This is a genomic window from Streptomyces spororaveus (assembly GCF_016755875.1).
Lineage (GTDB): Bacteria > Actinomycetota > Actinomycetes > Streptomycetales > Streptomycetaceae > Streptomyces > Streptomyces spororaveus.
Map to the genome: position 1 here is coordinate 843,839 of NZ_BNED01000005.1, position 56,243 is coordinate 900,081.

Genomic DNA, 56,243 nt, shown 5'->3' on the forward strand with positions numbered 1-56,243 from the left:
GCCGCAGCCCCGTGGACGCGCTTCGCCGCCCTGCACCACGGCCTGTGCGCGGTGACCCGATGACCGCCCAACTCGCCGAGCCCGCTACCCGTGCCTGGCAGGCGGATCCGTACGCGGCCGCCCTCCGCACCGGGCAGGGGCCGCTGTTCCTCCGTCGGCGCGACGGGTGGCTGCTGCCGCTCGAAGTCGAGCGGTGGTGCGCCGAGCCCGACTCGGCCGACGACACCGTCCTGGCACGGTGTACCGGGCCCGTCCTCGACATCGGCTGCGGACCGGGCCGGCTGGTCACCGCCCTCGCCCGGCTCGGACACACCGCACTCGGCGTGGACGTCACCCCCGAGGCGGTGGCCCGCACCGTGCGGGCGGGCGGCAGCGCCCTCTGCCGGTCGGTGTTCGACCCGCTTCCCCGCGAAGGCCGCTGGGGCACGGTCCTCCTCATAGACGGCAACATCGGAATCGGCGGAGACCCCGCAGCCCTGCTGCTCCGCGCAGTCGAACTGACCGCACCCGGCGGCTCCCTGCTGGTCGAGGTCGCCACAACCGACGTCGACGAACGCGTTGAGGTCCACGTCGAGGACGGCGATGGCGGCCGCGGAGCCTCATTCTGGTGGGCCCGGCTCGGCGCCCGCGCCCTGTGCGCCGAGGCGCGGGCCGCGGACTGGACCCCGTACGAAACCTGGCAGACGGCGGGCCGGCACTTCGTACACCTCACGCGCTGACGGTTGCCGAGCGGCGAACCACCAGGTGGGATCCGCGGCAGTGCGGATCCCACCCGGAGTCGCTGCCCGCGCCGGTGGGCTGGCGAAAGGTCTGGCGTCTCAGCCGACGGTGACGACCATCTTCCCGAGGGCTTCTCCGGACTCCATGGCCCGATGGGCCTCCACGATCTCGTCGAACCGGAAGACCCGGGCGGGACGGGCCCGCAGGACACCGGCCTCGACCTTGGCGTAGATCTCGTCCAGCGGTATGCCGGTGAGCGGGAATGCGGGGGTGCCCAGGACGAAGGCGCTGCCGAAGAAGCTGAGCCGGACTCCGCTGGGGAGGTCGGCGATCGGGTCGAAGTCGCGTACGGGCTCGAATCCGCCCAGGAAGCCGAGCTGGCAGACCCGCCCGCGCGGCCGGACCAGGGCCAGCGAGTCACGCAGGACGCTGTTGCCGACGACGTCGAACACCACGTCGACGCCGAGCTCCCGCTCCGCGACCTGGGCGGCGAGCGCGCCGTCGTCGATGAGGACGTCGGCGGCCCCGAGCTCCTTCAGCAGGGGTGCCCGCAGCGGGTCGCGGGTCGTGGCGAGGACGGTGGCGCCGTGGTCGACCGCCAGGTTGACGGCGGCCTGGCCGAGCGAGGAGGTCGCTCCGCGCACCAGGACGGTCTCGTCAGGCTGCAGGTCCAGATTGCCGAACAGGCCGCTCCACGCCGTCGCGTACACCTCGGGGACCGCCGCGAGATCGGCCCAGTCCAGCGGCGAGCGGACGGCCACCACGTTGGTCGCCGGTACGGTCACCAACTCCGCGTAGCTTCCGTTGCGGGTCCGCCCCATGCCGCCGAGTATCGCCACGACCCGGGTTCCGAGGGCGAGTTCGCCGGACGGGTCGGCCTCGACCACCCCGGCGCACTCGATGCCGGGGACGGCTGCGACCTTCCCCCAGGCGCCGCTGCGCATGTAGGCCTCGGCGTGGTTGAGGCCGAACGCCTTGACCCGGATGAGCACTTCGCCGTCGGCGGGCACGGGGTCCGGCAGTTCGGTGAGGGTGAGCACCTCGGGTCCGCCGTGGGCGGAGATGACGATGGCCTTCATGTACCGACTCCATTCTTGAGCAGTCATTCAACTATCGGTGCGGAGAAAAGGGCCACCGCGTACGGTGGCCCGTGCGCCTCGCCGTCAGGCGAGAGCGGCGAAAGCGTTGTCGACGATCGCGCGCAGGAGCGTCTCGTCCGGGTTGGCCTTGCCGACGACCATGAGCCCCTGGCAGGTGGCGACCAGGAGCTTGGCGCTCCCGGAACAGTCCAGTGAGGCGCGCACCTGCCCCCTGCGGAGCGCGTTCTCCAGTGCGTGGGTCATGCACCGCTCCAGCCGGGCCAGGTGTCCGCGGACGGCGGCCGCCGCCTCGTCGTCCTCGGCGGCGTTCTCGATCGCCGTATTGACGAGCAGGCAGCCCTGCCGGCCTTCAGGACTGAGCAGATCGCACACCAGCCCGTCGAAGTATCCGCGGACCTCACCCAACGAGGCTCCAGGAGCCTCCAGCTCGCCCAGCTTCTGGGGGACGATCAGCTTCGCGTACCGCTCCAGCGACTTCAGGAACAGCGCGCGCTTGCCGCCGGGGAAGGCGCTGTAGAGACTGCCGGGCTTGACCCCGGTCGCCTTGACCAGGTCCTCGACGGAGACGGCCCGGTATCCGCGCTCCCAGAACCGGAGCATGGCCACGTTCAGGACGGCATCGGGCTCGAACTCTCGCGGTCTGGGCATGAGAAGAAAATACATGAACGACCATTCAAGAACAATGCGCTTACCCGGCGGCTTCTCTGCGGCACCGCTTCGATCAGGCCCGACGGCTCTCCCGGCCCATCCGGCGCGCCCGGCGCGCCACGGCAGGCACACCAACGTACGCGAGGGTGAACAGCGCGATGGCGGCCATGGCGAGCAGCCAGTTGCGCAGGTAGTCGAGCGGCAGGACGGTGGGGTCGGCCACGCCCTCCGGGCGCAGGAGTGGGGGAAGCGCAATCGCCGTGAGGGAGCCCGCGACGATCAGGGCCGCACGCGGAACCCCGTGCAGGCGCAGGCCGGCCACCGCAACGACGGCGGCGATCGCCATCACGGCGGGCGCGACGAACCCGTCGTGCACAACGACCGCTCCCCCGAGCCAGACGGCGATCCGCCAGGGCTCGGGCTGCTGGAGGAGCAGCCACCCGCCCCAGGCCGTGCACACCAGCCCGGATCCGCCCATCACGTATCGGAAGTTCATCACGCCACCTCCAGTCGGCCGACCCACTTGGTCTGCAGGACACCGGGCCGGTTCGGAGCGATGATCCGCGCCGGGTAGCCGTGGTCCAGGGACAGCACTTCGCCGTTCAGCCGGAGCGCGAGCAGCGTGAGCGGGTCCTGCGCGTACAGGCGTCCCATCTCCATCACGCGGTAGGCGCCCGCCGCTTCCAGGGAGACCACCCGAGCCCGCGCACCCGGGCCGCCTCCCGCACGCTCCAGGAGGTCCCGTACCCGGACCCCGGTCCAGTGGGCGGACTTGCTCCAGCCCTCGACGCAGGCGATGGGCAGGGTGACGTCATGCTGTGGCATGGCGCGCAGCTCCTCCAACGTGAGGCTGTAGGGACGCGGCCCGTCCACGGTCAGTTGCCAGTCGGCCAAGGAGGCCTCGGAGACGCGCGCGGCGGCGGCCGTCCGGTTCACGGGGAGTCCTTGGGGCCCGTGGGCGGGGCTGCGCGGGCCGAACAGTTCCAGCGGGCCGAGTGCGGTGACGGACTGCCCGACCGTGGCGAGCGTGACCGCTCCGACCGCGGCCGTGACGCCGAGGAGGAGCTGCCGGCGGTCGGGCCCGTCGGCCTCGGGCAGGGCCAGGGTTCCGGGGGAACGGAGCGTGAAGTGGTCGCGGATCTTCGGCCATTGCACGGCGACGTGCAGCAGGAGCGATCCCAGCAGGAGCCAGGCCACCGCGTAGTGCACGGGAACGAAGTTGAAGGGCCAGGGGTACCACTGGAAGGTGTTCAGCAGCCCGGTGAACAGCTCGAACAGTCCGGCCGCGACCAGGACCGCCACCGAGATCCGCTCCAGCGCATGGAGGACCGATCGCACCGGAGGCCAGGCGAACAGGCGCGGATAGACCGCCCACAGCTTCGCCAGCAGGAGCGGGATCGCGGCGATCCCGGACGCCACGTGCAGCCCCTGGGTGAACCGGTATCCCCAGTACGGGCGGCTCGGCAGCGAGTCGGCCAGCCATCCGGGCGGGTGCTGGAGGTAGTGGCTCAGGACACCGGTCGCGAAGCAGACGGCCATGGCCAGGCCGAGCCAGCGGCCGATGGCGGTCGCGGTGCGGGCGTCGTGCAGGCGCGCCTTGAAGGTGACGGGCGGCCCCGAGGGCAGGGTGAAACGCATGCCCCCATCACACCCCCGGCAAGGCCCGCGCAGGCTGCCGGAACATCTTACGAATCACGGACATCCGCGACGGCGCGGCCCACGGGAGAGTCGATCCCTGGAACGATTCCGCAGGTGAAAGCCCTTACCGCCCTCACTCCTCGCACCGCGCTGGTGACCACCGCCCTCGCCCTTGCGGCACTCACGGCGCTCCTCGCCCGCACCATCATGTACGGGGACTACTTCAGCGACCCGGTCGGCCTGTTCTGCTGGTACGCGGCCTGCTGGGCGCTGTTCACCGTCGCGCTGCTGGCTCTGCGCCGCGTCCCCTCTCGTAGCGTCGCGTGGCTGATCGCCGCAGGGGCCGTCGTCGTCACGCTGACCGGGCTGACGGGGCCGCCGCGGACCAGCACCGACTCCTACCGCTACGCCTGGGACGGCCGAGTCCAGTCCGCCGGCATCTCCCCGTACGACCACACCCCCCAGGACCCGGCGCTCGCCCGGCTGCGCGACCCCTGGCTGTTCCCCACCGGCGCCGCCTGCACGGGCCCCGGCCTCGCCCCGATCCCCCACACCGACGGCACGCGTCACTGCACCCGTATCAACAGGCCCGCCGTCCACACCATCTATCCGCCCGTCGCCGAGGCGTACTTCCTGGCCGTGGACCGGCTCTCCCCTGCAGACTCCCGCCACAAGCCGTTCCAGATCGGGGCCGCCCTGCTGTCCCTCGGAGTCACGGGCACGCTCCTCCTGATCCTGCGACGGCGCGGCACCGACCTGCGCAAGGCCGCGTACTGGGCCTGGTGCCCGGCCGTCCCTCTGGATGCGGTCAACAACGCGCACGTCGACGTCCTGGGCGTGCTCCTCGCGATCGCCGGACTCGGCCTCGTCGCCTCCCGGGCACTGACCCGGCGGGCAGCGGGCGGAGTACTGATCGGCGCCGCCATCGCCACGAAGCTGATGCCGGCCGTCGTCCTGCCCGGAGCCCTGTCCGGGGTCCGGCGCTTCCGCGACGCGGCCGCCGTGCTCCTGCCCGCCGCTGCCTTCGCCGTACTCTCCTACCTCCCGTACGTCCTCCTCTCGCACGGCTCGGTCTTCGGCTACCTCGGCGGCTACGTCGAGGAGGAGGGCTACGACGACGCCTCGGCCGGGTCCCGCTATTCGCTCCTACGCCTGGTCCTGCCCGACACCTGGGCCTTCCCCGTACTGCTCGTCATCGTCGCGGCGGTGTCGGTGTACGTGATGTGGCGCGGGGACCCGCGGCGCCCCTGGAGCGGCGCCCTCCTGGTCACCGGCTGGTCCTTCGTCCTCCTCACGCCCGGCTACTCCTGGTACGCGCTCCTCCTGATCGCCCTCGTCGCCCTGGACGGACGCTGGGAATGGCTCGGCATCCCGCTCGCGGGCGCCGCTGTCTACATCCTCGCCCCGACGCTCCACTTCCATCCGTCGCTGAGCAACATCGCGTACGGCGCCGCGGCTTCCCTCGTCCTCGTGATGACCTGGGTCCGACGGCGAGCCAAGGTGAGGGGGGCCGAGGCCGCAGCCACAGCGTCAGGACATCCGCACCCGGCTTGAACCCCCGCCCGTCACCACTCGGTGATGAGCGGCGCGTCCGGTTCGTGTTGCCGCCAGGCCCCGGCGAGGCGGACGAGGCGGGCAGGGGCGGCGATGCCGCGCACGGTTGCGATCTTGCCGTCCTCGATGTCGAACGTCACTGCGCCGACGACCTTGCCGCCGGGCACGAAGAGGAGGGCGGGGGCGCCGTTGACGAGCGCGAAGTGGACCTCGGAGACCCCTCCGGCGAGTCGCTGCTTCGCGGGCGTGGACGTGAAGCCGGCCCGTGCGATGGCGGCGATGCGCCCCGGAGTGTCGTACCGCAGCAGCCTCTTGGTGAGGCCCGCGCCGTCGGAGATCGCGGTGGCGTCGTCGGTGAGCAGCGCCACCAGCCGTTCGGTGCGGCCCGAGGAGGCGGCGGCGAGGAAAAGGCCGAGGTGATCAGTCCCCGCCGCCAGCCCCGGGGCCGCCCCGCCCCAACGACAAGGAGCACCATGGTCACCCGCACTTTCGGCCTCACCACCATCACCCTGCCGGAGCTGGACGAGCCCGGCCTCTACCTGAGCAACGTCGACAGCCTCGACAGCTCCCGCGGCACCGTCCAGGACTTCGCGTACGGGGACGCCGATCTCCGATCGCTCGGGCTCGCGGAAACCCAGCTGGTCACCGGCTGCATCGCGTGCGTCCGCGCGAAGCGGGTCGAGTTCGAGGGGGTCAATCTCCACGGTGTGGAGATCGGCGACAGCGAGCTCGGTTCGGCACACTGGACCGGCAGCAAGCTGACCCGCGTCCGCTTCCGGGACTGCAAGCTGATGGGCATCTCCCTGGACGGTTTGGTCCTCGACGACGTGCTGTTCGAAGGTTGCAAGCTCGACTTCGCCACCTTCGAGAAGGTCCGCGTCACCGGCCCCGTGGCCTTCGTCGGCTGCGTCCTCACAGAGGCCACGTTCACCGACTGTGACCTGTCCGACGTCGTGTTCACCGATTGCACGCTCCGGCTCACCGAATTCGGCACGGGGCGCTACCGCAACACCGACCTTCGGGAGAACGACCTGTCGGCCATCCGCGGTGTCGCGAACCTCGCCAAGGTCCGCATCGACCCCGGGCAGCAGTCCGACCTTGCCGAGGCCTTGGTGCACGAACTCGACATCATCATCGGGGACGACTGACCGGGAGGACCTCGTGCCCCTGCACATCGCCTACGGCGCCCCGTCCGCCCTCCGCGCCCGCTGCGAGGTCGCCACCGTCCGGACCACCCGCCCCGACGAGGCCGCATACGAGCCCGGCGCGATCATCCCCGCCGGGCAGTGGCGCCCCATGAGGGAAGCGGACGTCAAGGCGGTCACGGCCCCTCGTCGCCCCCTGGACAGCGCCCTCGTGGAGATCGTCCGGCCCACGTTTCGGGAAGGACTCCCGCTCGAAGACCTCACCGGCCCACTGGGCGACCCGGACGCGGTGTACCTCGGTCAAGCCCTCGCCAAGCCCGACATGACCACAACCACCGACAACTACGAGGACGGCCGACTGATCGGGCTGCACCTCGACAACTGGGACAAGCTCGCGTACGCCGACAGGCACACCGGACGCCGCAGGCTCTGCCTCAACCTCGGCCCCGGAGTGCGATACATCATTCTCGGTGCCATCGACGCCCAAGCGGTCTGCCGAGCCGTCCACCCCGACTACCACGCCGACCGCTACCCGCACACCCAGGACTACCGCGACTACGTCGCCAGCGGCCGCCCCATCCGCATCATCCGAATACGCCTCGCCCCGGGCGAAGGCTATGTGGCTCCCACCGAGTACCTGCTGCACGACGGCTCCACCGAGGCCCAGGACCGGCCCTCAGCCGCCGCATTCTGGCTCGGACACTGGCCCCGCGGCATCCTGCCCTCCCTCATCTGACCTCTCGCGCCGATGCCTTCCGTGAGACTCAGACTGATAGCAAGGCCACCCGGTAGGCCCGCGGCACCACGCGAACCGCATAGCTTCGCAGTCGTCAGGACATCCTCGGAAACAGCAGTGCGGGCCGCCGCTCCCCGGCAGCTGCGGCCCGCACTCCCCCATCGCCGGAGGCGGCAGAGAACGAATGCCCCTGCAAGCTGCGAGCGCTTGCGACAGCAGGTCGGCCAGGAAATCCGGAGAAGCCCAGGCCAAAGGTGCCGTATGGTGGAGGCATCGACGCGGGGTGGAGCAGCTCGGTAGCTCGCTGGGCTCATAACCCAGAGGTCGCAGGTTCAAATCCTGTCCCCGCTACTGCTCAGAAGGGCCCAGATCTCCAATAGAGATCTGGGCCCTTCTGCTGTAGTGACGTGCTGGCGTGGAACCGCCTGGGTCACACGCTGTTCGCCGGGCACCTGGGCCGTGGCGCCCCGGACCTGCCGGCGCAGCGCCCCAACATGGCCAGACTGGTGTTCCTCGACAATCACACCCGCGGGACGACGTCTGCGGCCGGCAGGGCCGCCGCGAGGAACGAGGCTGACCCCGGCCCTGCCTTCTCCGGCCGCGGGGTAGAACTCGGTCGCTGATGTCGCGCCTCGTCCCACCCCCGCAGGCTGCCACCAGGGAGGAATCCCTCGTCCACCCGTTTGGCAGCACAGCGAGCCGCGCCCGCTGGCCTGGGGCGCCCCCCAGGATGCCGACCGTGAGACCCAAGCTCCCGGACCGAGGGCGGCGGCCGGGTACAGGGCCTCCTGCAGCTCCTCGAGGACGGCATCCACCTCATTGTCGCGGCGCTCCTCGTACTGCTCGCGGGAATCCTGACCGTCGGGGTCGTCCACGACGTCATCAGGTCGATCCAGGGGCCGTACGAGGAGGAGGCGGTCGTTCTGTCCGCCCTGGACAACAGCCTTATGCTGTTCATCGTGGCCGAGCTGCTCCACACCGTCCGCCTGACCATCAGGAACCAGACCCTCGACGCGGAGCCGTTCCTCGTCGTCGGCCTGGTTGCCGGCATCCGCAAGGTGCTCATCGTGACGGCCGAGGCGGAGAAGTCCTTCCGGTGGAACGTCGAGGGGGTCGAACTGCTCGACCTGGCAGGTCTGATCCTCGTGATGGCGACAGCGGGGTACGTGTGGCGTCGCTCGACGCGGCCGGGAGACTACTTCCCGCTCCAGGAGGCGCGGCGCGCTCCTCCGTCGCCGGAGCCGTCACCCACCCCGGTGGGCGGATCCTGATCCGTCACCTTCCGTCGCTGCGGCCGCCCGCACCCGTTGCTCTTCGAGAGCGGAGCCGACGTCCCGTTCCAGGGGTGTACGGCTCACGGCCGTCGCGAGGGCCTCCAAGGCCCGCTTCTGCATTTCCGCCCCGCGCCGCACCACCGGGCTCCCGCCCCCGGCGGCGCCCTCCCACGCGTGGAGCGCCTCCTCCACGCGCGCCCAGTCCGGATTCCTGTGCTCGCGCACATCGACCGCCGCCTGCGCAGTGTCCGCCTCCAGAGCCTCGGCGAGCCGCTCCGCCTCGGGGACGGGACGGCTGTCGGCCCGCGGGAGGTGGCTCTCCATGAGCATCGCCGCCCGGTCGAAGCCCTTGATCGCCTCCTGCGCCTCCTCCGCCTCGCGTGACGTCAGGCCCCTGGGGCGGACCGGTTCCTGCCTTGCCCGGTCGTACGCCTCCTGCCAGGCGGCGCGTGCCTCCCTGTTCGCCAGCAGTGCCCTGCGCAGGTCGGCGTGATGTTCCCGGGTCGGTTCGGCGTAGCTGCGGAGCACCGCGGCCGCGTAGCGGCCCTCGGCGGCGAGCCAGTCCGCAAGCCGGCCCGGCAGTCGGGGTGTCTCCCATGCGGGGAACACCACGTACGCCAGCATCGCGAGGGCCCCGCCGAGCAGGGTGAGCACCACCCGCTCCGGGACCGTCTGCTCCCACGCCTGGCCGCCCATGCCGAGCAGGAAGACGACGTATGCGGCAGTGAAGCACTGGGAGTAGGCGTAGCCGGTACGGTTCAGCATGAACGACAGGCCCGCCGAGACCACCGCCAGCAGGCCGAACACCTGGGCGTCCGGGCCCAGGGCCCGCCCCATCCCGGTGGCGAGGGCGACCCCCGCCAGGGTCCCGGCGAGACGGGCCACCGCCCGCGCGTACGTCTGGTGGAAGTCCGGCCGCATCACCATCACCGAAGTGATGGGCACCCAATAGCCGTGGCCCACCGGAAGCCGGGCGGCGATCAGGTAGCCGAGCGTGGCCACCGCCGCCAGGCGGACGGCGTGCCGGAACACGGGCGAGTCCCGGCGGAGCTCACGTCGGACCGCCCGGACCACGACCGGGACCAGCCGGAACATGGTCGGGCGCACCAGGACCTGGGCGTCCTCGGGGACGGGCGGCGCGGGCGTCCTCCCGGGCGTGCCGCACCGGGCGATCTCCAAGGCCTCGCCGAGCAGTTCCACGAGCCGCTCGGCGGCCTGCCGCGCGGGGCCCTCCAGCACCTCGTGCTCCTCGTCGACGCACAGGGCGTCCGTGCTTCCGGGCGACACCTCGGTGGGAGTGCCGCGGCGGATCGAACGGGCGGCCGCATCCAGGACCTCGGCGGCGGCGTCGAGCAACTCCCTTGCCCGGTCCCGCCCGGGCCCCTCCGGCGGGGCGCCGACGCCCGGGTCGGCGAGTGCGGCGACGACGGGCCGAATGCGCTCGGCGAGTCCCCTGGGGCCGTGCAGGACGGAGGGACGGGTGCGGGCCTGCGACGGCGTCACGGCGGCCGCGTCCCGGGCCGTCATCAACGGTTCCGGGTCGAACGGGGCGGTCGGGTCGTGCCGCAGCCGGCGGGCGTAGTCCGCCACGGCGGCCAGGGCGTCGGCGAGCGCGTCACGATGCGCCCCCCAACGGCGGATCGGGAACAGCAGGATCAGCAGGGCCTGCGCCACGCCCCCGAGCGCGATGATCCCGGCGTGCTCCAGGGCCCGCCCGATGCTCGTGGGCAGGGTGACGGTCACCAGCATGCTGCCGACCGTCGTCGCCGCGACGATCCCGGCGGTCGATCCGACGGCCTACGCCATCCCTGCGGCAAAGGCCCATACGGCCAGCAGTGGGAGGAACGTCGCGAGTCGCCCCGCGGCCAGATACCCGAGGAAGGTGCCGAGTGCCAGACCTACGCCCGCGCCGAGCGCGATGACTTTGCGGGGACGCCAGGTGCGCTGGAACGTGGCTGCGCCCGCGGAGTAGGCGCCGAGGGCGGCGGACGCGGCTTACGCCGGGGAGGCCAGCCACAGCGCCGGCCCGATGACGAGCGCCACCCCCACAGCTGTGCGCAGCGCGAGCAGGGGCTCAAGTCGCGCCTCCTCGATCGTGAGCCCGGATCGCACGACTTCCCGGAGGGCCCGCAGCCACGTCACGGGCAGGAGCCTAGCCCGGCCCCGCTACCGGGTCGTGCCGGCCACGCCGCCGAGAACGTTGAGCATGAGGCGGGGGTCCTCGTGGCCCTCGGGGGCCGCCGATCGACCGGCGATGTCGTCGGGCCCTGACGATCACCAACCAGCGACGCATCTCCGACTCAGGTCATCAGCTGGTCACCGTGGGCGCCTTGGAGCATGTGGCGACGTTGCTCTTCGCGCGTGGAGTAGGTGGCTGCGCGGATCGCCTCGTCGCTCTCCAAGCCCGATCCCAGCGCGCCGGCCACCGTGGCGACCGAAGCGACGAACCAGGACAACGTCAAGTACTCCGTGGCGTGCAGCGGGGTTCCTGTCGTGGAAGCGAACACCCGGTCGTTGAGGATGAACAGCGCCCACACCAAGTTGATGACCATCAATCCCACGTAGCAGACGAGCGCCCCGATACCGACGGTGAGGACCGTCGAGGTGTTGTAGAGCCGAGCCCTCTGCCTCGCCTCCGGCGATCCCTCCGTCGATCGGTGCCACAGCTCCCCGTCCACGATCAGCCAGCCGATCATGAGCCCGACGGACCCGACCATGGCGATCACGAGGCGTGGCGCGCTCAGGGCACCGGAGAGGCTCCAGGTGGTGGAGTCCAGGGTGGCGATGGCTCCCGTGGCGAGTGCGGCCGCCAGGGCTTTCGACAGGCCCGACACCAAGCGCCAAGGCCGGTTCGCGCGGACCATACCGACGAGCACCCGCAGGTAGCCGCGCGGCCCGCTGACGATGTACCGGAGATCGGCAGCCTCCTCGTCACCGACCTGGCCCCGGTGGACAGGCGTGAGACGACCGGCGAAAGGGCCCGAAAGCGGCTGACTCCGCGGAAGCCCCTCCGCCCCAGTGGCCTGCGGACCGGCCAAGCCGAGCACGGCTTCTTCCACTGCCCGCCGGGCTCTCGTCTGCAGCCGCAAGCCCCCCAGGGAAGGAAGGGACAGCAGCGCCAAGCCGTGTTCGTGACTCAGATCCACAAGAATCTTGCGCCCGTGTGAGTGCAGCGGAAGGTCGGTGAGGGCCACCACGATGTCCCAGTTCTCCGCACTTGCGCGCTCCATGATCCGGCGCATCAAGGTGTGCGGGTCCTCGGTCCCCGAGGTGAAGGGCTCACTGACCACCTTGACGTCGAACCGACGTCCCTGGCCCGCCTTTTCAGCGAGCCGGTCAGGAAGCATCCGGGCGATGCGCCGCGCAACGTCCGTGGGCGCGTCCGGATCGGCCAGGAGAGCTACGACCGTGACGCCCTGCGACGACTCCCGCACGACCGGACCATCCTCCTCGGCTGCCCTCCGCGATTGCAAGGGTTCACAGGATGCCCCGGGGTGGAGGCGAAGCCGTGGTGACACGCTGTCCTTACGGGTGGGGCCATGTGTCGGGTCCGTCAGGGGCCGGGTCAGCGCGAGGACACGGGCCCGCCCGCTTCCGGCCGGCGTCCCTCGGGGCCGACGGTGACCAGGTTTCCCTTCCGTTCCCGGTGCTCGTGCACGAGGCGGATCGCCATGGCGCCTTCACCGGTCGCCGAGGCCACCCGTTTCACCGATCCGCTCCTGACGTCGCCGGCGGCGAAGACCCCGGGCAGGGTGGTCTCCAGCAGCATCGGATCGCGGCCCAGCGAGGCCCACCGGTTCGTATCGGCCACCGCCCCGGCGTCGGCGCCGGTGAGGACGAAGCCCCTCTCGTCCAGAGCCAGCACGCCCTTGAGCCATTCCGTGCGGGGCCGGGCGCCGATGAACACGAACAGCGCCGCGGCCTGCAGCTCACGGCGCTCATGGCTTGCGTTGTCCTCCACCGTCAGCGACTCCAGCTTCTCCTTGCCGGCGACGCCCCGTACTTCGGTGTGGAGCAGCACCTCGATCTTGGGGTGCTGCTCCACCTGGTCCACCAGGTAGCGCGACATGTCCGCGTTGAGGTCGCTGCCCCGGACGAGGAGGTGGACCTCGGACGCGTGCTGGGCGAGGAACAGCGCCGCTTGTCCGGCGGAGTTCCCGCCGCCGACCACGGCGACCGGGTCGGCGCGGCAGAGGCCGGCCTCGTGGACCGTCGCCGCGTAGTAGACGCTGATGCCTTCCAGGCGGTCGATGCCGGGCACTTCGAGCCTGCGGTACCGCACGCCCGAGGCGAGCACCACGGCGCCGGCCCGGGCCCGGGAGCCGTCTGTGAACGTGACGATGTACTCATCGTCCTGCGGGGCGAGCGCGCTGACCTCCGCCGGCACCATCAGGCGGGCGCCGAACTTGTGCGCCTGGAGCACCGCACGCTCGATGAGTTCGCCCCCGGAGATGCCGGACGGGAAGCCGAGGTAGTTCTCGATGCGGGACGAGGTCGCGGCCTGGCCTCCCGTGGCCACGGCGTCGACGGTGACCGTGGTGAGGCCGTCGGAGGCGCCGTACACGGCGGCGGCGAGTCCTGCGGGGCCCGCACCGACCACCATGACCTCGCACCGTTCGTTCTCGGCCGAGGGGGCGGGGGCGGGGGCGGGCAGCCCGATGAGCCGGGCGAGTTCGGCGTTGCTCGGATTGCGCAGGAGCCGCTCGCCCTGCCAGAGGACCACCGGTGTCTCGTCGGGACGGATGGCGAACCGGCGCAGCAGTGCCTCGGCCTCCTTGTCCCTCTCCAGATCCACCCAGCGGTGGGGCAGCCGGTTGCGGGCGGCGAACTCGCGCAGCCGCAGCGTGTCCCGTGAGTAGCACGACCCCAGGATCCGGAAGCCGGCGCCGAGGCCGATGAGCAGGTACCTGCGGCCCAGGTAGGCGCGGAGGATCAGGTCGCCGAGGACGGGGTCGCTGCCGACCAGGGCGCGTTGCCGCTCCACCGGTACGGCAAGGATCTCGCCGGCCTCGCGCACCACGGCGGTGTTGAACGCCGCCTGGCCCTCCAGCAGTCCGAGTTCGCCCAGGAACCTGCCGGGTCCGTGGACCGCGACCGTGCGCTCGTCGGGGCCGCCCTGGTCGCTGAGGATTTCGACGGTCCCGCAGAGGATCACGAGGAACTCCCGGAACGGCTCGCCCTCGCGGTACAGCACCTCGCCCTCGGCCGTCCTGCGGCGCTCACCGTGCGCGCTCAGGTCCTCGAGCTGCTCCGGGGTGAGGCGCGGGAACGCCCCGTACCGGTCCGGTGTCTCGCTGACCGCACCCTTCTCGTGCTCGGCCGTGCTCATCAGACCAGGGCCTCGTGAACGAAACACCAGCGCCAGTCCTCTCCCGGCTCGAAGGACTGCACGACGGGGTGACCGACGCTCCCTGCATGCCGTCTGGCGTGCTTGAGGGGGGAGGAGTCGCAGCAGCCGACGTGCCCACAGGTGAGACAGAGGCGCAGGTGCAGCCACGGGGAATGCTCCTTGAGGCACTCCTCGCAGCCCTCCGGGGTACGCGGCGTCACTGGGCGCACCATCGCCAGGTGCGGGTCGACAATCGTGGCCATGAGAGTTTTCCTTCCGTGAATGGGCCTGATCGGCCGCGGCCGGCGATGGGCTTCCTCACTCACCGTCGTGTTCACCCTCCAGCAGACGTCTGCCGGCCCGCCATCGCCTGCTGGACCCACGAGCGCAGGACGTGCGCGGGTGCCGCGCCGGCCTGCCGGGCGACCGTCTCGCCCTGGTCCATGACGAGCAGGGTCGGCACCGCCTGCACCTCGAACCGCCGACCGAGCCGTGGGTTCTGGTCGATGTCGACCTTGACGAGCTTGATCTGTCCGGCGAGGTCCCGGGCGACCTGTTCGAGGGCTGGGCTGACCATGCGGCAGGGGCCGCACCAGGTGGCCCAGAGGTCGACGACGACGGGCACCGTGGCGTTGTCGGCGACCTCGGCGAAGTCGCCGTCGCTCGCGTCGACGACCCAGGGCAGGGGCTGCTTGCAGTGGCCGCATCGGGGCCGTCCCTCGGCGGCCACGGGAATCCGGTTGCCGCGCCCGCAGTTCGGGCAGGTCACCGTCGTCGTCCGGGTGGCGTTCACGCTGCCCTCGCTTCCCTGTCGCCCTCCTGCTGGTCGTAGGTGACCACCAGCTCTGCGTGCTCGGCGTCGACGCGCACCGACGCGCCGTCCTGGACGTCGCCGCGCAGCAGGGCACGCCCGACCAGCGTCTCGACCTCGTGGGAGATGTAACGCCGCAGCGGCCGGGCCCCGTACACCGGGTCGTAGCCCTGGTGGGCAATCAACTCCCTTGCAGTGTCGGTGAGTTCGACCGTGATACGGCGCTCGGCGAGGCGCCGCCGCAGCTCGTCGAACTGCAGCTCCACGATCCGCTCGATCTGTCGCTCACCGAGCGGCTTGAACAGCACGATGTCGTCGACGCGGTTGAGGAACTCCGGGCGGAAGTGCCCGCGCAGCTCGCCCATCACCAGGGCGCGGGCGTCGGGCTTGATCTCACCCTCGGCGGTGGCGCCGTCGAGGAGGTGCTCGGAGCCGATGTTCGACGTCATGATGATCACGGTGTTGCGGAAGTCGACGGTGCGGCCCTGGGCGTCGGTGATGCGACCGTCATCGAGGATCTGCAACAGCGTGTTGAAGACATCGGTGTGCGCCTTCTCGACCTCGTCGAACAGGACGACCGAGTACGGCTTGCGGCGCACGGCCTCGGTGAGCTGGCCGCCCTCCTCGTAGCCGACGTATCCGGGCGGTGCGCCCATGAGCCGGCTGACGGTGTGCCGCTCCTGGTACTCGCTCATGTCGAGGCGGACCATGTTCTCCTCGGAGTCGAACAGGGTGCGGGCGAGGGTCTTGGCCAGCTCGGTCTTCCCGACGCCGGTGGGGCCGAGGAAGATGAACGAGCCGATGGGACGGCGAGGGTCGCGGATGCCGGAGCGGGCACGGATGATGGCGTCGGTGACGAGCTTGACCGCCTCGTCCTGGCCGATGACGCGCTCGCGCAGGATCTCGTCGAGGCGCAGCAGCTTCTCGCGTTCGCCCTCCTGGAGACGGGCAACGGGGACGCCGGTCCAGGCGGCAACGATCTCGGCGATCTCCTCCTCGGTGACGACCTCGCGCAGCAGCCGGTTCTGACCTTGTTTGGAGGCGAGTTGCTCCTCCTCCGCGGCGAGTCGGCGCTCCAGGTCCTGGAGGCGGCCGTAGCGCAGTTCGGCGGCGCGGTTGAGGTCGTAGGCGCGTTCGGCCTCCTCGGCATCGTGGCGGACCTGTTCCAGTTCCTGGCGCAGTTCCTGCACGCGGCGGATCGCCTGCCGTTCAGCCTCCCACTGGGCGCGTTTGGCGTCGGCCTCGCCGCGCAGGTCGGCCAGTTCCCTGCGCAGCTCCTCCAGGCGTGTCTTGCTGGCGGGGTCGGTCTCCTTGGACAGAGCGGCATCCTCGATCTCCAGCCGCGTGACGCGGCGGGTGATCTCGTCGAGTTCGGCGGGCATCGAGTCGATCTCGGTACGCAGTCTGGCGCACGCCTCGTCGACGAGGTCGATGGCCTTGTCGGGCAGGAACCGATCGGTGATGTAACGGTGGCTGAGGGTGGCTGCGGAGACCATCGCGGTGTCCTGGATCTTCACGCCGTGGAAGACCTCGAGGCGTTCGCGCAGTCCGCGCAGGATGGAGATGGTGTCCTCCACGCTGGGCTCCTCGACCAGGACCTGCTGGAAGCGGCGTTCGAGGGCGGCGTCCTTCTCGATGTGCTTGCGGTACTCGTCGAGGGTGGTGGCGCCGATCATGTGGAGTTCGCCGCGGGCCAGCATCGGCTTGAGCATGTTGCCCGCGTCCATGGCTCCTTCGGCGGCGCCTGCGCCGACGACGGTGTGGAGTTCGTCGACGAAGAGCAGGATGCGCCCCTCGGCGGCCTTCACCTCGGACAGTACGGCCTTCAGGCGTTCCTCGAACTCGCCGCGGTACTTGGCGCCGGCGACCAGGGAGCCCATGTCCAGGGCGAACACCGTCCTGTCGCGCAGGCCCTCGGGGACATCGCCGCGAACGATGCGCTGGGCCAGGCCCTCGACGATGGCGGTCTTGCCGACGCCGGGGTCGCCGATGAGGACGGGGTTGTTCTTGGTCTTGCGGCTGAGGATCTGGGTGACGCGGCGGATCTCCGCGTCACGGCCGATGACCGGGTCCAGCCGCCCGGACCGGGCCTCGAGGACGAGGTCGCGTCCGTACTTCTCCAGGGCCTCGTAGGCCACTTCGGGGTTGGCGGAGGTGACGCGCTGGTTGCCGCGGACCTGGGTGAGCGCGCTCAGGAACGAGTCTCTGGTGATGCCGGCCTGTTTGAGCAGTCGCCCGGCGGCAGTTGACGAGCTCTCCTCGGCCAGGGCGAGCAGGAGGTGTTCCACGGACACGTACTCGTCCTTGAGGCGTTTGGCCTCCCGTTCGGCGGTGTCGAACAGGTGGGCGAGGCGCTGGGTGACGAAGACCTGGCCGGGCGCCGCGCCGGGGCCGGTGACCTTCGGGCGACGGGAGAGTTCCTCGCGCACGGCCTCGCGCAGTCCCTTCGGCTCCTTGCCGGCCTGCTCAAGCAACCGCGGGATCAGGCCGTCCTCCTGATCGAGGAGTGCGAGCAGCAGGTGTTCCCCGTCGACCTCGGTGTGCCCCATGCGACCGGCCGCGGTCTGGGCCTCCTGGAGGGCTTCCTGGGACTTCTGGGTGAGACGGTTCATGTCCATGGGGGTGTTTCACTCCTCGTGCCGCGGCCGCGCAGGGCGGCTTCGAGCAGGCTGATGCGGTCGAGCAGATCGAGCACCAGGCCGATGGATGCGTAGTTGAGGCAGAGTCCGGTGCGCAGCCGCTGGATGCGGGCGAGGACCGCCGGGGCCGTGGGGTCGAACACCAGGTGTCCCGCGGCGTCGCGTCCGGCGTCGATCAGGCCGAGGGCGACGAACCGCCGGATCAGATCGGGGTGGAGGCCCGAGCGACGGGACACGGCGTCGAGGGAGAGCCTGGGGGCGGGCACGAGCGCGTACCGGACGGCCGTCGAGGCGGTGAGGTCGGCGCCCGTTCGTACCGGACGGTTGCCCGCGCCGGCCCGGCCGGGGCCTGACGCTCCCGCGGGTGGTTCGTTCATCACGTCCTCCTGGGGTCGTACGAGGAGGCGGCGGCGAGCTCCGCGAACAGTTCGCGCTCCCGGTCGCCGAGGGTGGGTGGCACCACGATGCGGAGTTCGGCGTACAGGTCGCCGTTCGCGCCGCGCGGGTTCGGCATGCCCTCGCCGCGCAGCCGCAGCCGCCGGCCGCTGGACGAGCCCGCGGGCACCGTGACCTTGGCCGTGCCGCCGCCGGGGGTGGGCACCGGCACGGTCGCACCCAGGGCCGCCTCCCAGGGGGTCACCGGGACCTGGACGTGCACGTCGCGGCCGTCCAGCCGGAATCGGGGGTGGGGCTGGATGCGCACGCGCAGGTACAGGTCGCCCGCGGCGGCGTCACCACTGCCCCGGCCGCCCTCGCCCGCCAGCCGGATGCGCTGCCCGTCGGTGACGCCCGGCGGCACGTCGACCTCGTACCGCCGCGGCTGCCCGGTGGGACCGGCGAGCGTGACGGTGCGGCGGCCACCCCGGTACGCCTCCTCGACGGTGAGCGCCAGTTCGGCCTCCTGGTCCGCGCCGGGTACGCCCCCTCGGGCGGCGCCGGCTCCGAACATGGAGCCGAACAGGTCCTCGATGTCGATGCCCTCCGCTGCGAAGTCGTCTCCGAAGCCGGTGTACCGGACCCGAGGACCGCCGCCGCCTGCGGTCGTGCGACCGCGGAAGCCGCCGCCCGCTCCGGCCGCGACCCGCTCGTCGAAGTCCTCCGGGATCTTGCGGAAGTCCTCGCCGAAGCGGTCGTAGCGGGCCCGGGTCTTGGGATCGGACAGGACGCTGTATGCCTCGTTGAGGTCCTTGAAACGCTCTTCCGCCCCAGGGTCCTTGTTCACGTCGGGGTGGTGCCTGCGGGCGAGTTTGCGATATGCCTGCTGGATCTCGTCCTGACTCGCGGACCGCGACACCCCGAGCACCTCGTAGTAGTCCCGCGCCATGACCGGTCACTCCCGCTTCGCGACGGTCACGGCGGCGGGCCTGAGCTGCCGCTCGCCGTCCCCGTAGCCGGGGCGCAGTACCTCGACGACCGTGCCCGGTGCGGCGTCCGGGTCCTGGACGATGCCGACCACCTCGTGCCGGGCCGGGTCGAAGGCGACGCCGGTCTCCGCGTGCCGCGGGTAGCCGAGCAGTTCGAGGACGTTCACCGCTTGGTCGCGTACGGCCCGGATGCCCTCCACGATCGCGCCCGGATCGGCGCCCGCGTGGGTCAGGGCGAGTTCGAGGTTGTCGAGGACGGGCAGGAAGGCGGCCGCCGTGCGGGCCCGCTCCACCGCCCGTTCGCGCTCAAGTTCCCTGGCGTGACGCTTGCGAAGGTTGTCGAGGTCGGCGAGTGCGCGCCGCCAACGGTCCTCCAGTTCCAGGATCGCGGTCGTGTACTCGTCCTCGGCAGGCGCGGAGCCGGCGGCATCGGGTCCCGGCTCGCCGTTCGCCGCTTCGGGCCGGGGCGGGCCCGGTTGGGGCAGATCCCCGCGAGGCGGGGGTCCGGCGCCTTCCGGGACCGGTTCGACCGGATCCGGCGCGGCCCGGTCGGGTTCCTGGGGGTAGGTGGGCATGGCGCGCCTCAGCCCTTGTCGAACTCGGCGTCGATGACATCATCGTCACCGCCACCGCCACTCGTGGGTCCGCCGGTGGCGGCGTCCTGACCGGGACCTCCGCCCGTGGCGGCGGCGCCCTGATGGGCCGCCAGCCCGGCGAGCACCTGCTGGAGTTCGGAGGTCAGGGGCCGCACGCGCTCGACGCCCGCCTCTTCCTTGACCGCCGTGCGGGCGTCCGACACGAGCATCTCGCCGCGTGCCTTCTCGTGCGCGGGCGCCGCGTCGCCCAGTTCGGCGAGAAGCTTCTCGACCTGGTACGCGACGGCGTCGAGTTCGTTGCGGGCGTCGACGGCCTCGCGGAGTGCCTTGTCCTGGCCCTGGTTGCTTTCGGCCTCCTGGACCATGCGTTCGACCTCACTGCGGTCCAGGTTGGAGCTCTCGCTGATCGTGATGCCCTGTTCCTTGCCGGTGTCCCGGTCGCGGGCCTTGACCTCGAGGATGCCGTTGGCGTCGATGTCGAAGGTGACCTCGATCTGGGCTTCGCCCCGCGGCGCCGGCCGGATGTCGGTGAGCTGGAACCGGCCCAGCACCCGGTTGTCGGCGGCCAGCTCGCGCTCGCCCTGGAGGACCACCACGTCGACGGCCGGCTGGTTGTCCTCGGCGGTGGAGAAGGTCTCGCTGCGGCGCACCGGGATGGTGGTGTTCCGCTCGATGATCTTCGTCATCACTCCGCCGCGTGTCTCCACGCCCAGCGACAAGGGGGTCACGTCGAGCAGCAGTACGTCCTTGACCTCACCCTTGAGCACCCCTGCCTGGATCGCGGCGCCGAGGGCCACGACCTCATCGGGGTTGACGCTCATGTTGGGTTCCTTGCCGCCGGTCAGTCGGCGGACCAGGGTCTGGACAGCGGGGATGCGGGTGGATCCGCCGACGAGGATGACCTCGTCGATGTCGCTCTCGCCGACCTTGGCGTCGGCGATGGCCTGCTGGACCGGTCCCAGACAGCGCTCCACCAGGTCGCCGGTGATCTGCTCGAACGTGGACCGCATGATCGAGTCGGTGAGGTGCTTGGGCCCGGCGGCGTCGGCGGTGATGAACGGCAGGCTGACCTGCGTCTGCGTCACCGAACTCAGCTCGGTCTTGGCCTTCTCCGCCGCCTCGAACAAGCGTTGCAGCGCCTGCGCGTCCTGGCGCAGGTCGATGCCGTTCTCCTTCTGGAAGTCGTCCGCGAGGTGATCGACCAGACGCCGGTCGAAGTCGTCGCCGCCCAGGTGGCTGTCGCCGGCGGTGGAGCGCACCTCCACCACCCCGTCTCCGACGTCGAGGATGCTCACGTCGAAGGTGCCGCCGCCCAGGTCGAAGACGAGGACGGTCTCGTGCTCCTTCTTGTCCACGCCGTACGCGAGGGCGGCCGCCGTCGGCTCGTTGATGATCCGCAGCACTTCCAGTCCCGCGATCCGGCCTGCGTCCTTGGTGGCGGTGCGCTGGGCGTCGTTGAAGTAGGCGGGCACCGTGATGACCGCCTCCGTGACCCGCTCCCCGAGCTGCTTGGAGGCGTCGTCGGTGAGTTTGCGCAGCACCTGTGCGCTGATCTCCTCGGGCGCGTACAGCTTGTCGCGCACCTTGAAGCGGGCCGCCCCGCCGTCGCCCTCGACGACGTCGTACGCCACCGCCCTGGCCTCGTCGGAGATCTCGTCGAAATGCCGGCCGATGAACCGCTTGGCCGAGTAGATGGTGCCCTTGGGATTGAGGATCGCCTGGCGCCGGGCCAGCTGGCCCACCAGACGTTCCCCGGTGTCGGTGAAGCCCACCACGGACGGTGTCGTGCGGTTGCCCTCGCTGTTGGGCACGACGGATGGCTCTCCGCCCTCCCACACGGCGATCACCGAGTTGGTGGTGCCCAGGTCGATGCCCACTGCCTTGGCCATGAGGAACTCCTCCCGGTACGGCGCCTGCGCCGACTGTCCGGATCACGTTCGTTCGGGTACGGGCGGGGACCTCTGCCAGTGGTCTGCAGCCCGCCGATCAGCCCTGCGGCCTCGTCGGAGACCTCCTCGTCCACGACGACCTCGTACCGGCTCGACCGCATCGAGCAGCGCGAGGCAAAATCGCGGCTCGCCACGGGAAAACCCGTGGCCCAAGAGGTGGTCAACGGCGTGGGCGGCTTCCCGGTAGGTCTCTTGTACGAGGCAACCGGCCTGCGGACCTACTCGGTCACCGCCCGGCCCTTGCTGCCGGTGCGCACGGACGGTTTCGAGCCCTTCCCAGCGTGGCGGGGCCAGTGGCTCCGCGCCTGCGCCTGGCGAGTCAGAAAGGCACGGGTCCGGTCGCTCCACGAGTACGAGAGGAAGAATCCGGACATCTCACATGAGCCGGTCCGATCAAGCACCACCGCTCGGCCGTAGGCTTGAAGAGAACGGAGTGATCCCATGGCCAGCAGCCGGCCGCACAACCTGTACCGCCGCCGCTGCGACTGGGAGAGCAGCCTTCCGCGGGGCAGCGGCAGGCGGATCCCCGTGGTCGCGCGGCGTGGGCCCCGCCTACCCGCTCCAACCCCGGCCGACCGTGTCCCCCATGCGCTGATGGCGCTCTCCAGCGCCCTGTTCGACACCCTGGACGAAGGCAAGATCCTGCGCCTGGCCATGGACCACATAGCCGCCGCAGGGCCGTACAGCGCCGAGGCCGGATACCTCAAGGTGGACGGCGACCTGGTCCCCAGCCCACGGAACGGGCAGGTCCATGCCATGGCCGTAGACCGGAGGGTACGGGAGCTGGCCGGGGAGGACGGCCCCGTGACCGTGCCCGGATGGCCCTGGGGCCGGGCCCTGGGGCTACGCGGGATTGAAACACTCCACGGCTACCTCGTGGTGACCTCCTCCTCCCGGCCCACCGAGGCCGAGCGCCTCCTGCTCGCCACGCTCGTCCGGCACACCGCCGCTGCACTGTCTGTCGCCTTCGCACACCGACTCCGACGCAAGGACGCGCTGGAACTGCACCGGCTCAGGGAGGAGCGGACAGCCCTCCAGGGGCGGCTGATCTCCGTCGTGGCCGAGCTGGGGTACCAGCAGGCTGTTCACGCGCTCATGGCCGACGTCGCCGTCTCGGGCGGCGGCGAGGAAGCCCTCACCCGCGCACTGCACGGGCTCACCGGACTCCCCGCGCTGGTCGAGGACCGCTTCGGTCGGCTGAGGTCCTGGACCGGTCCCGATCGCCCCGACCCCTATCCCGAACCTGACCCCGTGCGCCAGAACGAAATGCTGCACGCCGTCGCCAGTCGGGCCGGGCCGGTGCGGATGAAGGACCGGCTGGTCACTCTGATCCGCCCGCAGGGCGAGATCCTGGGCGTGCTGGCCCTGGTCGACGTCCGGGGCGAGGCCGACGAGCACACCCTGCGCGCACTGCAGGACGGCGCCGCGTGGCTCGCCCCGGAGCTGGCGCACCTGCGCAATCTGGCCGAAGTGGAGTCGAGGCTGCACCGTGAGCTGGCCGACGACCTCCTGGCAGGGACGGACGAGGCGAGCGCCTACGCCCGGTCCGAGGCCGTCGGACACGACCTGCACCGCCGCCACTACCTCGTCGTGGTGCAGTGGTCGAACCGGACCGTGGACGAGCCCTTCGCGCAGACCGTGGGCCGGGCGGCCTCTGCCGTGGGCATGCACTCGCTGCTGACCCGGCGTTCCGACCACGTGGTCCTGGTCGCCGACGACAGACCGCACGCCTGCGCACTGTACGAGGCGCTCGTCCGGGAGACCGGGACACGGTCCGGGACCATCGGGGTGAGCGCCCCTTGCGACTCCCTGGACGCCATCCCCCACCACTACCAGGAGGCGCAGCGCGCCCTGGAAGTGCGCCGCCACTCCCGCGAGCACTACGGCACGACGTTCTTCGACGAGCTGGGCCTCTACCGCATCCTGGGACCCGGCAACGATTACCGGGAACTGGAGACGTTCGTCCACGAGTGGCTCGGGCAGCTGATCGACTACGACTCCCTGCACCACACGGCCATGGTGGAGACGCTGTCTCAGTACTTCGACTGCGGCGGCAACTACGACGAGACCGCCGAATCCCTCGCGATCCACCGCAGCACGCTGCGCTATCGGCTCCAGCGCATCCGCAACATCAGCGGCAACGACCTCGCGAACGTCGAGGACCGGCTCAACCTCCAGGTGGCGACCCGAGTGTGGAAGATCGTGCTGGGCGGATCCGACTGAAGCGCACTGGAACTGTCGTGCGCGAATGTCCACGCGCCACAGTTGCGCGTACGCCGCTGCACAGCCCGGCAGTGCTGGTCCTCAACCGGTCGGACACGACGGCGCGTCCGGTGCGGCCCCGAGGCGTTCGTAGTCGTGCGGGGACGATCCAAGCCGTGCCGTAACGGATGTCACGGGAGTCAGCTTCGCTTAATTGCCATCAGGCCAAGGAGAGCCTCTGGTTCGCGGCCATGGAGCACACCCTGGCCGACCTGGTGGAGGCCGCCCTTCTCAGGGCTCGGCCCCTGAGCGACGGCACCGCCCTCAGCACGCACGCGGAGACGGTGGCCGACCAGAGGTGCGTCCCCGCCTTCGCCAGGGCGTGCCGCAAGTGGCCACCTGAGCCGAAGGTGAAGTGCCGGGTCTCCCTGGGGTCGTAGGCGACCTCGTAGGTCGCGGCGTCGTCGGTGTGCGGGCGACTGGTCCCAGGGCCCTGGACCCCGTAGAACGCCCCGATCAAGTGCCCCCGCGCGACGATCCACCTGCGCAGCCTTCCTGACCCACGCGGCCGCGTTCTTCCACAGCCGGGCATCACCCACCCGCATCGAGCAAGGTCCTCACCGACATCGCTTGAGCCTAACGCCGCCGGCAGCATTCAGTACGGAGCGCTGCCGGCGCAGCAACGTGCGGGGTTTTCCGTCGGCAGCCTACCGATCCCGGCTGCGTCGCCCGCCCCGGCCCGACAGGCCGGGTCAGCCTCGTGAGCGTCCATCGCCCAGACGGGTGTTCTGCGTCGTGGTGGGTGCGTACACGGCTAAAGTAGTTCGCTGGTAGGCGCTCGAACCAGTCGGGGGAGCACTGCCGTTGTTGTGGCGACGGCCCCGAACCGTCCCGCCGCCCGCGTGGTCCCGGTGATGAGCCGGGGCTCCTCGGCGCTGCGCCTGAGGGCCGCCATCCGTTCCTGACCGTAGGCCCTGCTTCGGCAGACCGAAATCGGGGTGGGCACGGCTACAGCTTGAGGTTCCACACCCATTGCTGGTTTGCGGCGCCGTGGCAGGACCAGACCTGGACCGGCGCTCCGTCATCGGTCCGCCGGTACCGGCGTGCGACGGCCAGGCCCAGGCGGGCGTGGCGCTCGACGGCCTCCGCATCGTTGCCGATGGCGGAGATCATCGCGTCCACCTGCTCGCACACCCACCGGTAGGCGGGCAGGTCGCGCCTCTTGGTCACTGCCCGCAACTCGGCTACCACGGGGATGCACCGAGCGGCTTCATAATCGGCCAAATGTACCAACGGCCGCGCCTCGGATCGCGTCTGCACCCAACACGCCGACGTATGCCAGGAAGGGAACAGCCGGACGCAATCAGTGGCAGGGCCGTACGGTCCGGGTGGTGGCTCCATGACAGGTCACGAGGGCGGCTGCGGAAGCCGTCGTACGGTGCTCGCGAATGAGGACGTGGTGGGAGGCGGGCGGGCTGATGAAGGCCCGGACCCGTCTCACGCTCGCCCGGCCTGAACCCGAGCCGGGCGCCGCACCGCAACGCCGGAGTTCACCTTGCGGCACCTGCGGCCTTGAGAGCCGGCCCGGGGTGCCGGTCTGGGCTTTCCTGCAACCACCGCATCACACTGCGGGCTGTGGCTGGCGAAGTTCGGCCTGGCCGAAGAGGAGTGCGTAGCCGGTGGGGAGTTGGTGGAGGACGCGGGTGAGGAGGTCGGGGCCGGTGAGGCGGGTGACGACGGCGAGTACGGCGCCGGTGTCCCAGCGGGCAACGGCCGGGCTGGTGCCGGCGCGGGCGGCCATGTCCTTGATGAAGCTCCAGCCGGTGAGCCGTTCGGTGGCGGGGATCTGGGCGGTCAGGGCCAGGGCGGCTTCGACGGGCAGGGCCTGGGCGAGGTCGAGGCGTTCGTCTCCGACGAGCTGGCGGCCGAGGGCGGCCAGGACGGTGCGGACGGCTTCTTCTGCGCGTTCGCGGGTGGGGTAGGCGCCTTCGTGGCGCACGCGTTCCAGCATCTGGTCGAACGTCATGGCGGGGTGGGCCTGGTGCGGTCGAGGCTGGTCGTACATGGTGCTGCGGTTGCCTTTCTCGTCGCTGGTTCGGTGTCCGGCCGGTGGTGTCGGCCGGTCAGGTGGGCTGGGGGTGACCGAAGAGGAGGTCGTAGCCGGGCGGGAGCTGGAGCAGGACGTCCCGGATGAGGATGTCTCCGGCTGCGGCGGCCACGGTGGAGAGGACCGCGCCGATGTCCCACAGGGCCGTCGTCTCGGTGGCGCCTTCGATCCAGGCTGCGGTCGCGCGGACGAAGCGTTCGGGGGAGAGCGGCTCCGCGGCCTGCAGGGGGTTGAGGAGGATCAGGGCGTAGGTCTCGGGGAGCCGGGCGGCGAGCTCGGCCCGCACGGTGCCGACGAGGTGGGCGCCCAGCAGGGCGAGGACGACGCGGGCCGCGCGTTCGGCTTCTTCCCGGGTCCGGTACTCGCCGCGTTCCTGGACATGGTCCAGGAACGCTTCCCGGCGCATCGACATCTCACGTCACCTCCGTGGGAGGGGTGGAAGGGCCAGGGGGTGCGGAGGACGGGGTGCCGGAGGGGGATCGGGTTCCCCGTCCTCCGTCGCCGGTGCCGGCCTGGTCAGCCGGAGATCTGCTTGCGGCCGGACTCGCCGCCGATGGCGATCTTCCGAGGCTTGGCACGCTCGGCGATCGGGATCCGCAGGGTCAGGACACCCGCGTCGTAGTCCGCCTCGATGTGCTCGGTGTCGAGGGTGTCGGCCAGCATGACCTGGCGGGAGAAGACACCGAGAGGGCGCTCGGAGAGCTCCATCTGCACGCCGTCGGACTTCTCCACGGGCCGGCGCTCGGCCTTCACCGTGAGCATGTTCCGCTCGACGTCGATGTCGATCGCCTCGGTGCTGACTCCGGGGAGGTCGAAGGCGATGACGTACGCGTCGCCGTCGCGGTAGGCGTCCATGGGCATGACGGACGGCTTCGACCACGTGCCCGACGTACCCGAAAGCTGCTGGACGATCCGGTCCATCTCGCGGAACGGGTCGGTGCGCATCAACATCGCGAAACACCTCCAGTTGGTTCAGGCAGGAACTGCCAATGCGCTTCAACGTGCTTCCGTTGTAACATGTCATCGAAAAGATGACAAGCAAGCAGTCATCTGGAGGATGACAGACCACGGAGACCGCCATGACCGAGGCCGCAGAGCCGACTGCACCCGTCACCTTCCTGGCCGCCGCCGCGGCACTGGAGACCATCAACCAGGCCGTCAAGGACGCGCAGCAAGCTTCCACAAGCACGTCGGCAGCGGCACCAGCCGCGGGCCCGCACCCGGCCCTGGCCGCGCTGCTGATGCTCCGCGAGGTCCGCGAGCAGCTCGTCGGCTGGGAAACCGGCCTGATCGAGAACGCCCGCGGCCAGGGCGCCAGCTGGGCCGACCTCGCCGGCCCCCTCGGAGTCGCCAGCCGCCAGGCCGCAGAACGCCGCTACCTCCGAAGGCGCCCCGGCAAAGCCGGAAGCACCAGCGAGGAACGCGTCCAGGCCACCCGCGACACCCGGGCCGCCGACCGCAGCGTGGACACCTGGGCCCGCGACAACGCCGCCGACCTGCGCCGCCTCGCCGGCCAGATCACCGCCCTGGCCGGCCTGCCCGCCGACGCCGAAGGCGCCATAGACGACCTGAACCAGGCCCTCGCCCACAACGACACCGCCCGCCTCGTGCGCCCCCTGGCCGACACCCGGCCCCACCTGCGGCCCGAGGACGCCGAGCTCGCCGAGCGCATCGACGCCCTCACCCGCCACACCGACCAGCTTCGCCGGCACACCCACGACCAGCGCAGCACGTGATCCGCAATCGATACGGCACGGCCCCGGCCCGGACGTGAGTCACCGCCCGCTCTCCGGGCGCCTGCTCTGCCCTTGCGCGGCGGTCGCGACGGCCACGGGCTCCTGGTGGCCGCCCTGGCCGAGTGGACCCGCTGTCGGATCGGGGAGGTGGACGGGCATGCGGCACCCGCGGAGGCCCGAGCCGCGCGACGGGGGCAAGGAGCGCAGCACGGTGGTCTTGGACGTGCGGGGCATGGTCCGGGCCACTCAGCAGAACACCGTCGCTGCCGTGCCGGGCCGCCGGCCGAGGGTGCTGGACGTCGAGGTGAACTCGGTCGCGCAGTCGGCCACGGTCGTCTTCGACCCCCGCCGGACAGCGGCAGGGCGGCGACGTCGCCACCCTGCCCCAACAAGGGTCCCGGCATGGTCACGCCCCGGGCAGCCACAGCAGCCTCAGGCGGCACGGGCCCGGGAGGCAGCTGCCCGCAGGCCTCGGCCGTCGGGGCCCTGGCGGGCGTGGGACGAGCTGGGGGCGGGAAGCCGGCGCTGGCGGACGTTCCACGAGGCCATCCGGACCGCGCCGGGCATGTGCGCCAGGCCCTGAGGGGCGGGCAGCATCCGTTCGCCGTCGCACTCGGGTGCGTGGCCTACGGTGTGCTGGAACTCGGCGTCCCCTCCCCGCCCGACGACCGCTTGGACCAAAATCCGGACCAGCTCACACCCAAGAGCCTTGCGCAGCGCCGTTTTCCCAGGTCAGCGTGAGTGCGACTGCTGTACCACCAGGAGCCCAAAAGGGACTGGTCCTGCTGGCGGCCGTCGGCTTCGACCTCTACAACAAGCGCAAGGCCGGAGCCTGACGCTCTGGCAGTGGCCGCGCGTGCTTCACGGTCCGGGGGTCATGGTGGTCTGTTCGTCGGTGAGGCGGGCCCTCCAGTCACTGACGTATGCATCGGGCATGGAGGCCAGGCGGGCGATCTCCGCGTCCCCGCGTCCGTCGGACCAGGCCAGGATCCGCGTCACGGTGCGGTTACGTGCGGCTCGAAAGTCCTTGAGCATGATTTCGAGGCGTTCGACTTCCTCGCCCTCGTGGACAAGTTGCCGGTCAACGGCGGAGCGTTCCGCGCCGCGCAGCCGCCGGAGATGGGCGGTCAGGCCCGTCAGGGCCAGCCCGTGTTCGTGCGCGGCGTTCTGAAACGTTTCGGCCAGGGACACCAGCACGCAGTCGGGGACGTCGGCGAGGGTGGCTCCGAGGGGCTTGGCCGCCTCCCAGGTGTCCCGCCCGGCCCCCGTCGTCTCCAGCCAGACGCGGGCGTCTGTCGGAGTACGGTCGCCGCAGGCCCGTGCCCGGTAGGCGTACAGGGCGGCGCGGTGGCCGTAGAAGGTGAAGCCGTCCTCTATCTGCCGGTCGGCGTCGCGGCAGATCCGGCCCGGTACGCCGCCGTAGCCGTTCTGGGGGCTGTAGTCGGCGTAGGTGTCGAGTTCCGCGTCCGTGGCCAGGTCCCAGGAGGGGTCGCACAGCCCGGGGTTGGCGGCCAGGAAGGCGCCGACCTCGACGCGCCAGGCCGGGACCGGTGTGGTACGCGGTCTGGGCCAGAGGAGTTCCCCGGAGGGGTCGAAGGCGGGCGTCGCGGCCTGTTCGATGTCGTCCCATGCGGTGGCCGCCTCGGCCGACCACTCGAGCTCGCCGTCGGGCCCGATCCGGTGGATCGAGTCCACGAGCCGCTGCACGGCGGGCAGGACGCGCACCGCGAGCGCGTGCAGTTCCTCGGCGTCGAAGAAGCGCCATGTACAGCCGCGCTGTTCGTCGTGGCTCAGGTGGCCGAGCAGCTGCACCATGATGCCGGGGTCGGGGACGTTCCCGTCGCCGAGTGCCCTGCGGGGGATGCCAGGGAGCCGGCTGCCAGGGGACTCCTGCGGGGCTCGCCAGTCGGTGTCGCCGAACCAGACGGCGCCGTCGCGAGCGTCCACCGCCAGCCACTGTTGGTAGCCGACTCCCGGGCCGTAACGCTGGTCCTGCTGCTCGGCGTTCTCGTCGTGCCATACGTACTCGGCCGGGGGCGGGTCCAGCTCTGCGGCCATGAAGCCGTCCTCGGGGCGGTAGCCGGTGAGGACGTGCGCCGTTCCCGGCACGCTGTCGGCTGCGGTCATGAGGGGTTTCCTCTCGGTGGAACGTCAACCGCGGCAAACGTAGTGCGCCTGTCACACAATAGTTTAACTTTCAGCCACAGTGTCCGGTAGTCGGACACGATGGGAAGTACGGCGTGCCGGTGAGGTCTACGCGCGTGCGACGGCCGTCAAGTTGGCCGCTTTTCGCGTTCCCCCACGATCCGTTCACCCGCTTGCCCCGGGACACCGTGCGCCTTACGCGAGCGCGGCCAGCGCTTGGGCGGCGAGCATCTCCTCCAGGTCCAGGACGACGCGCGGGGCGTGCCGGGTGTCGATGCGGACGGCGTAGATGAAGCGCGTCAGCTGCGGCTCGGCCAAGGGGCGTGCCACCACCTGGGTGTGGGTGCGGGGCAGGGCGAGTCGCGGCATGACGGCCACGCACAGGCCCGCGGCCACGAACCCCAGCACGGTGTTGAAGTCGTCCCCCTCGTATTGCAGACGGGCTTGGAAGCCGGGCGTGTTGGCCATCTGCGAGAGCAGTTCCAGGCGCAGCGCGGCCTCCGGAGCGGCGATCCACGTCTCGGAGGCGAGGCTGGCCAGGTCGATGACCTCCCGGTCGGCCAGGCGGTGGCGCGCCGGGACGACGGCCACCACCGGATCCCGTGCGACCAGCGTCCGGCGCAGCATCCGCGGCGGCGGGACGGGGATGAAGTCGTAGTCGTAGCTGAGCGCCAGGTCCATGTCCCCCCGCTTGAGCCGGTTGTAGCCGGCTTCGGGCTCCAGCTGGCTGAGGCTGACCTGCACGTGGGGGTAGGCCGCGTGGAGTCGGGCCAGCGCCTGCGGAACGATGCCGGTGGCGGCCGAGGCGAAGGCGCCGAGCCGGATCCGTCCGGCCGTCCCGGCGCGCATGGCGCCGAGTTCGACCGACGCCGCCGCCAGCGTGCTGCGGACGCCCTGTTCCGCGCCGAGGAGGACTTCGCCGGCCGGTGTGACGCGAACGGGTCGCCGCTCCAGCACCCTGAGGCCGGCGCGGCGTTCGAGTTCGGCGATCTGCTGGGAGACGGCGGGCGCGCTGTAGCCGAGTTCGCGTGCGGCGGCACTGAAGGAGCCGTGCCGCACGACGGCTTCGAGGGTGGCGAGCAGGCGGGGGTCGAGTCCGTGCACGGAGTTAAGGCTCACTTATCTGTCGCGAAGATCTGTTTTCTTGTGATTGGAGATAAACGCCAGCAGGATTCTTGCTTGCGGCCAAGAAAACGCAAGCCTGCGCTCCCGGACCGCCAACTCCCCTCCCCTGCCGTCCCGGTGGCCTCCGTCCGCACCGCCTCGCCACCCACCGCCGCCTGCCGTGGCGGTGGCGGCCGGCTCGACTGCGGCTGTCTACGGTCACCCCTCATGCCCCGAAAGGAAGTGGTATGACCCAGCCACCGCTCATCGGACTCACCACCTACCTCGCCCAAGCCCAGTGGGGTGAGTGGGACCTGCCCGCCGCAGTGCTGCCCGCGGCCTACGCGGACTGCGTCCGGGCGGCCGGCGGCCGCGCCGTACTGCTGCCGCCGGACGCGCCGGAAGCCGCGGCCGACGTCGTCGAGCGTCTGGACGCGATCCTCCTGGCGGGAGGCGAGGATCTGGATCCCGCCCTGTACGGAGCCGTGCCCCATCCGCGTACCGGGCCGCCGGTGCGCGAGCGCGACGCATGGGAGCGGGCCGTCCTGGCTGCCGGCCTCGCCCGCGACATACCCGTGCTCGGGGTGTGCCGGGGGATGCAGCTGATGAACGTACACGAGGGCGGCACCCTGATCCAGCACCTGCCCGACCGGGTGGGCCACGACGGCCACAACCCCCATCGGGGCCACTTCTGCTCCCACGCCGTGACCACCGTACCCGGGACACGGGTCGGCGCCCTGCTGCCGGGGACGCACCACGTTGCCACGCACCATCATCAGGCGGTGGACCGCCTCGGCGCGGGACTGGTCGTCGCCGCCCGTGCGGCGGACGGCACCGTCGAGGCGATCGAGAGCACCCGGCACCGCTTCGCCGTGGGCGTCCAGTGGCACCCGGAGATGGGCGACGACGCGCCGGTCTTGCGGGCCCTGGTGGCTGCCGCGGGCTCCGCCGGAGGTACCGGTCCTGCACGGACGGCCGGACGGAACACGCGCACGGTGCGAAACGCGCCGGGCCGGACTTTCCCGGCACAGGTGCCTTGACACCCCGGGGCGGACCCCCCAGGATCACACCGTGAACCTGTCAGACAGCCAGACAGGTGGCCCCCTTCCGCGGCGCGTCAGTGCCATGGAAGCGGTCTTCGGCCACCTGCGCAGCGCCATCGAGCGCGGTGAGTACGCCGTGGGCGACAAGCTCCCCTCGGAAGCCGAGTTGTGCCGCACCCTGGAGGTCAGCCGACCCGTACTGCGGGAGGCCCTCCGGGCCCTGCAGGCCATGGGGTTGACCGTCTCCAAGAGCGGCAAGGGCACGTTCGTCCTGGCGAACACGGTCGATGAGCCCACCTTCGGCGACTACGCCGCCAGCGACCTGCTGGAAGTGCGCCGGCACGTCGAGATCCCGGTCGCCGGGTACGCAGCGCTGCGCCGCACCCCCGAGGACCTGGACCACCTGGGCCATCTGCTGGACCGGATGGAGCAGGAGACCGACACCACCGCGTGGGTGGCGATGGACACCGTGTTCCACCTGGCCGTGGCCGAGGCCTCCCGCAACCCCGTCTTCCGCCGCGTCATCGAGGAGATCCGCGACGCACTGGCGCGTCAGTCGACCTTCCTCAACGAACTGGGCGGCCGGCGCGAGCAGTCCAACTGCGAGCACCGGGCGATCCTGGAGGCGCTGGCCGACGGCAGCGAGCACGACGCGGTGGAGGCCATGTCCCACCACCTGCTCCGGGTCGAGACGACCCTTACCGACATCGTGCGCTCCCAGCGCACGACCGCCCCTACAGAAGGCAGACCCGAGGCGTGAGCGAGCAGTTCCTCAAAGACGAGAAGCGCCCCACGACCCGTCACGTCGACGCCGGTGACACCGGCTACAGCAAGTCCTTGAAACCCCGCCACGTCAACATGATCGCCATCGGCGGCGCGATCGGTACCGGGCTCTTCCTCGGCGCGGGCGGACGCCTCGCCGACGCCGGGCCCTCCCTGTTCATCGCCTACGCCGTCTGCGGGATCTTCGCGTTCCTCGTCGTACGCGCGCTCGGCGAGCTGGTCCTGTACCGGCCGTCCTCCGGCGCCTTCGTCTCCTACGCCCGTGAGTTCATGGGGGAGAAGGGCGCGTACACCGCGGGCTGGATGTACTTCCTCAACTGGGCGACCACCGGCATCGCCGACATCACCGCCGTCGCCACGTACACCCACTACTGGCACCTGTTCTCCGAAGTCCCCCAGTGGGTGATCGCCCTCATAGCCCTGGCCGTGGTCCTCACCGTGAACCTCATCTCGGTGCGGATCTTCGGCGAACTGGAGTTCTGGTTCGCCATCGTCAAGGTCGGCGCCCTGGTCGTCTTCATGGGGATCGCGATCTTCCTCCTGGCGACCCGGCACCCCGTCGACGGCGCCGTCCCCGGCCCCGCCCTGATCACCGGCAACGGCGGGATCTTCCCCAACGGCCTGCTCCCCATGCTGCTGATCATCCAGGGCGTCGTCTTCGCCTACGCCTCCGTCGAACTGGTCGGCGTCACGGCCGGCGAGACCGAGAAGCCCGAGGAGATCATGCCGAAGGCGATCAACTCGATCATGTGGCGCGTGGGCCTCTTCTACGTCGGCTCGGTCGTCCTGCTGTCGATGCTGATGCCCTGGAGCAGCTACAGCGCGGGCCAGAGCCCGTTCGTGACCGTGCTCTCCCACATCGGCGTCCCGGCGGCCGCCGACGTGATGAACCTGGTCGTCCTCACCGCGGCCATGTCCTCGCTCAACTCCGGCCTCTACTCCACCGGCCGCATCCTGCGCTCGATGGCCGTGAACGGCTCCGCCCCGCAGTTCACCGCACGGCTCAGCCGCACCCAGGTCCCCTACGGCGGCATCCTCCTCACCAGCGGCATGTGCGTCCTGGGCGTCGGGCTCAACTTCGTGGTCCCCGCCGACGCGTTCGAGATCGTCCTCAACCTCGCCGCGATCGGCATCCTCGCCACCTGGGGCATGATCATGGTCTGCCACCTCCTCTTCTGGCGGAAGACCCGCGACGGCGAACTCACCCGCCCCTCCTACCGCCTGCCCGGCTCCCCCTGGACCGAACTCGTGACGCTGGCCTTCCTCGCCTCCGTCCTGGTCCTCATGTACGCCGACGGAGGCGCGGGGCGCACCACCGTGCTGTGCGTACCGCTGATCGCCGCGGCGCTGGTCGCCGGCTGGTACGCGGTCCGCGGCCGCGTGGCGCGCGCCGCCGCCCGGAGCGACGGCTGAGCCGGACGCCGGCCCGTCCGCCTGCGCCCGGGGGTGCCGGTCGCCACCCCTGGTCAGCAGCGACCCACCACAGAACGAGGCAGTGATGCGCAGCAGTTTCCCCGCGGACGCGCCCGCGATCCGCGAGCCCCGGCACGCCCCCGTCGCCCACGTCATGCGGGGCGGCATGATCGAGGGGGTCCACTACGGTTCCGTCGCCGTCCTCGACGGCGAGGGCGAGGTCCGGACGAGCATCGGGGACATCGAGGCCGCCTGCTATCCGCGCTCGGCGCTCAAGCCGGTCCAGGCCGTCGCCATGGTGCGGGCCGGCCTGCCGCTCGACGGGGCCCTGCTCGCCCTCGCGATGGGCAGTCACTCCGGCGAGGAGCACCACCTCGCGGGTGTCCGGCTGGTCCTGGAGCTGGCCGGTCTCACCGAGGCCGACCTGCGCAACGTCCCCGACCTGCCCTACGGCCCGGCCGTCCGCGACGCCTGGCTGCGCGAGGGCCGCGGGCCGTCCCGGCTCGCCCAGAACTGTTCCGGCAAGCACGCGGCGATGCTGTACCTGTGCAAGCTGTCCGGGTGGCCCCCGGAGAGCTACCTCGACGCGAACCACCCGCTCCAGAGGGCGATCGCCCAGGTCGTCGAGGAGCTCACCGGCCAGCACATCGCGAACGTCACCGTCGACGGCTGCGGATCCCCGCTGTTCGCGGTGTCCCTGCACGGCCTGGCCCGCGCCGCCGCCCGCATCGCCACCGCCGCCCCGGACACCGCCGAGCACCGCGTGGCCAACGCCCTGCGCCTCCACCCGGAGATGGCCTCCGGTACCGGGCGGGACACCGCCGCGCTGATGCGCGCGGTGCCCGGGCTGCTGGCCAAGGACGGCTTCGAGGGCGTCCAGGTGGCCGCGCTGCCCGACGGCCGGGCCGTCGCCGTGAAGGTCGCCGACGGGGCCGACCGCGCGCGTACGGCAGTGACGGCCGCCGCCCTCGCACGTGCGGGAGTCGAGCCCCGGCTGCTCGCCGGGTTCACGGGCGAGCCCGTCACCGGTGGCGGCCGGACCGTCGGCGGCATCCGGCCGGTAGCGGCCCTGAACCCGCCCGGCGCCCCCGTCACCGCAACCGCCTGACACCCGCCTGCCCCTCTCCCCACCTTCGATCCGCTCACCTCAGGAAGAGGATCCGTACACCCGTGACCGCCTTGACCGCCTCCAGCCGCACCGAACACGACCTGATCGGAGACCGCGACGTCCCCGCCGACGCCTACTGGGGCGTCCACACCCTGCGCGCCACCGAGAACTTCCCCATCACCGGCACGCCCATCTCCACCTACCCGCACCTGATCGACGCCCTCGCCGCCGTCAAAGAGGCCGCGGCCCTCGCCAACGGGGAACTCGGCCTGCTGGAGCCCACGAAGGCGGCCGTCATCGTCGCCGCCTGCCAGGAGATCCGCGGCGGCGAGCTCCACGACCAGTTCGTCGTCGACGTGATCCAGGGCGGCGCCGGCACCTCGACCAACATGAACGCCAACGAGGTCATCGCCAACCGCGCGCTGGAGCTGCTGGGCCACTCCAGGGGGGAGTACGGACACCTGCACCCCAACGAGGACGTCAACCTCGGCCAGTCCACCAACGACGTCTACCCGACCGCCGTGCGGATCGCGACCGTCTTCGCGGTGCGCGGTCTCCTCGACGCCATGGCCGTCCTGCAGAACGCCTTCGCCCGCAAGGCCGCCGAGTTCCACGGTGTCCTGAAGATGGGCCGCACCCAGCTCCAGGACGCCGTGCCGATGACGCTCGGACAGGAGTTCTCCGCCTTCGCCGTCATGCTGGACGAGGACCGCAGCCGGCTCGCGGAAGCCCTCGGACTCATCCACGAGATCAACCTCGGTGCCACCGCCATCGGCACCGGTCTCAACGCCCCGGCCGGATACGCCGAAGCCGCCCGCCGCCACCTCGCCGACATCACCGGCCTGCCCCTGGTCACCGCTCCCGACCTGGTCGAAGCCACCCAGGACTGCGGGGCCTTCGTCCAGATGTCCGGCGTCCTCAAGCGCGTCGCCGTCAAGCTGTCCAAGACCTGCAACGACCTGCGCCTGCTGTCCTCCGGGCCCCGCGCCGGACTCGGCGAGATCAACCTGCCCCCGGTCCAGGCCGGTTCCAGCATCATGCCCGGCAAGGTCAACCCCGTGATCCCCGAGGTCGTCAACCAGGTCGCCTTCGAGGTCATCGGCAACGACATCACCATCACCATGGCCGCCGAAGCCGGACAGCTCCAGCTCAACGCCTTCGAGCCGGTCATCCTGCACTCGCTGTCCAAGTCCGTCACCCACCTGCGCGCGGCCTGCCTCACCCTCGCGGAACGCTGCGTGAGCGGCATCACCGCCAACACCGAGATGCTGCGCGCCACCGTCGAGAACTCCATCGGCCTGGTGACCGCCCTGAACCCGCACATCGGATACACCGCCGCCACCGACATCGCCAAGGAGGCCCTGGCCTCCGGCCGGGGTGTGGCCGAGCTGGTCCTGGAACGGGGGCTGCTGCCGGCCGAGCGGCTCGCCTCCCTGCTGCGCCCCGAGGTGCTCGCGGGAACCGGCCCGGCCCGTCCCTGACCGGGACCGGACTGGGACCGGACTGGGTCCGCCCGGTCGGAGCACGGGGTGCAGCGGGTGGACGTGGTCGTGCGGGGCGGATACGGCCCGAGGTGGCGACGCCCACGATCGCCGCCGAGCACCTCCCGGGCCGCGCCGACGTCGGCCAGCGCCTTGAGGCCGCGATGGCGCCTCGCGTGCCGCCGCCGGCGATCGGCGGCTCCCTCTGGGTGAGGGGGACCGGGCTTGCGGTGTCGTCGCGGGAGGACTGCGCGGCAACCGGCGCCACGCGCGGTGCATACCGCGAGGACCGACCGGACCCGGTCAGCGGATCGTGTGCCGGAAGCCGATCCGGGTCTGGCATCCGCTCCATAGCGGAGCCCAGGTCAGCGACCTGGTCCTCGTCTGTTCTCCTGGGTCCCCACTGGTGGTCAGGCGTGCTTGTCCGCGGGGTGGTGGGTGGGCTGGACCGACCAGGTCGGGGGTTCGTCGTTGCCCGACTCTTCGTCGCTTTCCGCGTCGGCGAAGGTTGCGTGGATCTTGCCCGGGGCGTGGTGGACCGGGGCGTAGACGGCGTAGAGCTGGATGGGCTCGTCCCCGGTGTTGGTGACGTTGTGCCACGTGCCGGCGGGTACGAAGACCGCCCAGCCGTCCTCGACCTCCTGATCGAAGTCGAGGCGGTCCTTCGTGCTGCCCATCTGAACGCGGCCGCGACCCGCGTCGAGCCGGAGGAACTGGTCGGTCTCCGGGTGCGCCTCCAGGCCGATGTCCTCGCCCACCGGGATCGACATGAGGGTCAGCTGGAGGTACTTCCCGGACCAGGCGACCGAGCGGTAGTTGGTGTTCTCCAGCGTCGCCTGCTCGAGGTCGAAACTCTGAGGTTCGGGCCCGATGTCCTTGATGGTCATGCTTCTCTCCCGGTCGACGGAGGTGGTACGCGTTCCGGCACAGGTTTTGCGCCGGGCCAACCCTTCCAGACTGACCGGGATGTTTTGGCCCGACGCCAGTGCCACTCGAGCCGGGCTGTCACGAGCCCCGGGCACACGCGGCAGCTCGGCGTCGAAGTGGAGCGGGAGCCTGTCGACGTTGATGACTTCGATGTCAGAGCCAAGTGAGACCGTCTGCCCGGGAGCTCGCCGAGATCACGTCGGACACCGAGGCGACGATCGAGTATCTCAACGCGGCTGACCTCCACGAGCGAACCGCCCGTCGTGAACGGGCTCCAGACCAGTCATGAGGTCTACGGCTACGTCCAGTCCGGCGGGCAGCACCGCGGGCTGGCCCGGCGGTCGGGCGGATACTGGGCACGGCTGGGAGGGGCGCCCCTGGGTGAGCGGGGCTTGTCGCGCAGGCGGCAACAGGTAAGCGGACTCAGGGCTCGATGACAAGGCGTTCGATGAGGTTGCCACGGAGTGCGAACTGGTAGCGCAGATCGATGGTGCCGCCGGGGAAGTTGCCTTCGAGGTGGTGGGTGGCGATGTAGTGGGTCGCGTCGGTCTGCTGAGCGTTCGCGAGGTGGATGGTGTAGGTGAATTCGGTGGCGGATCGGCCGAGCCACCCCTCGATCGCCTTGGTGCCCTCGTAGGTGTTGCCGTCGTCGATCACCGTGGCTTCGCGGGTGAACGCCGCGATTGCGGTTGCGGTGTCGTGGGCGCGGTGCGCTGTGAGGTAGCGGGTGATCACCTCGGGCAGGGTGTCCGGGGTGATGGTTCGGGGCTGGTTGTCGTGCATGACGTTCCTCGGTGTGGTGGCGGGTTCAGACGGTGGGGGTGGTGCCGCCGTCGATGACGTGTTCGGCGCCGACGATGGCCGAGGCGCGGTCGGAGACGAGGAAGGCGACGAGCTCGGCGACCTCCTCGGGCCGGTTGGGGCGGCCGAGAGGGATGCCGCCCAGGGAGTCCATGAGCCGGCCCAGCGCGGCTTCCTGGGTGATGTCTGCCTCCTGTGCGATCCGGGCGATGAGGTTGTCGGCGGCGGAGGTCTGCACGAAGCCGGGCGAGACGGTGTTGACGCGGACGCCGTGCGGGGCGACCTCGTTCGCCAGGCCCTTGCTGTAGGTGGTCAGGGCGGCCTTGGCTGCGGCGTAGGCCAGAGTTCCGTTCCACAGCGGCATGCGGCGCTGGATCGAGGTGCCGTGCACGACTGCGCCCTTGCCCGTGGCGATCATGTGCGGCAGGAGCGCGCGGTCCAGACGAACGGCGGCCAGCAGGTTCGTGTTCAGCTCCCTCGCCCAGTCGTCCTCTCCGAGCGCCGCGAACCCGCCGGCCGGTGCTTCGGACCCGCCGAGGGTGTTGACCAGGATGTCGACGCCTCCCACGCGGGCCCCCACCTCGGCGGCTACGTCTGCGGCGCCCTGGGCGGTGGACAGGTCGGCGGTGATGAACGCCTTCTCCTCCACGTCGTCGGGGCGGCTGCGGGCGGTAACCAGTACGGTCGCGCCGGCCTGGGCGAGACGCCGGGCAATGGCGGCTCCAGTGCCCTTGGTGCCTCCGGTGACCAGAGCGCGCCGGCCTTCGAGAGATTCGCTGATGGATGCGGTAACGCTGTGCTCCGTTCCCGGGTGCGGGGCGCAGAGGGCGCCCCATCCCTTGTTACTGCTAAAATGGAAGTCACTAACTTCGACTTTAGCAGTAACTGAGGGGATGGTCGCCTTGGCAAACCGGATCAGGCTGGAGGACCGGGAATGCCCGCTGTCCACGACGGTGGAACACGTCGGCGAGTGGTGGACGCTGCTGATCCTCCACGACGCCTTCGACGGCTACACCCGCTTCGACCAGTTCCAGGAGAGCCTGGGCATCTCCTCCAGCATGCTCACCACCCGGCTCAAAACCCTCGTCGCGGACGGACTACTGGAGCGCCGGCCCTACCAGACCAACCCGGTGCGCCACGAGTACGTCCTCACCGAACTCGGACACTCCCTGCGACCGGTGATCGTCGCCCTGGCCGCGTGGGGAAACTCCCGCCTCACACCGGCCGAACGCAGCATGATCCTCGTCAACGCGCACAGCGGCGAGGAAGTCGAGCCCGTCGTCGTCGACGCCAAGACCGGCCGCCGGCTCGACGACAGCGACACCTACGTCTTCACCGCAGGCCCCGCAGCCAGCGACGCCATGCGCCACCGTTACGCGACGCGGCCGGCCACACCCTCGGAGGCGTAGCGATGCCGCGGCCAAGCACCGAACGTTTCCAAGAACCGCGATCAGCGCCTCGGCCGATGTGGTGTCGGCTGCGGGGACCGTCGCACCGGCCGCAACGGCGGGTGGCGAGTGCCATGAATCCTGATGGACCCTCACGACATTGGGGCTAGCCGTTCAGGTGGGCCAGGAGGAGGTTGGGGTCCTTGGCCGTGACGTACGCGGCGCTCAGGACGTAGGCGGTGTCGCCGCGCAGGGCGATGGAGGTGGGGTTCTGCAGGCCGTCGGCGGCGGTCAGGACGGTGGAGTGGGTGCCGTCGGGCTGGACGAGGGCGACCTCGCCGGGGCCGTTGAGGGCGGCCAGGATCTGGTCGCCGTGGCCGGTGAAGGCGAAGTCGTCGATCCCGGCCAGGCCGGTGGCCCGGGTCTGGACCTGGCCGGCGCGACCGTCGCGCTGGACGGGTATGCGGAGGACGACGCCCCGGTCGAGGTTGGTGACCCACAGCGCCCCGCCCCGGATCTTCAGCCCGTTGGCGCCGAGGAATCCGGTGGAGGCCAGTTCGGGGGCGGCGGACCAGATGGTCGGGGTGCCGCCGGTGGTGGGCACGCTCGAAATGGTGCCGAGGACGGAGTCGGTGACGTAGAGGGTCCGGGTCCGCGGGTCCAAGGCCAGGCCGTTGGGCAGGCCGGCCGCGGGCAGCGCGGCGATGCGCTGCGGTACGCCGCCGGGGCGCAGGCGCCACAAGCCGGTCAGTTCGGAGGTGCCGGTGGCGTACAGGAAGTACAGGGTGCCGTCGTGCGCACGGACGATGCCGGTGGTCAGGGCGAAGCCCAGGACCGGGGTGTGGACGCCGCCGTCGGCGGGCGCGGGCAGGGTGGCCAGGATCCGGGTGGATCCCCCGGGGGTGATGCGGGCGACCTGGCGGGCGGCGGCGAAGGTGACGTACGCGCTGCCGTCGGGAGCCAGCGCGATGTTCTCCGGCGTCTGGTGCCGGGCCAGGTCGAAGTGCGTGGCGATGCGTGCGCAGCTCAGCGGGGCGGAGAGGGCTGACGCGACGCCGGGGGTGGCCGCGAGGACCGCTGCCGCGGTCAGTACGACGGCTGCTGCCGTGGCGGTCTTGGACCACGTGTACGTGTTCTTGAACATGGTTCCTTCACTGTTTTCGGGCATGCGGCAGCGGTACGCCGACGCGCGGGGGTTGGGGATGGCTTCAGGGAGGGGCGGCCGGTGGCCGCTCGTACCGGGGCGAGTGGAGGGACGGACGGGCACTCGCGGACGTCTGTGCGGCGTCCGATGGTGTGGGCCGGGTCAGCCGGACGCGGCCCGGACTCCCGGGCGCGCCGGGTCGTGCTGCGGGGTGACCTGGGCGAGGAGGGCCAGCGTGGTCCGCGCGGGCGAGTCGGCCTCGGTGGTGGCGACCACGATGCTCTGCCCCTGATCCGGGTCCTGGCCTGGGCTCAGGGTCTGCTGGGTGACGGTCAGCGGGCCGACCAGCGGATGCCGCATCTCGTAGGTCGCGACGGCGCAGGCCGTGACGCGGTGGTCGGCCCACATCGAGGCGAAGTCCGCGCTCTTCGCACTCAGTTCGCCCACCAGCGCATGGAGCGCGGTGTCGTCAGGGTGCCGGCCCGCCACCAGGCGCAGATTCCCCACCACGGCCCTGGCCTTCGCCGGCCAGTCGGCGTACAGGTCGCGGGTGTGCGCATCAAGGAACACCAGCCGGGCCATGTTGGGCCGCTGTGCCGGCCGGTCCGGGGTGCCCGGGTCCAGGTGTCCGGCGAACAGCGCATGGCCCAGCCGGTTCCATGCCAGGACGTCACTGCGGCGGCCGGTCACGATGGCCGGGACGTGGACCAGTGCCTCCAGCAGCTGGCCGGTCGCCTCCGTCACCCGCTCCGGGGCGGGCCGGCGGCCTCGTACCGAGCCCGTGGCCGAGGATCGGGCCAGGTTCTGCAGGTGCAGGCGCTCGGCTTCCTCCAGCCGCAGGGCCCGTGCGATCGCGTCCAGCACCTGCGGTGAGGCGTTCAGGGACTGCCCCTGTTCCAGCCGGGTGTAGTAGGACACGCTGACACCCGCCAGCGACGCCAGCTCCTCGCGTCGAAGACCCTGCACCCGGCGCCGCTCGCCGTAGTCGGGTATCCCGAGATCCTCCGGCTGCAGCTGGGATCGCCGCGTCTGCAAGAACTCCCCGAGCCGCACTTTTGCTTTCATGGATCCGAGTATGGGCGGGGCCCGACCGCACAGCCTGACCCTGGCGTGGATAGGCACCAGCGGGTCCTGGACACATCGGATTTCGCCTTCACCCGGCACGGCTGGGTCGATGCCGCGCCGCCCGGGTCTACGACCTGGTCAGTGACGTGTCCGCCGTCGGGCGCTGGAGCCCCAACGCGAGGGCGTCGGGCCCCAGGTCGGGGCCTGGGGTCCCCCACGACCACGATCCGGGCCAGATGCGGGCCAGTACCGAGCCATCGAAGGTAGATTGCTTCATTTTGCCTGCTCAGGACGGGTGTGGCGCGCGTACCACCAGCGGACGAAGAATCTGCTGAGCCATACGGCGCGGCTCTCTGGTGTCGGCGGCTGTCACGGCGACTGCGCAGACTTCCGAACCCGGTCGGCAAGTTGCTGCCAGCGCCGACGCACAGAGGAACCGCCCTCCGCGTCGACCGAGCCCAGACCACCGGCGGCTTGCTGGAGCGGTGGAGGCTCGCGCGCGGTGTGGCCGAAGACCTCGAGGAAGACGCAAGACGTCGATCCGTTCCACTGTCAATCCCGGGGTGCTGGTTCTATGTTCGTCATCTCGATGCTGAGGGGGGAGTGCATGGACCCTGACGACGTGATGATCGATGCCCTGGCCGACAAGATCCTCGGGGGCAAGGTCGGAGGCGCTCTCCACCTTCCGTTCCGGCGGAAACAGAAGAATGCTCCGCGTCGCGCGTACTCCCCTATCCACGTCGAGGCAAACACTCTGTCCGCACCGATCTCTCCTGCCGCCTCGACCTCCGCTTCCGAATAGGCCTCGACAAGCCGTGGGAGTACAGCCTGATACTCCTCCACTCCGGAAGCCGCACGGTCCTCCGCCGCCTCGATGTTCGGGGGACACACCTCGACCGTGAAACTGGCGAGCACTTCATCAATCGCACGCGCAAACACAGGTGGAGCGAACACCGAGGCAACCGGGACGTCTACGCCCCGGACGACATCCGTCACGCGCCGACCCGATCGCCAATGCGACGCTCACCTCTATGGACGAAGAGTACGACCGCGTCGTCAGGGACTTCGTCCTGGAATGCAAGATGGACATCTCCGCAGGCTACGTTTGGGTTCCGCCCACGCCGCCGATACCGGCCCCGACGCTAGAGGGATTCGAGGAATACCCATGAGCGCCTCCCCCTCGACCCTCGCCTCACCGAGGACTTGCGCTGCTGGCACATCGCACCGGCAGGCCGCCCGGGATCCGTCGCACTCACAGGACGCTCGTACTTCGCTGACGGAGACGGCCTGACCGTCCTTCTCCGAGTGTCCGGAGACGACCCCTTGGCCAGCGACGGCGGCACCATGGTTTCTCGCTTGGCCGATGCTGGAGTCGACGTCTGGGGCCCAACCCGAGCAGCGACCGCCTGGACCGAGACACTCAGCGCATTCCGCCTCAGCGAAGTGGACGGACGAATCGTTGGCCGCCGGCCCCTGCAACAGGCGGCGACGCTCGTATCGGACATCAGTAGTGCGATGCTGACCACCGACGGGCTGCGATGGCTCGCAGCCCCTGACCGGGACAGCAAGCTCGTGCGTCAGTTCTACGCGTACCTCGACGATGCCCGCATCGCCTACGACCGGCGCCCCACCGTGGAGCTCCCCCGCGGCGCCAAGGTACGCCCCACCGCGCGCATCAACCTGCCCAAGCGAACAGTCCTGGTGCAGGCCGTCGGCGGCTCTGAGCAGGGCCTGGAGCATGCTCTGTCGCTCGTGCAGCGCATCGAGCGCGCGGACTACGCCTTCGACCAGCGCCTCGTGCTGCTGAAGGGCAACCCCCAAGCCTGGCCCGCCGATCACCTCGACCTCTTGGCGGACCACACACCAGTCGGATTCTCCGACCGCATGGACGCGGTCACCCGATTCCTCAAAGAGGGCACTCCACTGGAACGCCCCGTCACATCGGAGCCGTAGGCTTCCCGCTCTCACACGACGTTTCCAGCTCCGCCCGGCGAAGAGGACCGGCCGAGCAATGTCTTGTCACTTGTGCACAACACCCGCCGCGCACTAACCCGCCCCCCTCACCCATGGATCGCAGACCCCGGCCGGGTTCGCTGCCAGGGTGGTGGGAGGCGACGGCCCGGCGGCGACCACCATCGCCCTTGACTACCAAGAGGCGGCGACGCAGCCGGCAACCAGATCTAACTACTCGTCAGTAAAGTCAGCAAAAGGTCAGCATCCGTCCGACCAAACCTGGTTACAGCCTGCGACACATGAGACTCGACCGTCGGCTCCGAAGGCTCTCGCCCCGCATTCGACAGCCTCCCCTGCGAAACCAAAACCGGAGGGCCGGGCGCGATTGCCACACCCAGCCCTCGCGCGCACAAACCAGCAGGTCAACGCACCCTTCCTCGCGTCTTCAGGTGGGTTGGGGGAAGCTCTGGGGCTGGAATCGGAGGGCCGTCGTAGCCCTTCACCTCGCCGAATCGGGACCCGTTCATCCAGTCTTCGCGGGCCTGCGCGATATCATCGTGTGACCGTCCGATCCAGTTCCAGAACAACGCGATGCTCAGAGGCATCTACGCAGGTCAGACGGGTCTCGGATAGCTGCCGGTCAGCAAACCGTCAGCATTGTGATCCGAGGAGTCGCGCGGACATGGCAGCCACGACAACCGCCCACGGCATGGGCACCATTTTCAAGGACTGCGGGCACGCACCCTCCTACTGGCCGAAGTGCCCTCATGGCTGGAAGATCCGATACCGCAACGCGGCCGGAAGGCAGACCGAGGCATCGGGCTTCGCCTCGCGGGACAAGGCCGCAGAGCGCTTGTCGGCTGTTCACAACGAGAAGCAAGCGAAGCCGGCCAACCAGGCGAAGGCCGAGCGCATCGCACGGTACGGCCAGATGCGCTTCGACGAGTACACCGCGGAGTGGAAGCAGGGCCAACGTCACCTCGCGCCGGCTTCGCTCAGCCATCTCGACTCGCTTCTGCAGCACCACATCTTCCCGGCACTCTGCAGTCGGCGCATGAATACGTTCGACCACAAGGTCGTCGACGGCTTCATACGCACGATGGAGCGCAACAGCGTAGGACTGGCGACGCAGTCCAACGCCTTCGACAAACTCAAAGCGGTCCTGCTTGACGCCCATCGGCTCGGCATCTTCGAGGACAACCCGCTTCTTGGTGTGCAGGCGCCCGTCTACGACCCCAAGAAGGCCGTCATCCCATCCGCCGAGCAGCTACGGGGCCTACGCGCCGCCGGCGACGACACTCTCATGCTCCTGGTCGACGTCATGAGCGGCTGCGGACTCCGCAATGCCGAGGCGGCAGCGGTCAACATCCGGAACATCGTGGCCGACGACGTCTATCGCGTCACCGAACAGGTCAACCAGACCACGAAGCACTACGACCGTCTGAAGCACCGCAAGCTCGGCGAGTACCGGGACGTACCGCTGCCAGCGCGGGTGAAGCAGACCATCGAGTGGTACGCCGACAAGTACGGCACCGTGGACGGCTACCTCCTGCGCCATCCACACGACCGCGGTCGCGCGTACCAGCCCTACTTGCTCCAGAACCAGTGGCAGAGACTCAAGCGCGCCGGCGCCCTCGATGTCCCCGAGGGCATGGTGATCTACGGATGCAGGCATTTCTTCGCGTCGAACTGCCTGGCTCATCGCATCCCGATCACCGACGTCGCGGAGTGGATGGGCCACAAGAGCCTGGAAATCACGTTCAAGATCTACCGGCACCTGCTGCCGGGGTCCATCGGGCAGGCAGCCAAGATCCTCAACGTGAGCCTGGCCGCCTAACCGAGGCTGCATACCAGAGGATCCCCGGTTGGCCAAACCGGGGATCCCCCGGACCATTGAAGCTGCCCTAGCACTTCACAAGAGGTCCGATTGTCGAACGAGTTCATCTCCGCAAAACAGTTGGCTGCCCAACTGAGCATGTCCGTGTCGTGGGTATACAGGGAAGCACACCGGTCAGGACTGGCCAGTTACAGATTCGGCACCGGGCGTAGCGCAAAAATCCGGTTCAAAGTATCCGAGGTCAATTCCTGGATACGACAGCGCAGGCAAATCCCCTAACGTCAGTCCACCCCGAACGATTCAGCAAGGCAGACCAGTGCCCACAAAATCCCTTCCCCGAGGTATGGGGACAGTATTCAAGCGTTGCGACCATCCAAGCGAAAAGTGGCCACGATGCCCACATCCATACGCGGTTAGATACCGCAGTGCGAGCGGACGCCAAACGGAGGAAGGGGGATTCCGTACCCAGGCTCAGGCCACGTCACGACTTTCGCAAGTTTACACCTCGAAGGCCAAGGCGTCAGCAAGCGCGGGATTCAGATACGAGCGCGCCGAGAAGTACGGCCAAATGAATCTGAGCGAGTACGTAGAACTGTGGAGGGAAGGCCAGCGCCACTTGGCTGCCTCCTCGGCTCGACATCTAGATTCGCTCCTCGCGCATCACATTATCCCAGTCCTGGGCAGTCGTCGCATGAACTCGTTCGACCACAAGGTCGTCGATGACTTTATCCGGACCATGGAAACCATGGGTACCGGGGCAGCAACGCAATCAAACGCGTTCGATAAGCTGTCCACTATATTGCTCGATGCGCAACGGGTAGGGATTTACGACTTCAACCCACTGGATGGCGTCAGATCGCCACAATACACGCCAATGCGCGCCTCCATCCCCACACCTGCCCAGTTGCGGGAAATACGAGAAATCGGTGACGAGAAGTTCCATCTCCTCTGCGACCTGATGAGCGGGTGTGGGATGCGGAACGCCGAAGCGGTCGCAGTAAACGTCAACAACATCGTTTCCGATAACACCTACAGGATAACCGAGCAGGTTAACCAGACAACGAAGGCGTACGGACGTCTCAAACATCGGAAACCAGGCGAGTACCGGGATGTGCCGCTTCCTTCACGGATCAAGCAGGCAATCGAATGCTACGTACGAAAACATGGCACGATCGACGGCTATCTCCTAAGAGACCCACGTGACCCATCAAGGCCTTTTCAACCCTACCTGCTTCAAAATCAGTGGCAGCGACTGAAGCGCGACCATCCTTCAATCATTCCGAAAGGAATCGTGCTGTACAGTTTTCGGCATTTCTTTGCATCACAATGCCTCCAGCTTCGCATACCGATCACTGATGTTGCAGACTGGATGGGCCATAAGAGCCTGGACGTTACGTTCAAGATCTACCGGCACCTCATGCCTGGCTCGATTGCAAGCGCGGCATCGTCTCTGGATCTCGTCTTGGCCGCGTAGGAGCTGCGCAGAATCGCAATATCGGCGAGTGCCTGCACGCCGTCGAACCGATCCCAGGCTTCCCTCAATGGGGCGGCCCAGTCACCGCGCACTACTTTGCGCGGTGACTGGGCTCGACACGCAGCGAAGGCCGCAGGCGTGATGTCGCGGTAGACCTTGTCCTCACGCCACCGCCCTGCCCGGGGGCGCGACTTGCCCCGAGGGCTGACGCGGCCCATGTAGGTGCTGGGCAAGACGTCGGGTACACGGCCACCAGGTGCCGGGCGGCGGACACCAGAAGCATTGGGTCAGGCGATTCACTTCAATTTCGCTCAGCCCGGCGCAGGTACCTCCGTAGCCCGTGAAGCACTCAACGGAGGCCAACAAAGTTATCCCCACCCGTGCAGGGAGCAGTTCTCGCCCGAAACCCAAACGCTCTACAAGCGGGAGTCATCCGGGCTTGTGCCGACCGACGCGCGCTGTTCTCAGCCGCTGAATCGGCCAGCCGTTCCCTCCAGGTGGGTCAGGGTCAGGTCCCGGACCCGCCGGACTGCCCCGGGGGCGACCCAGGCCAGTACCGGCAGGGCACGGTACCAGCCCTCACTGGCCGTCAGGGCCTCCCGTACGAAGGACCTGGCCTCGCGGAGGTCCTCTGTTCCGGGAGCCGGCGTGTCCGCCCCGTCCATGCCCAGGGCCAGGGCGCGCAGCAGCGGCAGGTCCGGGTAGGGCAGGTGCCGGCCGTAGCTGGTCGGCAGGTGGGCGGGGAGCCGGACCAGGTGGCCGGCCACGGCGGCGAACGCCTCGGCCCGATCCGTCGGCACCCCCAGATCGTCCGCCTTCAGCCGAGCGCCGACGAGGTCACCCAAGGCGGCTCGGACGAGTGCGAAGCCGATCAGGTTAGGCAGTTCCGGATCGACCTGCCATGCGTACTGCTCCGCGCGTGCCAGTCGGCCGACGACAGCCGCGCGTTCCTCCGCCCTCGTCCCGGGTTCCAGCAGAGCCAGAATCAGGTCGTTCTCGGGCTGCCGCCGCTGGGACAACGACTCGGGCCTCCCTGCCTCCGCGGCTCGTACGGCGTCCAGGAGCCGGCTCCGGCAGCCGGGTACGGAGGGGGGCACCACGGTGAGCAGCTCGGCCAGGAGGGGCAAGGGGTTCGCGATGCCCGGGCCGCGGGCCGCGGCGCTCGCCAGCACCTTCTCCCGGCGTGCGTCGATCGTGCGGGCCACGGCGTCCGGGTGGTGGGTGCCCAGGCCGGCCAGGACGCCGAGCCGCCCCCGCCGTTCCTCCTCCCGCCGGCCGCGGTACGCCCTGATGGTGCCTGCGCTGGCGGGCCGGGGCAGAACCATTTTCGCGGCCACATCTTCTCCTGCGCGGGCGAGCGCCTGAGCGGCGAGCGTCCTCACGACGTCCTTGTTCTCGGACTCGGGAAGCGTCCGAGCGGCCCGCGCCGCAGCATGGGCCAGCCGTGATGCCAGGGCGGTCCGCCCGGCCACCGCGCCGCCGAGCGAGGCCGCGGCGTAGGCACGGGCCTGGTCCGACGCATCGCCGAGTTGGCCGACGAGCACGTCGATATCGGTGTCCTGATCCCCTTCCGGGTCTGTGCCCTCGCCCTCGGAGGTGTGGGGCGGGCTCAGGGACCCAAGGGCCCCGGCCAGGACCACGAGCCAGCGCAACCTGTCCGCCGCGTACGCATCCCCACCCCCGGCATGCCGGCGCAGGGCGGTGTGCAGCCGCTCCCGGGCCTCCACCTCCCGGCCCTGCTCCGCCAGGTCGAAGGCCTCCTGCGCCAAGTCGTCGACGGAGGGCCCGTCATCAGCCTCGACCGCGCCGGATTCCAAGTCATCGACGTAGTCGATGGAGGCGTACCCGAACGGCGCGGCCAGGACGTCCTCCGGTACGTCCGCTCGCAGTCGCTCGGCCTCGGCCGAACGCCCGGTGTTCTCCAGGGCTCGCACGACCACGTCCAGGGTGTCCACGAAGTTCCAAAGGCGTAGGAGATGCTCGGGGTCGGCGAGCAGGGCAACCACCTTGGAGCGGGCGAGCTCCGCTAGGTGTGCCGCCTGGGCGGGGCGGGGACCGGCCAGGACGCAGGCGGCCTCGGCCTGGTCATGCGCACCGACTTTCGGGTCAGTGGCGTGTTCGACGATCCGGTCGTACATGCGTTCCGCCCGGTCCTGATCGGCGTGGGCGATCGCCACCAAGGCGTCGACCACCGATTCGGGGCCGTAGTGGTCCCAACTCCCTGCGTGCTCGGCACGTGCCTCGGCCTCGTCCAGCAGCTCACCGGCGAGAACGGCATCGCGCGGTGGGCACGCTTGGGCTGCGGCGATGAATTCCCAAGGTCCACACCCGGCAGCTCCGAGGAGTGCCCTTGCGGCCCCGGCCTGGTCCGAAGCGATGAGTGCGAGGGCGGTTTCACCGGCGCACTCCGCTTCTCCGTTCGGCGGCCCCGTCGGCTCCGCCTCACGCAGCGCGGTACGTACCCACTGCTCGGCCTCCCGAGCCACCTCCGGAGCCCTTGGGTGGCCGAAGCCCGCCAGGGTCCGGGCGACATCGGCGAGCGCGGACGCCTTCCCCACCGGATAGCGCGAGGCCAGCGCGAGTCCACGGGTACGGCCGATGTCGCCGAGGCGGGCGAAGCCACGCATGATCGAGTGGGGTACGGGGCGGGCTCCGAGGTTGATCAGGTCGCGGGAGGCTGCCACTGCGGCCAGCACCTCGAGATCGGCCGGATCATGCCCGCCGGTGGATTGAGCTGCCCGGTCCAGATCCGCCAGGGCGATGTCGCGGGCCGTATGGGCGAGCAGACGCTGCTGGCGCCGTGGGTCGAGGGCGAAGGCGGTCAGGCGGGCGGCATCAGCGTCCTCGGTGGGCCGGAGCATACGGGTGGTGTAGTGGTGCAGGAGGTAGGGAGGGGTGTCCGCGCGCCAGCCCCGATCGCGGTAGCCGTCGGCCCAGGCGTGCAGGAGCTCTTCGTATCCGGTCAGGTCGCCGAGCTGGTCAACGGCGGCCTCCCGCAGCACGTCGTGGCCCAGCACGTACGTACGGTCCGCTGCGGACGTGGTGTGGTCGAAGGCGAGGCTGCGGCCCTTGAGGGAGGACAGCCGTTCGTTGATGTCCAGAGGGAGGACTCCGAGTAGTTGGGCGAGGTCCTTCGCACTGAGTCCGCCCCGGGCAGCGGTGATCAGTCCCACGATTCCTGTGCCTATGGGCCTGTCCCGCAGGAGTCCGAGCAGCTCGCGGGTGGCTTCCTCACGGGTCGGCTCGGCGAGCTCCCAAGCGGGAAGGACATGGACGTTGGCCGGTTCCAGGAGCGGATGGCCGGCGGGGACATCGTCGGGAACAGGCCGGTTGGAGCGACCCGTCACCACAATGCGCAGGTTGGCCGGAGGCCTCGGCGGCAGGTAGCCGGCGATGCTGCGGCCTCCCAGCCGAGCGTCCTCGTCCTCGTCGAGCCCGTCGACGACCATGAGCAGCATCCGCCCGCGCCCCTCGGCGGCTTCGGCGGCGGCGCGGCACAGTTCATGGAACAGCTCGCGGGTGGGTTGTCCGGCGGTGGCCGACACCTTCTTCCGCCCGGCCACCGCGGCCAACTGACCGACCATCGCCTCCAAGAAGAGGTCGGCGCGATTGTTGCCAATCAGGGTGGCGACGAAGTACCCGACCACGTCCACGTCGGCCGGCCTATCCTGCTCGTTTTGCACGAACCAGGACATGAGCGCGGTCTTCCCGGCGTAGTACGCGGCCTTCACATAGAGGTAGCTACGGGCGCCTGGACTGCGGTCGGTGACGAAGCCAGCGAGTACGCCGAGGTCGACCTGGCGGTCCTGAAGTCCCCCGGGTACGGGGAACGTCTGGCGCACCAGTTCGGCGTGCGGGCCGGGGAGTACGAACTCGGGGAGCGGGGCGGGCTGGCGGGCGCCGGTGTGAGGCTTGCGGGGTCGGCCACCGGAATTTTCGGAACGTTCCTTCTGGGCAGCCTCCAGCAGGTTGCTCCACTCGCGGTGACTGCGCTTGCGGTGCCCGGGCGTGTCCTGGGCCAGATGCTCCAGATGATCGGTCATCAGCAGGACGAAACGGACGTACGTCGGATCGGTTGGTATCTCCGGACGGCGGGCACCGCCAACCGCCATCCAGGCGCTGATGCGCTTCTCCGTGACGGTGATGCCGTGGTTGGCCCCGAGCGAGACGAGCTTCCTGTACGAGATCTCGCCCTTCTTGCCCGCAGCCACGTACAGCGCGTTCAGCGCTTCCGCGAACAGCGTCGCCTTCGGCCCTGACTCGATGGTCCCGCCCCTTGTCCCGTCCGGTGCCGAAACCCACCGGAAAACTCGTGATTGCCCCGCTGACCAGCCTAGTTGCCGCTTGCGGCGGTGTCACGAGGTCGCCGGAAACCCTCCGGACGCCGGAGAACTAGGGACGGCAGCCGAGCGGCGATCCGACCGCCGGCACCTCCTTCGAAGGGAATCCCAGATGTTCACCCTGCCCGCCCTGCTCCACGACGCGGCTGCCGTCGCCGCCCTCGGCGGACTGACGTACACCCTCGTCGTCGCCACCGTCGCGGCGGCCTCGGTCCTCTCCCGCAACCCGGACCGCCGGCGGGACGCCCGGGCCACCCTGACGATCCTGCTCCGCCGGCGCGGGGCCCGTTGACGCGGGACCGGGGTCACGGGACCTGACCGTGCCCGACCTACGCCAGTGGGGCCGCCCCTGTCCGGGCGGCCCCACTGACTGACGCCGGAGCGCTCGGGCGGCGGCTCGCGCAATCCGCCAACCGCGCGAACCGCCCCTCGGTCTCCATCCGGACATCCTCCGTGCCGATGCGGCAGGACCACAGGTGAACGCAGAGGTCGTCCCCCGCGGGTGCGGGGAGCTGGCTTCGTGACCTGGAACTATAGGCGGGCTCCGGGCGGCTTCCGAGCACTTTCACCGGATCCGGCGAAGCAGGGCATAGCCCCAAGCGGCGGGTAAGGGTCCCCCGCTCGCCAGTGCCCGGAAGCCGTGAAACCGGCTGCGGAGCTGGCGGAGAGGGTGACAGGATTGGGGGAATGACGACCCAGCCGCTCCTGGCCGTAACGCACGTTCCGGCGCTTGAGTCCTTCCTCAGCGGCATGGGCACCGTATTCCGGAAGTTCGACGAGCAGGACTCCGGCTGCATCTCATACGGCCTGGAGGTAGCTGGTAGCCGCTGGTTCGTGAAGGCCGCCTCCAAAACGACTGGCGTCTGCTCCCTGCGCCGCGCGATTTCGGTCCACCAGGCCGTCTCCCAATCCGCCATCGTGCCCTTGGTGCACTCCTTCACCACGGACGAGGGCCTGGCGCTCGTCTACCCATGGGTGAGCGGCGAGGTCCTCTACCACCCGACCCGGTCTCGTCACGGCGAACGGGCCATGCCCGGCAGCCCGATGGCACGCTTCAGGGCACTGCCGATCGTTCGGATTCTGGCCGCACTGGAATCAGTCCTGAGTGCCCACCTGGCGATCGAGCGGGCCGGACTCGTGGCAGTCGACTTCTATGACGGCTGCATGCTGTACGACTTCGGCGAACACCGCATGGCGCTGTGCGACCTGGACGAGTACCGCCCGGGACCGTTCACACTGCAGGCGGACCGGCTCCCCGGCTCCACCCGCTATATGGCGCCCGAGGAATTTATCCGGGGCTCGCTCATCGACATCCGAACCACAGTGTTCAACCTCGGCCGGGCGCTGCGCCTCCTCCTCGACGCCGGCGACCAGGAGACCCAGTGGCGCGGAACCCCCGCCCAGCTGGCCGTCATCACGAAGGCCACCGCCCCGGAGCCGGAGAAGCGACTCCCCTCCGTGCGCTCCCTCACCGATGCCTGGCATGCAGCAGCGGAACAACGAATCGACTGACGCTCCAGCGCAGGGCTGCGCGGAACTGCAGCCGCCCTTCGAGGACACGAAGTCCGGCTTCGCCTGCCTGCAGATCTGACGAGCCTCAACGGCAACGGACAAGGTGGACCTGGCAGAAGGAGGTCTCAGCAGTGACCCCTACCGTTGTCACCAGCTGCGAGCTGTCGTCGCGGGACCGCCAGCTGCCTGCGCTGGGACAACCAGCTGGGAGCCCAGCCGTTCCCAGGCCCCGAGAACCGCTTGGTGAGCATCGGGGGCGAGGTGCGCGTACCGCTGTGTCGTTTGGTAGCTCTCGTGGCCGAGTAGGTGCTGAACGTCGTACAAGGAGACGCCCTTCTGAACGAGCCAGGACGCACAAGTGTGGCGGGTGGAATGCGGCGGGTAGTGCGGTACTTGCCCAATCGCGCCGCTGGGCCCTGCGTAGCGCGCTCGTTTTACCGTGGGCCACCAGATCTGCGCCCGCCAGTTGCCGTCGTCAAGCAACCGGCCCGACCGCCCCTTTGTGACGGTGGTGAAGACGACGCCGTGGCGGTCGCGGCCATGCATGTGACGAGCAAGCGCATCGAGTACATGCTCGGGAATCGGGACCTCCCGACAGCTCTTCGAGCTCTTCGGGTATTCCTTGATGCCCGACTTCGTGTTGACTTCAACGACGAACAGGCGGCTGCGCTGCCAGTCGATGCGGTGTCCGTGCAGGCCAGCAAGCTCTCCCCACCGGAGGCCCGTATAGAAGGCGAGCAGCACCATCGTCTGTCACGGTTGGTCAAGCTCGTCGAGGACGGCCTGGGCCTGCTCGACCGTGAACCACTGTGGGGGCTTCACCGGCTCCGGGGGCAGATCGATGCGTCGGCATGGCGTCACTGTGATGAGGTCTTCGTCGACCGCCGCTCGCATGATGGAGGACAGCAAGTTGTAGGCCCTCCGGACGGCTGAAGGCCCCTTCTCGTCCACGACCAGCTTCCGGACCCAGGACTGCACGTCCAGCCTGGAGATGGCGCGCACCTCCCGGTCAGACCAGTACGGCGTGATGTGGGTGCGGATACACGAAGCGTCCCCCCTCTGCGTGTGAGGCTCTACCAAGCGGGCCTCCCACCAAAGTTCGCACCACTCCGCGAACTTGATCTTTCCTGCTCCGGAATTCGGATACGCACCCCGCCTGAGTTTCGCCTCTTGATCCAGGCCCCAGTAACGGGCATGCGAGCGCAAGGGGAACGTTGCACTGAACCGCTTACCAGCATGGTTCCTGACCGTGGCCTGCCAGTTTCCGGATGGCAGTCTGCGCAAGTAGGGCATATTTCTCGTCCGCTTTCGTCGGCATGCTTGATGGCTACGCGGAGCGCAGAGCGGCAGGACTCACAGGGCCCCCGCCCCTCGCTTCGCCTCACTCTCGGCGCCCGCGAGGTCCTCCAGCAGACCACTGGCCGACGCCGGACTGTAGTCGGGCGCACGACGGCCTCAATGTCGGCGAGCAGCGCCCCGCCGACACCTCCCGGACCACGGCGGCAACGAAAGGCGCCGCATCCGAGCGGGCAGACCGGCTGCGAGCCGCTGCCCCCTCGGCCATCCGCGGCTCATGCTGAAGCGGGCACGCGAGGCGCGAGTTCCGGCCAGGCTCGCTTCCCACGTGCCCTGATCAAGCCGAAAGGCCCGCAGCCTGGCCTTTTGGCCGATTAGAGTAGCCTCGGACGGCGTCGATCGAGTGAGGCGCACCGGAAAGGTGAGTCGGTACAGATGAGCGGGGTACCCACGCGGATCGGCCGCTACACGGTGGCGCGGGAACTCGGCTCGGGCGGGATGGGCGAGGTCTTTCTCGCCTATACGCCGGCGGGTGACCCGGTCGCGGTGAAGGTGATCCGCAACGACAAGCTGGATCCGGTGACACGTGCGCGCTTCGAGAAGGAAGCGCTGATCGCCCGTACGGTGATCGGCACGAACCGGGTGGCCCGGTTCCTGGACGCCGACCCATACGCGGACCAGCCGTGGCTGGCCATGGAGTACGTGGCCGGCCGCACACTGCTGACCTGCATCGATAACGACGGCGCCCTCCCACTGCCGATGGTGGCCAGCCTCGGAGCCCTGCTTTCGGAGGGCTTGGCGGCCGTCCATGCCGCCGGTCTTCTGCACCGCGACCTGAAGCCGCAGAACGTCATCCTGGGCAGCGATGGTCCGATGATCATCGACTTCGGGCTGGGCGCGTTCATGGACACCTCCCAGGAGACCCTGTCCCACAGCGGCATGATCATCGGTACGGTGCGCTGCATGCCGCCGGAGCAGGCGAGCGGCCGCCCGCAGGTGACCCCGGCTGCGGACGTGTACGCGCTGGGCACGGTCATGCTGTATGCGGCCGCCGCCCACTACCCGTACGACGGGACGCGCTGGGAGGCCATAGCGGCGCAGGTCACCAATGCCGACATCGCCCCTGACCTCTCTGGTGTGCCTGCGGCGCTGGTTCCCCTGCTGGAGTCGATGCTCGCGCACGAGCCGGAGGACAGGCCGACCCTCACGGCAGTCTCTGACGCGTGCGCGGAGATCCTCACCGGCTCCGGAACCTCGCCGGCGTCCGCACGGCTGGCGTTGATCGCGCGCACCACCACTGGCGAGCCGCTGTCATCGGCTGGGGAGCCCTTCACGGCGTCGTTCGAGAAACTCCTTCAGGAGCAGGCGGCCCTTGCCGAGAATGGGGAGCCGGAGAGCCCGCTCGACATGACTCCGCGGGCTGCTGCATCAGGCGAGCATGACGATGACGAAGCAGAACCTGATGCGGAGGAGCTCGCGGCGCCTCTGCCAGAGCCGACCACGGCACCCGAGCGTCAGCGGCCCCGGCCGAAGGCAGGCTCGCCCAAGGGGCGGCCTCCGGCGTCGAAGCGGGTCGCGGACGAGTTGCGCGCGCAGTATGCGGTGGATCTCGCTCTTTGACTCCTGCACTGACAGTGCCTGGTGAGAGTCTGTGTCGGAATGGGTGCGTACGGGCGTCGCGTGACGGCGTCCAAGAAGCCCGTGGGTGTGAGCGGCCGCCAAGGCCGCAGGTAGAGGATCGGAGCGGACGTTGAGCGTCGAGGCGGAAGCCGTGGGCGGCCAGGGCGATGCGGTGTGGGACGCCTGGAGGCCCGACGATGTTCCGGAGCGGCGTTCAGGTCCTGCCTCGTCCGGCTACGCGCCGGGGGCTCAGGTACTGAT

Annotated in this window: 53 protein-coding genes, 1 tRNA gene and 3 pseudogenes (2 of these 57 running past the window's edge); 26 read left to right on the top strand and 31 right to left on the bottom strand. The window is 70.0% G+C overall.

What is annotated here, in order from left to right; translation table 11 throughout:
• Positions 1-63, top strand: partial view of a TIGR04282 family arsenosugar biosynthesis glycosyltransferase gene (locus Sspor_RS06550; protein ID WP_202198214.1) — the 3' end only. 558 nt of this gene lie to the left of the window's left edge; 63 of the gene's 621 nt are visible here — the last part of the coding sequence; its start codon lies beyond the left edge, outside the window; its stop codon occupies positions 61-63.
• Positions 60-719 carry a class I SAM-dependent methyltransferase gene (locus Sspor_RS06555; protein WP_202198215.1) on the top strand — a complete coding sequence of 220 codons (660 nt, stop codon included), beginning with the start codon at positions 60-62 and terminating at the stop codon, positions 717-719. The genes Sspor_RS06550 and Sspor_RS06555 overlap by 4 nt, the downstream gene beginning before the upstream one ends.
• Positions 720-818: 99 nt before the next feature.
• On the opposite strand, the gene Sspor_RS06560 is transcribed toward Sspor_RS06555, so the two are convergent.
• The 4 genes from Sspor_RS06560 to Sspor_RS06575 all read right to left on the bottom strand — a co-directional run bounded on the left by Sspor_RS06560 (position 819) and on the right by Sspor_RS06575 (position 4,106).
• The gene (locus tag Sspor_RS06560) at positions 819-1,799 is read right to left on the bottom strand and encodes a zinc-binding dehydrogenase (protein ID WP_202198216.1); all 981 of its coding nucleotides are present in this window, start codon (positions 1,797-1,799) and stop codon (positions 819-821) included.
• A gap of 84 nt (positions 1,800-1,883) precedes the next feature.
• Complete coding sequence (locus Sspor_RS06565; RefSeq protein ID WP_202198217.1) at positions 1,884-2,468, bottom strand: TetR/AcrR family transcriptional regulator; 585 nt, start codon at positions 2,466-2,468, stop codon at positions 1,884-1,886.
• Positions 2,469-2,541: 73 nt separating this feature from the next.
• Complete coding sequence (locus tag Sspor_RS06570; protein WP_202198218.1) at positions 2,542-2,964, bottom strand: hypothetical protein; 423 nt, start codon at positions 2,962-2,964, stop codon at positions 2,542-2,544.
• The gene (locus tag Sspor_RS06575) at positions 2,964-4,106 is read right to left on the bottom strand and encodes a molybdopterin-dependent oxidoreductase (RefSeq protein ID WP_202198219.1); all 1,143 of its coding nucleotides are present in this window, start codon (positions 4,104-4,106) and stop codon (positions 2,964-2,966) included. Before Sspor_RS06575 ends, Sspor_RS06570 begins: the two co-directional genes overlap by 1 nt.
• Positions 4,107-4,220: 114 nt before the next feature.
• Here Sspor_RS06575 and Sspor_RS06580 point away from each other — a divergent pair, with 114 nt between their 5' ends.
• Positions 4,221-5,660, top strand: a complete 1,440-nt coding sequence (locus Sspor_RS06580) for a glycosyltransferase 87 family protein (protein ID WP_308445525.1) — start codon at positions 4,221-4,223, stop codon at positions 5,658-5,660.
• An 11-nt stretch (positions 5,661-5,671) separates the two neighbouring features.
• On the opposite strand, the pseudogene Sspor_RS06585 reads toward Sspor_RS06580, so the two are convergent.
• Positions 5,672-6,067: pseudogene (locus Sspor_RS06585) on the bottom strand (sigma-70 family RNA polymerase sigma factor family protein); the annotation flags it as partial.
• A gap of 66 nt (positions 6,068-6,133) precedes the next feature.
• Here Sspor_RS06585 and Sspor_RS06590 point away from each other — a divergent pair.
• The 5 genes from Sspor_RS06590 (at position 6,134) to Sspor_RS06610 (ending at position 8,812) form a co-directional block, all read left to right on the top strand.
• A complete protein-coding gene (locus Sspor_RS06590) occupies positions 6,134-6,808 on the top strand; it encodes a pentapeptide repeat-containing protein (RefSeq protein ID WP_237403704.1) in 675 nt (224 codons plus the stop codon).
• A gap of 13 nt (positions 6,809-6,821) precedes the next feature.
• A complete protein-coding gene (locus Sspor_RS06595) occupies positions 6,822-7,541 on the top strand; it encodes a hypothetical protein (RefSeq protein WP_202198221.1) in 720 nt (239 codons plus the stop codon).
• 277 nt (positions 7,542-7,818) lie between these two features.
• A tRNA-Met gene (locus tag Sspor_RS06600) sits at positions 7,819-7,892 on the top strand.
• 56 nt (positions 7,893-7,948) lie between these two features.
• Positions 7,949-8,164, top strand: coding sequence for an MmyB family transcriptional regulator (locus tag Sspor_RS06605; protein WP_443744682.1), 216 nt, complete (start codon positions 7,949-7,951; stop codon positions 8,162-8,164).
• A gap of 231 nt (positions 8,165-8,395) precedes the next feature.
• Positions 8,396-8,812: a phosphate-starvation-inducible PsiE family protein gene (locus tag Sspor_RS06610; RefSeq protein ID WP_237404266.1), complete on the top strand. Its 417-nt coding sequence runs from the start codon at positions 8,396-8,398 to the stop codon at positions 8,810-8,812.
• On the opposite strand, the pseudogene Sspor_RS06615 reads toward Sspor_RS06610, so the two are convergent.
• From Sspor_RS06615 to dnaK, 10 genes and pseudogenes are all read right to left on the bottom strand, one after another.
• Positions 8,786-10,957 (bottom strand): annotated as a pseudogene (locus tag Sspor_RS06615) (FUSC family protein). The gene Sspor_RS06610 and the pseudogene Sspor_RS06615 sit on opposite strands and share 27 nt — an antisense overlap.
• A gap of 158 nt (positions 10,958-11,115) precedes the next feature.
• Positions 11,116-12,249, bottom strand: coding sequence for a hypothetical protein (locus Sspor_RS06620; RefSeq protein WP_202198223.1), 1,134 nt, complete (start codon positions 12,247-12,249; stop codon positions 11,116-11,118).
• Between the two features lie 131 nt (positions 12,250-12,380).
• Positions 12,381-14,144: an FAD-dependent oxidoreductase gene (locus tag Sspor_RS06625; protein ID WP_202198224.1), complete on the bottom strand. Its 1,764-nt coding sequence runs from the start codon at positions 14,142-14,144 to the stop codon at positions 12,381-12,383.
• Positions 14,144-14,407 (bottom strand): UBP-type zinc finger domain-containing protein, encoded by a 264-nt coding sequence (locus tag Sspor_RS06630; protein ID WP_202198225.1) that lies wholly within the window; start codon positions 14,405-14,407, stop codon positions 14,144-14,146. The genes Sspor_RS06625 and Sspor_RS06630 overlap by 1 nt, the downstream gene beginning before the upstream one ends.
• A gap of 71 nt (positions 14,408-14,478) precedes the next feature.
• Positions 14,479-14,937: a thioredoxin gene (gene trxA / locus Sspor_RS06635; protein ID WP_202198226.1), complete on the bottom strand. Its 459-nt coding sequence runs from the start codon at positions 14,935-14,937 to the stop codon at positions 14,479-14,481.
• Positions 14,934-17,573 carry an ATP-dependent chaperone ClpB gene (clpB, locus tag Sspor_RS06640; protein WP_202198227.1) on the bottom strand — a complete coding sequence of 880 codons (2,640 nt, stop codon included), beginning with the start codon at positions 17,571-17,573 and terminating at the stop codon, positions 14,934-14,936. The genes trxA and clpB overlap by 4 nt, the downstream gene beginning before the upstream one ends.
• Complete coding sequence (locus Sspor_RS06645; protein WP_202198228.1) at positions 17,564-17,971, bottom strand: chaperone modulator CbpM; 408 nt, start codon at positions 17,969-17,971, stop codon at positions 17,564-17,566. The genes clpB and Sspor_RS06645 overlap by 10 nt, the downstream gene beginning before the upstream one ends.
• A complete protein-coding gene (locus Sspor_RS06650; RefSeq protein ID WP_202198229.1) occupies positions 17,971-18,918 on the bottom strand; it encodes a DnaJ C-terminal domain-containing protein in 948 nt (315 codons plus the stop codon). The genes Sspor_RS06645 and Sspor_RS06650 overlap by 1 nt, the downstream gene beginning before the upstream one ends.
• A 6-nt stretch (positions 18,919-18,924) precedes the next feature.
• Positions 18,925-19,533 carry a nucleotide exchange factor GrpE gene (locus tag Sspor_RS06655; RefSeq protein WP_202198230.1) on the bottom strand — a complete coding sequence of 203 codons (609 nt, stop codon included), beginning with the start codon at positions 19,531-19,533 and terminating at the stop codon, positions 18,925-18,927.
• 8 nt (positions 19,534-19,541) lie between these two features.
• Positions 19,542-21,443, bottom strand: coding sequence for a molecular chaperone DnaK (gene dnaK, locus Sspor_RS06660; protein WP_202198231.1), 1,902 nt, complete (start codon positions 21,441-21,443; stop codon positions 19,542-19,544).
• A 654-nt stretch (positions 21,444-22,097) separates the two neighbouring features.
• Here dnaK and Sspor_RS06665 point away from each other — a divergent pair.
• Entirely contained in the window at positions 22,098-23,726 is a 1,629-nt protein-coding gene (locus Sspor_RS06665) for a PucR family transcriptional regulator (RefSeq protein WP_237403705.1), read from the top strand.
• A 230-nt stretch (positions 23,727-23,956) separates the two neighbouring features.
• A complete protein-coding gene (locus Sspor_RS06670) occupies positions 23,957-24,145 on the top strand; it encodes a hypothetical protein (protein ID WP_202198233.1) in 189 nt (62 codons plus the stop codon).
• A gap of 568 nt (positions 24,146-24,713) precedes the next feature.
• Here Sspor_RS06670 and Sspor_RS06675 read toward each other — a convergent pair.
• The 4 genes from Sspor_RS06675 to Sspor_RS06690 form a co-directional block, all read right to left on the bottom strand.
• Positions 24,714-24,935 (bottom strand): RICIN domain-containing protein, encoded by a 222-nt coding sequence (locus Sspor_RS06675; RefSeq protein ID WP_202198234.1) that lies wholly within the window; start codon positions 24,933-24,935, stop codon positions 24,714-24,716.
• A gap of 391 nt (positions 24,936-25,326) precedes the next feature.
• The gene (locus Sspor_RS06680; RefSeq protein ID WP_202198235.1) at positions 25,327-25,770 is read right to left on the bottom strand and encodes a DUF2267 domain-containing protein; all 444 of its coding nucleotides are present in this window, start codon (positions 25,768-25,770) and stop codon (positions 25,327-25,329) included.
• 58 nt (positions 25,771-25,828) lie between these two features.
• Positions 25,829-26,224, bottom strand: coding sequence for a DUF2267 domain-containing protein (locus Sspor_RS06685; protein ID WP_202198236.1), 396 nt, complete (start codon positions 26,222-26,224; stop codon positions 25,829-25,831).
• Between the two features lie 104 nt (positions 26,225-26,328).
• A complete protein-coding gene (locus Sspor_RS06690; protein WP_202198237.1) occupies positions 26,329-26,763 on the bottom strand; it encodes an Hsp20/alpha crystallin family protein in 435 nt (144 codons plus the stop codon).
• A 128-nt stretch (positions 26,764-26,891) separates the two neighbouring features.
• Between Sspor_RS06690 and Sspor_RS06695 the strand changes: the two genes are divergently transcribed.
• On the top strand, positions 26,892-27,548 hold the full coding sequence (locus tag Sspor_RS06695; RefSeq protein WP_202198238.1) for an HSP18 transcriptional regulator: 657 nt from the start codon (positions 26,892-26,894) through the stop codon (positions 27,546-27,548).
• 861 nt (positions 27,549-28,409) lie between these two features.
• Here the strand turns inward: Sspor_RS06695 and Sspor_RS06700 are convergent.
• Together Sspor_RS06700 and Sspor_RS06705 are read right to left on the bottom strand one after the other, a co-directional pair.
• Positions 28,410-29,675: a hypothetical protein gene (locus Sspor_RS06700; protein ID WP_202198239.1), complete on the bottom strand. Its 1,266-nt coding sequence runs from the start codon at positions 29,673-29,675 to the stop codon at positions 28,410-28,412.
• Between the two features lie 213 nt (positions 29,676-29,888).
• Positions 29,889-30,797 (bottom strand): LysR family transcriptional regulator, encoded by a 909-nt coding sequence (locus Sspor_RS06705; RefSeq protein ID WP_031156599.1) that lies wholly within the window; start codon positions 30,795-30,797, stop codon positions 29,889-29,891.
• Positions 30,798-31,045: 248 nt separating this feature from the next.
• Here Sspor_RS06705 and Sspor_RS06710 point away from each other — a divergent pair, with 248 nt between their 5' ends.
• From Sspor_RS06710 to aspA, 5 genes are all read left to right on the top strand, one after another.
• Positions 31,046-31,837, top strand: coding sequence for a gamma-glutamyl-gamma-aminobutyrate hydrolase family protein (locus Sspor_RS06710; protein WP_202198240.1), 792 nt, complete (start codon positions 31,046-31,048; stop codon positions 31,835-31,837).
• A gap of 31 nt (positions 31,838-31,868) precedes the next feature.
• A complete protein-coding gene (locus tag Sspor_RS06715; protein WP_073796630.1) occupies positions 31,869-32,600 on the top strand; it encodes a FadR/GntR family transcriptional regulator in 732 nt (243 codons plus the stop codon).
• Positions 32,597-34,036, top strand: a complete 1,440-nt coding sequence (locus Sspor_RS06720; protein WP_202198241.1) for an amino acid permease — start codon at positions 32,597-32,599, stop codon at positions 34,034-34,036. The genes Sspor_RS06715 and Sspor_RS06720 overlap by 4 nt, the downstream gene beginning before the upstream one ends.
• Positions 34,037-34,121: 85 nt before the next feature.
• Positions 34,122-35,144: an asparaginase gene (locus Sspor_RS06725; RefSeq protein WP_202198242.1), complete on the top strand. Its 1,023-nt coding sequence runs from the start codon at positions 34,122-34,124 to the stop codon at positions 35,142-35,144.
• Positions 35,145-35,215: 71 nt separating this feature from the next.
• Complete coding sequence (aspA, locus tag Sspor_RS06730; protein ID WP_202203513.1) at positions 35,216-36,625, top strand: aspartate ammonia-lyase; 1,410 nt, start codon at positions 35,216-35,218, stop codon at positions 36,623-36,625.
• Between the two features lie 410 nt (positions 36,626-37,035).
• Here the strand turns inward: aspA and Sspor_RS06735 are convergent, their stop codons facing one another.
• The 3 genes from Sspor_RS06735 to Sspor_RS06745 form a co-directional block, all read right to left on the bottom strand.
• Positions 37,036-37,512 (bottom strand): cupin domain-containing protein, encoded by a 477-nt coding sequence (locus tag Sspor_RS06735; protein WP_073796633.1) that lies wholly within the window; start codon positions 37,510-37,512, stop codon positions 37,036-37,038.
• A gap of 463 nt (positions 37,513-37,975) precedes the next feature.
• Positions 37,976-38,335: a nuclear transport factor 2 family protein gene (locus Sspor_RS06740; RefSeq protein ID WP_202198243.1), complete on the bottom strand. Its 360-nt coding sequence runs from the start codon at positions 38,333-38,335 to the stop codon at positions 37,976-37,978.
• A 25-nt stretch (positions 38,336-38,360) separates the two neighbouring features.
• On the bottom strand, positions 38,361-39,134 hold the full coding sequence (locus Sspor_RS06745; protein WP_202203514.1) for an SDR family oxidoreductase: 774 nt from the start codon (positions 39,132-39,134) through the stop codon (positions 38,361-38,363).
• A 112-nt stretch (positions 39,135-39,246) separates the two neighbouring features.
• Here Sspor_RS06745 and Sspor_RS06750 point away from each other — a divergent pair, with 112 nt between their 5' ends.
• The gene (locus Sspor_RS06750) at positions 39,247-39,762 is read left to right on the top strand and encodes a winged helix-turn-helix transcriptional regulator (RefSeq protein ID WP_198944777.1); all 516 of its coding nucleotides are present in this window, start codon (positions 39,247-39,249) and stop codon (positions 39,760-39,762) included.
• Positions 39,763-39,907: 145 nt separating this feature from the next.
• On the opposite strand, the gene Sspor_RS06755 is transcribed toward Sspor_RS06750, so the two are convergent.
• The 3 genes from Sspor_RS06755 to Sspor_RS06765 all read right to left on the bottom strand — a co-directional run bounded on the left by Sspor_RS06755 (position 39,908) and on the right by Sspor_RS06765 (position 42,946).
• On the bottom strand, positions 39,908-40,885 hold the full coding sequence (locus Sspor_RS06755) for a hypothetical protein (RefSeq protein ID WP_202198244.1): 978 nt from the start codon (positions 40,883-40,885) through the stop codon (positions 39,908-39,910).
• Positions 40,886-41,047: 162 nt separating this feature from the next.
• A complete protein-coding gene (locus tag Sspor_RS06760) occupies positions 41,048-41,950 on the bottom strand; it encodes a helix-turn-helix domain-containing protein (protein ID WP_202198245.1) in 903 nt (300 codons plus the stop codon).
• Positions 41,951-42,502: 552 nt separating this feature from the next.
• Positions 42,503-42,946: a hypothetical protein gene (locus tag Sspor_RS06765; protein ID WP_202198246.1), complete on the bottom strand. Its 444-nt coding sequence runs from the start codon at positions 42,944-42,946 to the stop codon at positions 42,503-42,505.
• 35 nt (positions 42,947-42,981) lie between these two features.
• On the opposite strand from Sspor_RS06765, the gene Sspor_RS06770 reads away from it, so the two are divergent.
• Positions 42,982-43,119: a hypothetical protein gene (locus Sspor_RS06770; RefSeq protein WP_202198247.1), complete on the top strand. Its 138-nt coding sequence runs from the start codon at positions 42,982-42,984 to the stop codon at positions 43,117-43,119.
• A gap of 154 nt (positions 43,120-43,273) precedes the next feature.
• On the top strand, positions 43,274-43,903 hold the full coding sequence (locus Sspor_RS06775; protein ID WP_202198248.1) for a hypothetical protein: 630 nt from the start codon (positions 43,274-43,276) through the stop codon (positions 43,901-43,903).
• A gap of 422 nt (positions 43,904-44,325) precedes the next feature.
• On the opposite strand, the pseudogene Sspor_RS40290 reads toward Sspor_RS06775, so the two are convergent.
• Positions 44,326-44,496: pseudogene (locus tag Sspor_RS40290) on the bottom strand (pirin family protein); the annotation flags it as partial.
• A gap of 89 nt (positions 44,497-44,585) precedes the next feature.
• Here Sspor_RS40290 and Sspor_RS06780 point away from each other — a divergent pair.
• The 3 genes from Sspor_RS06780 (at position 44,586) to Sspor_RS06790 (ending at position 47,214) form a co-directional block, all read left to right on the top strand.
• On the top strand, positions 44,586-45,740 hold the full coding sequence (locus tag Sspor_RS06780) for a tyrosine-type recombinase/integrase (RefSeq protein WP_237403706.1): 1,155 nt from the start codon (positions 44,586-44,588) through the stop codon (positions 45,738-45,740).
• A gap of 120 nt (positions 45,741-45,860) precedes the next feature.
• Complete coding sequence (locus Sspor_RS41495; protein WP_486389287.1) at positions 45,861-46,019, top strand: helix-turn-helix domain-containing protein; 159 nt, start codon at positions 45,861-45,863, stop codon at positions 46,017-46,019.
• A 412-nt stretch (positions 46,020-46,431) separates the two neighbouring features.
• On the top strand, positions 46,432-47,214 hold the full coding sequence (locus Sspor_RS06790; RefSeq protein WP_237403707.1) for a tyrosine-type recombinase/integrase: 783 nt from the start codon (positions 46,432-46,434) through the stop codon (positions 47,212-47,214).
• 464 nt (positions 47,215-47,678) lie between these two features.
• Here Sspor_RS06790 and Sspor_RS06795 read toward each other — a convergent pair whose 3' ends face one another.
• Positions 47,679-51,425: a P-loop domain-containing protein gene (locus tag Sspor_RS06795; protein ID WP_202198251.1), complete on the bottom strand. Its 3,747-nt coding sequence runs from the start codon at positions 51,423-51,425 to the stop codon at positions 47,679-47,681.
• A gap of 241 nt (positions 51,426-51,666) precedes the next feature.
• Here Sspor_RS06795 and Sspor_RS06800 point away from each other — a divergent pair, with 241 nt between their 5' ends.
• The gene (locus tag Sspor_RS06800; RefSeq protein WP_202198252.1) at positions 51,667-51,846 is read left to right on the top strand and encodes a hypothetical protein; all 180 of its coding nucleotides are present in this window, start codon (positions 51,667-51,669) and stop codon (positions 51,844-51,846) included.
• Between the two features lie 395 nt (positions 51,847-52,241).
• The gene (locus Sspor_RS06805) at positions 52,242-53,066 is read left to right on the top strand and encodes a protein kinase family protein (RefSeq protein WP_202198253.1); all 825 of its coding nucleotides are present in this window, start codon (positions 52,242-52,244) and stop codon (positions 53,064-53,066) included.
• 147 nt (positions 53,067-53,213) lie between these two features.
• Here Sspor_RS06805 and Sspor_RS40295 read toward each other — a convergent pair whose 3' ends face one another.
• Positions 53,214-53,813, bottom strand: a complete 600-nt coding sequence (locus tag Sspor_RS40295; protein ID WP_237403708.1) for a tyrosine-type recombinase/integrase — start codon at positions 53,811-53,813, stop codon at positions 53,214-53,216.
• 6 nt (positions 53,814-53,819) lie between these two features.
• The gene (locus Sspor_RS41020) at positions 53,820-54,359 is read right to left on the bottom strand and encodes a tyrosine-type recombinase/integrase (RefSeq protein ID WP_272934829.1); all 540 of its coding nucleotides are present in this window, start codon (positions 54,357-54,359) and stop codon (positions 53,820-53,822) included.
• A gap of 438 nt (positions 54,360-54,797) precedes the next feature.
• On the opposite strand from Sspor_RS41020, the gene Sspor_RS06815 reads away from it, so the two are divergent.
• Positions 54,798-55,982: a protein kinase domain-containing protein gene (locus Sspor_RS06815; RefSeq protein WP_202198254.1), complete on the top strand. Its 1,185-nt coding sequence runs from the start codon at positions 54,798-54,800 to the stop codon at positions 55,980-55,982.
• 130 nt (positions 55,983-56,112) lie between these two features.
• Positions 56,113-56,243 carry the 5' end (the start) of an SNF2-related protein gene (locus Sspor_RS06820; protein ID WP_308445526.1) on the top strand. The gene runs 2,926 nt beyond the window's last position, so 131 of the gene's 3,057 nt are visible here — the first part of the coding sequence; the start codon lies at positions 56,113-56,115; its stop codon lies off the right edge, out of view.

Excerpts from the sequence above, each read along its gene's own strand:
- clpB (WP_202198227.1), bottom strand. The coding sequence starts at position 17,573 with ATGGACATGAACCGTCTCACCCAGAAGTCCCAGGAAGCCCTCCAGGAG.
- Sspor_RS06710 (WP_202198240.1), top strand. The coding sequence starts at position 31,046 with ATGACCCAGCCACCGCTCATCGGACTCACCACCTACCTCGCCCAAGCC.
- Sspor_RS06590 (WP_237403704.1), top strand. The coding sequence starts at position 6,134 with ATGGTCACCCGCACTTTCGGCCTCACCACCATCACCCTGCCGGAGCTG.
- Sspor_RS06750 (WP_198944777.1), top strand. The coding sequence starts at position 39,247 with ATGGTCGCCTTGGCAAACCGGATCAGGCTGGAGGACCGGGAATGCCCG.
- Sspor_RS06800 (WP_202198252.1), top strand. The coding sequence starts at position 51,667 with ATGTTCACCCTGCCCGCCCTGCTCCACGACGCGGCTGCCGTCGCCGCC.
- Sspor_RS06695 (WP_202198238.1), top strand. The coding sequence starts at position 26,892 with ATGACCGAGGCCGCAGAGCCGACTGCACCCGTCACCTTCCTGGCCGCC.
- Sspor_RS06805 (WP_202198253.1), top strand. The coding sequence starts at position 52,242 with ATGACGACCCAGCCGCTCCTGGCCGTAACGCACGTTCCGGCGCTTGAG.
- Sspor_RS06755 (WP_202198244.1), bottom strand. The coding sequence starts at position 40,885 with ATGTTCAAGAACACGTACACGTGGTCCAAGACCGCCACGGCAGCAGCC.
- Sspor_RS06570 (WP_202198218.1), bottom strand. The coding sequence starts at position 2,964 with ATGAACTTCCGATACGTGATGGGCGGATCCGGGCTGGTGTGCACGGCC.
- Sspor_RS06630 (WP_202198225.1), bottom strand. The coding sequence starts at position 14,407 with ATGGCCACGATTGTCGACCCGCACCTGGCGATGGTGCGCCCAGTGACG.
- Sspor_RS06625 (WP_202198224.1), bottom strand. The coding sequence starts at position 14,144 with ATGAGCACGGCCGAGCACGAGAAGGGTGCGGTCAGCGAGACACCGGAC.
- Sspor_RS06770 (WP_202198247.1), top strand. The coding sequence starts at position 42,982 with ATGGACGAAGAGTACGACCGCGTCGTCAGGGACTTCGTCCTGGAATGC.
- Sspor_RS06725 (WP_202198242.1), top strand. The coding sequence starts at position 34,122 with ATGCGCAGCAGTTTCCCCGCGGACGCGCCCGCGATCCGCGAGCCCCGG.
- Sspor_RS06555 (WP_202198215.1), top strand. The coding sequence starts at position 60 with ATGACCGCCCAACTCGCCGAGCCCGCTACCCGTGCCTGGCAGGCGGAT.
- Sspor_RS06685 (WP_202198236.1), bottom strand. The coding sequence starts at position 26,224 with ATGTCGATGCGCCGGGAAGCGTTCCTGGACCATGTCCAGGAACGCGGC.
- Sspor_RS06560 (WP_202198216.1), bottom strand. The coding sequence starts at position 1,799 with ATGAAGGCCATCGTCATCTCCGCCCACGGCGGACCCGAGGTGCTCACC.
- Sspor_RS06650 (WP_202198229.1), bottom strand. The coding sequence starts at position 18,918 with ATGGCGCGGGACTACTACGAGGTGCTCGGGGTGTCGCGGTCCGCGAGT.
- Sspor_RS41020 (WP_272934829.1), bottom strand. The coding sequence starts at position 54,359 with ATGCCCTACTTGCGCAGACTGCCATCCGGAAACTGGCAGGCCACGGTC.
- Sspor_RS06780 (WP_237403706.1), top strand. The coding sequence starts at position 44,586 with ATGGCAGCCACGACAACCGCCCACGGCATGGGCACCATTTTCAAGGAC.
- Sspor_RS40295 (WP_237403708.1), bottom strand. The coding sequence starts at position 53,813 with ATGGTGCTGCTCGCCTTCTATACGGGCCTCCGGTGGGGAGAGCTTGCT.
- Sspor_RS06815 (WP_202198254.1), top strand. The coding sequence starts at position 54,798 with ATGAGCGGGGTACCCACGCGGATCGGCCGCTACACGGTGGCGCGGGAA.
- Sspor_RS06700 (WP_202198239.1), bottom strand. The coding sequence starts at position 29,675 with ATGACCGCAGCCGACAGCGTGCCGGGAACGGCGCACGTCCTCACCGGC.
- Sspor_RS06790 (WP_237403707.1), top strand. The coding sequence starts at position 46,432 with ATGAACTCGTTCGACCACAAGGTCGTCGATGACTTTATCCGGACCATG.
- Sspor_RS06690 (WP_202198237.1), bottom strand. The coding sequence starts at position 26,763 with ATGTTGATGCGCACCGACCCGTTCCGCGAGATGGACCGGATCGTCCAG.
- Sspor_RS06670 (WP_202198233.1), top strand. The coding sequence starts at position 23,957 with ATGGAGCACACCCTGGCCGACCTGGTGGAGGCCGCCCTTCTCAGGGCT.
- Sspor_RS06645 (WP_202198228.1), bottom strand. The coding sequence starts at position 17,971 with ATGAACGAACCACCCGCGGGAGCGTCAGGCCCCGGCCGGGCCGGCGCG.
- Sspor_RS06740 (WP_202198243.1), bottom strand. The coding sequence starts at position 38,335 with ATGCACGACAACCAGCCCCGAACCATCACCCCGGACACCCTGCCCGAG.
- Sspor_RS06680 (WP_202198235.1), bottom strand. The coding sequence starts at position 25,770 with ATGTACGACCAGCCTCGACCGCACCAGGCCCACCCCGCCATGACGTTC.
- Sspor_RS06735 (WP_073796633.1), bottom strand. The coding sequence starts at position 37,512 with ATGACCATCAAGGACATCGGGCCCGAACCTCAGAGTTTCGACCTCGAG.
- Sspor_RS06665 (WP_237403705.1), top strand. The coding sequence starts at position 22,098 with ATGGCGCTCTCCAGCGCCCTGTTCGACACCCTGGACGAAGGCAAGATC.
- Sspor_RS06760 (WP_202198245.1), bottom strand. The coding sequence starts at position 41,950 with ATGAAAGCAAAAGTGCGGCTCGGGGAGTTCTTGCAGACGCGGCGATCC.
- Sspor_RS06565 (WP_202198217.1), bottom strand. The coding sequence starts at position 2,468 with ATGCCCAGACCGCGAGAGTTCGAGCCCGATGCCGTCCTGAACGTGGCC.
- Sspor_RS06655 (WP_202198230.1), bottom strand. The coding sequence starts at position 19,533 with ATGCCCACCTACCCCCAGGAACCCGACCGGGCCGCGCCGGATCCGGTC.
- Sspor_RS06575 (WP_202198219.1), bottom strand. The coding sequence starts at position 4,106 with ATGCGTTTCACCCTGCCCTCGGGGCCGCCCGTCACCTTCAAGGCGCGC.
- dnaK (WP_202198231.1), bottom strand. The coding sequence starts at position 21,443 with ATGGCCAAGGCAGTGGGCATCGACCTGGGCACCACCAACTCGGTGATC.